This window comes from Rhizobacter sp. P2_H3 (assembly GCF_056403355.1).
In genome coordinates this window covers 1-52442 of record NZ_JBFUFQ010000017.1, presented here as the reverse complement: position 1 = coordinate 52442, position 52442 = coordinate 1, and the positions used below count along the sequence as shown (strand labels likewise).

At 69.5% G+C, this 52442-nt stretch carries 65 protein-coding genes and 1 tRNA gene (1 of these 66 running past the window's edge); 40 read left to right on the top strand and 26 right to left on the bottom strand.

The annotated features are described in order from the left end of the window. From gspE to AC1D1T_RS05825, 3 genes are all read left to right on the top strand, one after another. On the top strand, window positions 1–127 hold the 3' portion of the coding sequence (gene gspE / locus AC1D1T_RS05835; protein WP_047500223.1) for a type II secretion system ATPase GspE. Its footprint begins 1295 nt before the window's first position; 127 of the gene's 1422 nt are visible here — the last part of the coding sequence; its start codon lies off the left edge, out of view; it ends in the stop codon at window positions 125–127. Window positions 128–132: 5 nt separating this feature from the next. Next, window positions 133–1347 (top strand): type II secretion system inner membrane protein GspF, encoded by a 1215-nt coding sequence (gspF, locus tag AC1D1T_RS05830; protein WP_047500221.1) that lies wholly within the window; start codon window positions 133–135, stop codon window positions 1345–1347. Between the two features lie 216 nt (window positions 1348–1563). After that, a complete protein-coding gene (locus tag AC1D1T_RS05825; RefSeq protein WP_477825359.1) occupies window positions 1564–2568 on the top strand; it encodes an AAA family ATPase in 1005 nt (334 codons plus the stop codon). Window positions 2569–2577: 9 nt separating this feature from the next. Here the strand turns inward: AC1D1T_RS05825 and AC1D1T_RS05820 are convergent, their stop codons facing one another. Then, on the bottom strand, window positions 2578–3405 hold the full coding sequence (locus AC1D1T_RS05820) for a MipA/OmpV family protein (RefSeq protein WP_477825358.1): 828 nt from the start codon (window positions 3403–3405) through the stop codon (window positions 2578–2580). An 87-nt stretch (window positions 3406–3492) separates the two neighbouring features. Between AC1D1T_RS05820 and AC1D1T_RS05815 the strand changes: the two genes are divergently transcribed. From AC1D1T_RS05815 to AC1D1T_RS05805, 3 genes are all read left to right on the top strand, one after another. Then, window positions 3493–4164 carry a response regulator gene (locus tag AC1D1T_RS05815; RefSeq protein WP_047500219.1) on the top strand — a complete coding sequence of 224 codons (672 nt, stop codon included), beginning with the start codon at window positions 3493–3495 and terminating at the stop codon, window positions 4162–4164. Then, entirely contained in the window at window positions 4164–5591 is a 1428-nt protein-coding gene (locus AC1D1T_RS05810; RefSeq protein ID WP_477991597.1) for a sensor histidine kinase, read from the top strand. Before AC1D1T_RS05815 ends, AC1D1T_RS05810 begins: the two co-directional genes overlap by 1 nt. A gap of 112 nt (window positions 5592–5703) precedes the next feature. Then, a complete protein-coding gene (locus AC1D1T_RS05805; RefSeq protein WP_477825356.1) occupies window positions 5704–6123 on the top strand; it encodes a globin family protein in 420 nt (139 codons plus the stop codon). A 7-nt stretch (window positions 6124–6130) separates the two neighbouring features. Here the strand turns inward: AC1D1T_RS05805 and AC1D1T_RS05800 are convergent, their stop codons facing one another. Further along, a complete protein-coding gene (locus AC1D1T_RS05800) occupies window positions 6131–7108 on the bottom strand; it encodes a LysR family transcriptional regulator (protein WP_477825355.1) in 978 nt (325 codons plus the stop codon). Between the two features lie 66 nt (window positions 7109–7174). On the opposite strand from AC1D1T_RS05800, the gene AC1D1T_RS05795 reads away from it, so the two are divergent. Continuing rightward, window positions 7175–7663: a nuclear transport factor 2 family protein gene (locus AC1D1T_RS05795; RefSeq protein ID WP_477825354.1), complete on the top strand. Its 489-nt coding sequence runs from the start codon at window positions 7175–7177 to the stop codon at window positions 7661–7663. 16 nt (window positions 7664–7679) lie between these two features. On the opposite strand, the gene AC1D1T_RS05790 is transcribed toward AC1D1T_RS05795, so the two are convergent. Genes AC1D1T_RS05790 through AC1D1T_RS05780 form a run of 3 tightly spaced genes read right to left on the bottom strand, consistent with a single transcriptional unit; the run spans window position 7680 to window position 10754 of the window. Further along, on the bottom strand, window positions 7680–9677 hold the full coding sequence (locus AC1D1T_RS05790; RefSeq protein ID WP_477991595.1) for a hybrid sensor histidine kinase/response regulator: 1998 nt from the start codon (window positions 9675–9677) through the stop codon (window positions 7680–7682). Next, window positions 9674–10570 (bottom strand): response regulator, encoded by an 897-nt coding sequence (locus AC1D1T_RS05785; protein ID WP_465110933.1) that lies wholly within the window; start codon window positions 10568–10570, stop codon window positions 9674–9676. Before AC1D1T_RS05785 ends, AC1D1T_RS05790 begins: the two co-directional genes overlap by 4 nt. A 10-nt stretch (window positions 10571–10580) precedes the next feature. Beyond that, complete coding sequence (locus AC1D1T_RS05780) at window positions 10581–10754, bottom strand: hypothetical protein (protein ID WP_465110932.1); 174 nt, start codon at window positions 10752–10754, stop codon at window positions 10581–10583. Window positions 10755–10880: 126 nt separating this feature from the next. Between AC1D1T_RS05780 and AC1D1T_RS05775 the strand changes: the two genes are divergently transcribed. Further along, window positions 10881–11813, top strand: coding sequence for a 5'-nucleotidase (locus tag AC1D1T_RS05775; RefSeq protein WP_465110931.1), 933 nt, complete (start codon window positions 10881–10883; stop codon window positions 11811–11813). On the opposite strand, the gene otnI is transcribed toward AC1D1T_RS05775, so the two are convergent. Together otnI and AC1D1T_RS05765 are read right to left on the bottom strand one after the other, a co-directional pair. Further along, window positions 11798–12583 (bottom strand): 2-oxo-tetronate isomerase, encoded by a 786-nt coding sequence (gene otnI, locus AC1D1T_RS05770; protein ID WP_477825352.1) that lies wholly within the window; start codon window positions 12581–12583, stop codon window positions 11798–11800. The two genes, AC1D1T_RS05775 and otnI, sit on opposite strands and share 16 nt — an antisense overlap. A gap of 23 nt (window positions 12584–12606) precedes the next feature. Beyond that, window positions 12607–13026, bottom strand: coding sequence for a PH domain-containing protein (locus tag AC1D1T_RS05765; RefSeq protein ID WP_465110929.1), 420 nt, complete (start codon window positions 13024–13026; stop codon window positions 12607–12609). Between the two features lie 79 nt (window positions 13027–13105). Here AC1D1T_RS05765 and AC1D1T_RS05760 point away from each other — a divergent pair, with 79 nt between their 5' ends. The 7 genes from AC1D1T_RS05760 (at window position 13106) to AC1D1T_RS05730 (ending at window position 18981) form a co-directional block, all read left to right on the top strand. Then, complete coding sequence (locus AC1D1T_RS05760) at window positions 13106–14281, top strand: MFS transporter (protein ID WP_477991593.1); 1176 nt, start codon at window positions 13106–13108, stop codon at window positions 14279–14281. Between the two features lie 25 nt (window positions 14282–14306). Beyond that, window positions 14307–14660: a YciI family protein gene (locus AC1D1T_RS05755; protein ID WP_047500195.1), complete on the top strand. Its 354-nt coding sequence runs from the start codon at window positions 14307–14309 to the stop codon at window positions 14658–14660. Window positions 14661–14775: 115 nt separating this feature from the next. Then, window positions 14776–15306 carry an SRPBCC family protein gene (locus AC1D1T_RS05750; RefSeq protein ID WP_477991591.1) on the top strand — a complete coding sequence of 177 codons (531 nt, stop codon included), beginning with the start codon at window positions 14776–14778 and terminating at the stop codon, window positions 15304–15306. A gap of 8 nt (window positions 15307–15314) precedes the next feature. Beyond that, the gene (locus AC1D1T_RS05745) at window positions 15315–16601 is read left to right on the top strand and encodes an RNA polymerase sigma factor (protein WP_477991589.1); all 1287 of its coding nucleotides are present in this window, start codon (window positions 15315–15317) and stop codon (window positions 16599–16601) included. An 85-nt stretch (window positions 16602–16686) separates the two neighbouring features. Next, on the top strand, window positions 16687–17301 hold the full coding sequence (locus AC1D1T_RS05740) for a 2-dehydro-3-deoxy-6-phosphogalactonate aldolase (RefSeq protein ID WP_477826856.1): 615 nt from the start codon (window positions 16687–16689) through the stop codon (window positions 17299–17301). Further along, window positions 17298–18185, top strand: a complete 888-nt coding sequence (locus AC1D1T_RS05735; RefSeq protein WP_465110923.1) for a 2-dehydro-3-deoxygalactonokinase — start codon at window positions 17298–17300, stop codon at window positions 18183–18185. Before AC1D1T_RS05740 ends, AC1D1T_RS05735 begins: the two co-directional genes overlap by 4 nt. Window positions 18186–18201: 16 nt before the next feature. Continuing rightward, the gene (locus tag AC1D1T_RS05730; protein WP_047500180.1) at window positions 18202–18981 is read left to right on the top strand and encodes an SDR family NAD(P)-dependent oxidoreductase; all 780 of its coding nucleotides are present in this window, start codon (window positions 18202–18204) and stop codon (window positions 18979–18981) included. A gap of 10 nt (window positions 18982–18991) precedes the next feature. Here the strand turns inward: AC1D1T_RS05730 and AC1D1T_RS05725 are convergent, their stop codons facing one another. Next, the gene (locus tag AC1D1T_RS05725) at window positions 18992–19186 is read right to left on the bottom strand and encodes a hypothetical protein (protein WP_477826857.1); all 195 of its coding nucleotides are present in this window, start codon (window positions 19184–19186) and stop codon (window positions 18992–18994) included. Window positions 19187–19434: 248 nt separating this feature from the next. Between AC1D1T_RS05725 and AC1D1T_RS05720 the strand changes: the two genes are divergently transcribed. After that, a complete protein-coding gene (locus AC1D1T_RS05720) occupies window positions 19435–19689 on the top strand; it encodes a DUF1488 family protein (protein ID WP_477826858.1) in 255 nt (84 codons plus the stop codon). 18 nt (window positions 19690–19707) lie between these two features. Here AC1D1T_RS05720 and AC1D1T_RS05715 read toward each other — a convergent pair whose 3' ends face one another. From AC1D1T_RS05715 to AC1D1T_RS05700, 4 genes are all read right to left on the bottom strand, one after another. Next, window positions 19708–19953 carry a hypothetical protein gene (locus AC1D1T_RS05715; RefSeq protein ID WP_047500176.1) on the bottom strand — a complete coding sequence of 82 codons (246 nt, stop codon included), beginning with the start codon at window positions 19951–19953 and terminating at the stop codon, window positions 19708–19710. An 83-nt stretch (window positions 19954–20036) separates the two neighbouring features. Beyond that, a complete protein-coding gene (locus AC1D1T_RS05710; protein ID WP_047500174.1) occupies window positions 20037–20252 on the bottom strand; it encodes a cold-shock protein in 216 nt (71 codons plus the stop codon). 231 nt (window positions 20253–20483) lie between these two features. Further along, complete coding sequence (locus tag AC1D1T_RS05705) at window positions 20484–20756, bottom strand: hypothetical protein (RefSeq protein WP_465110922.1); 273 nt, start codon at window positions 20754–20756, stop codon at window positions 20484–20486. Window positions 20757–20880: 124 nt separating this feature from the next. Then, entirely contained in the window at window positions 20881–21618 is a 738-nt protein-coding gene (locus AC1D1T_RS05700) for a trypsin-like peptidase domain-containing protein (protein ID WP_477991587.1), read from the bottom strand. A gap of 74 nt (window positions 21619–21692) precedes the next feature. On the opposite strand from AC1D1T_RS05700, the gene AC1D1T_RS05695 reads away from it, so the two are divergent. Both AC1D1T_RS05695 and miaB read left to right on the top strand, forming a co-directional pair. After that, window positions 21693–22070 (top strand): hypothetical protein, encoded by a 378-nt coding sequence (locus AC1D1T_RS05695; RefSeq protein ID WP_477991585.1) that lies wholly within the window; start codon window positions 21693–21695, stop codon window positions 22068–22070. Between the two features lie 10 nt (window positions 22071–22080). Further along, window positions 22081–23433 (top strand): tRNA (N6-isopentenyl adenosine(37)-C2)-methylthiotransferase MiaB, encoded by a 1353-nt coding sequence (gene miaB / locus AC1D1T_RS05690; protein WP_477828902.1) that lies wholly within the window; start codon window positions 22081–22083, stop codon window positions 23431–23433. Here miaB and AC1D1T_RS05685 read toward each other — a convergent pair. Beyond that, on the bottom strand, window positions 23430–23711 hold the full coding sequence (locus tag AC1D1T_RS05685) for a hypothetical protein (protein ID WP_047500164.1): 282 nt from the start codon (window positions 23709–23711) through the stop codon (window positions 23430–23432). The two genes, miaB and AC1D1T_RS05685, sit on opposite strands and share 4 nt — an antisense overlap. A 130-nt stretch (window positions 23712–23841) precedes the next feature. Between AC1D1T_RS05685 and hemA the strand changes: the two genes are divergently transcribed. The 6 genes from hemA to AC1D1T_RS05655 all read left to right on the top strand — a co-directional run bounded on the left by hemA (window position 23842) and on the right by AC1D1T_RS05655 (window position 28883). Further along, the gene (hemA, locus tag AC1D1T_RS05680; protein WP_477828421.1) at window positions 23842–25131 is read left to right on the top strand and encodes a glutamyl-tRNA reductase; all 1290 of its coding nucleotides are present in this window, start codon (window positions 23842–23844) and stop codon (window positions 25129–25131) included. Between the two features lie 92 nt (window positions 25132–25223). Further along, window positions 25224–26309, top strand: coding sequence for a peptide chain release factor 1 (gene prfA, locus AC1D1T_RS05675; protein ID WP_477991583.1), 1086 nt, complete (start codon window positions 25224–25226; stop codon window positions 26307–26309). Beyond that, the gene (gene prmC / locus AC1D1T_RS05670; RefSeq protein ID WP_477828411.1) at window positions 26306–27151 is read left to right on the top strand and encodes a peptide chain release factor N(5)-glutamine methyltransferase; all 846 of its coding nucleotides are present in this window, start codon (window positions 26306–26308) and stop codon (window positions 27149–27151) included. The genes prfA and prmC overlap by 4 nt, the downstream gene beginning before the upstream one ends. Window positions 27152–27306: 155 nt before the next feature. After that, the gene (locus AC1D1T_RS05665; RefSeq protein ID WP_465110917.1) at window positions 27307–27885 is read left to right on the top strand and encodes a hypothetical protein; all 579 of its coding nucleotides are present in this window, start codon (window positions 27307–27309) and stop codon (window positions 27883–27885) included. 111 nt (window positions 27886–27996) lie between these two features. Next, complete coding sequence (gene grxD / locus AC1D1T_RS05660; protein WP_047500156.1) at window positions 27997–28314, top strand: Grx4 family monothiol glutaredoxin; 318 nt, start codon at window positions 27997–27999, stop codon at window positions 28312–28314. A gap of 5 nt (window positions 28315–28319) precedes the next feature. Next, complete coding sequence (locus AC1D1T_RS05655) at window positions 28320–28883, top strand: UbiX family flavin prenyltransferase (protein ID WP_477842844.1); 564 nt, start codon at window positions 28320–28322, stop codon at window positions 28881–28883. Here the strand turns inward: AC1D1T_RS05655 and AC1D1T_RS05650 are convergent. Beyond that, a complete protein-coding gene (locus AC1D1T_RS05650) occupies window positions 28880–29542 on the bottom strand; it encodes a lytic transglycosylase domain-containing protein (protein WP_477991581.1) in 663 nt (220 codons plus the stop codon). The two genes, AC1D1T_RS05655 and AC1D1T_RS05650, sit on opposite strands and share 4 nt — an antisense overlap. Next, window positions 29539–31284, bottom strand: a complete 1746-nt coding sequence (locus AC1D1T_RS05645) for a proline--tRNA ligase (RefSeq protein WP_477991579.1) — start codon at window positions 31282–31284, stop codon at window positions 29539–29541. Before AC1D1T_RS05645 ends, AC1D1T_RS05650 begins: the two co-directional genes overlap by 4 nt. A gap of 134 nt (window positions 31285–31418) precedes the next feature. On the opposite strand from AC1D1T_RS05645, the gene AC1D1T_RS05640 reads away from it, so the two are divergent. Continuing rightward, a complete protein-coding gene (locus AC1D1T_RS05640) occupies window positions 31419–32018 on the top strand; it encodes an RNA pyrophosphohydrolase (protein WP_047500147.1) in 600 nt (199 codons plus the stop codon). Between the two features lie 12 nt (window positions 32019–32030). On the opposite strand, the gene proB is transcribed toward AC1D1T_RS05640, so the two are convergent. From proB to rplU, 4 genes are all read right to left on the bottom strand, one after another. Beyond that, window positions 32031–33149: a glutamate 5-kinase gene (gene proB, locus AC1D1T_RS05635; RefSeq protein ID WP_477828641.1), complete on the bottom strand. Its 1119-nt coding sequence runs from the start codon at window positions 33147–33149 to the stop codon at window positions 32031–32033. Between the two features lie 5 nt (window positions 33150–33154). Continuing rightward, on the bottom strand, window positions 33155–34246 hold the full coding sequence (gene cgtA, locus AC1D1T_RS05630) for an Obg family GTPase CgtA (RefSeq protein WP_047500996.1): 1092 nt from the start codon (window positions 34244–34246) through the stop codon (window positions 33155–33157). Window positions 34247–34378: 132 nt separating this feature from the next. Beyond that, the gene (rpmA, locus tag AC1D1T_RS05625) at window positions 34379–34639 is read right to left on the bottom strand and encodes a 50S ribosomal protein L27 (protein ID WP_047500144.1); all 261 of its coding nucleotides are present in this window, start codon (window positions 34637–34639) and stop codon (window positions 34379–34381) included. Between the two features lie 31 nt (window positions 34640–34670). Continuing rightward, the gene (rplU, locus tag AC1D1T_RS05620) at window positions 34671–34982 is read right to left on the bottom strand and encodes a 50S ribosomal protein L21 (RefSeq protein WP_047500142.1); all 312 of its coding nucleotides are present in this window, start codon (window positions 34980–34982) and stop codon (window positions 34671–34673) included. 50 nt (window positions 34983–35032) lie between these two features. Between rplU and AC1D1T_RS05615 the strand changes: the two genes are divergently transcribed. From AC1D1T_RS05615 to AC1D1T_RS05570, 10 genes are all read left to right on the top strand, one after another. Next, entirely contained in the window at window positions 35033–35185 is a 153-nt protein-coding gene (locus AC1D1T_RS05615; RefSeq protein WP_465110912.1) for a hypothetical protein, read from the top strand. Window positions 35186–35264: 79 nt separating this feature from the next. Then, window positions 35265–36206, top strand: a complete 942-nt coding sequence (ispB, locus tag AC1D1T_RS05610; RefSeq protein ID WP_052211279.1) for an octaprenyl diphosphate synthase — start codon at window positions 35265–35267, stop codon at window positions 36204–36206. Between the two features lie 74 nt (window positions 36207–36280). Next, window positions 36281–36357 (top strand) — tRNA-Pro (locus AC1D1T_RS05605). Between the two features lie 191 nt (window positions 36358–36548). After that, the gene (gene pilB / locus AC1D1T_RS05600; protein ID WP_047500994.1) at window positions 36549–38276 is read left to right on the top strand and encodes a type IV-A pilus assembly ATPase PilB; all 1728 of its coding nucleotides are present in this window, start codon (window positions 36549–36551) and stop codon (window positions 38274–38276) included. A gap of 76 nt (window positions 38277–38352) precedes the next feature. Continuing rightward, window positions 38353–39576, top strand: coding sequence for a type II secretion system F family protein (locus AC1D1T_RS05595; protein WP_047500138.1), 1224 nt, complete (start codon window positions 38353–38355; stop codon window positions 39574–39576). A 9-nt stretch (window positions 39577–39585) separates the two neighbouring features. Continuing rightward, entirely contained in the window at window positions 39586–40437 is an 852-nt protein-coding gene (locus AC1D1T_RS05590) for a prepilin peptidase (protein ID WP_477825522.1), read from the top strand. Window positions 40438–40453: 16 nt separating this feature from the next. Further along, on the top strand, window positions 40454–41071 hold the full coding sequence (gene coaE, locus AC1D1T_RS05585; protein WP_465110909.1) for a dephospho-CoA kinase: 618 nt from the start codon (window positions 40454–40456) through the stop codon (window positions 41069–41071). A 64-nt stretch (window positions 41072–41135) separates the two neighbouring features. Then, on the top strand, window positions 41136–41894 hold the full coding sequence (gene zapD, locus AC1D1T_RS05580; protein WP_047500131.1) for a cell division protein ZapD: 759 nt from the start codon (window positions 41136–41138) through the stop codon (window positions 41892–41894). Further along, the gene (locus AC1D1T_RS05575; protein WP_047500129.1) at window positions 41891–42097 is read left to right on the top strand and encodes a DNA gyrase inhibitor YacG; all 207 of its coding nucleotides are present in this window, start codon (window positions 41891–41893) and stop codon (window positions 42095–42097) included. The genes zapD and AC1D1T_RS05575 overlap by 4 nt, the downstream gene beginning before the upstream one ends. Before the next feature lie 89 nt (window positions 42098–42186). Beyond that, window positions 42187–42894: a hypothetical protein gene (locus tag AC1D1T_RS05570; RefSeq protein WP_477825519.1), complete on the top strand. Its 708-nt coding sequence runs from the start codon at window positions 42187–42189 to the stop codon at window positions 42892–42894. A 16-nt stretch (window positions 42895–42910) separates the two neighbouring features. Here the strand turns inward: AC1D1T_RS05570 and AC1D1T_RS05565 are convergent, their stop codons facing one another. Then, window positions 42911–43486, bottom strand: coding sequence for a TetR/AcrR family transcriptional regulator (locus AC1D1T_RS05565; protein ID WP_465110908.1), 576 nt, complete (start codon window positions 43484–43486; stop codon window positions 42911–42913). A gap of 92 nt (window positions 43487–43578) precedes the next feature. Between AC1D1T_RS05565 and AC1D1T_RS05560 the strand changes: the two genes are divergently transcribed. Further along, window positions 43579–44793, top strand: coding sequence for an MFS transporter (locus AC1D1T_RS05560; RefSeq protein WP_477991576.1), 1215 nt, complete (start codon window positions 43579–43581; stop codon window positions 44791–44793). Between the two features lie 4 nt (window positions 44794–44797). Here AC1D1T_RS05560 and soxA read toward each other — a convergent pair whose 3' ends face one another. The 6 genes from soxA to AC1D1T_RS05530 are packed head-to-tail and all read right to left on the bottom strand — an operon-like array spanning window position 44798 to window position 49448. Continuing rightward, complete coding sequence (gene soxA / locus AC1D1T_RS05555; RefSeq protein WP_477827038.1) at window positions 44798–45553, bottom strand: sulfur oxidation c-type cytochrome SoxA; 756 nt, start codon at window positions 45551–45553, stop codon at window positions 44798–44800. Between the two features lie 3 nt (window positions 45554–45556). Then, complete coding sequence (soxZ, locus tag AC1D1T_RS05550) at window positions 45557–45877, bottom strand: thiosulfate oxidation carrier complex protein SoxZ (RefSeq protein ID WP_477827039.1); 321 nt, start codon at window positions 45875–45877, stop codon at window positions 45557–45559. Between the two features lie 7 nt (window positions 45878–45884). After that, a complete protein-coding gene (locus AC1D1T_RS05545) occupies window positions 45885–46334 on the bottom strand; it encodes a SoxY-related AACIE arm protein (protein WP_477827040.1) in 450 nt (149 codons plus the stop codon). Next, window positions 46331–46747, bottom strand: coding sequence for a sulfur oxidation c-type cytochrome SoxX (gene soxX, locus AC1D1T_RS05540; protein WP_047500119.1), 417 nt, complete (start codon window positions 46745–46747; stop codon window positions 46331–46333). Before soxX ends, AC1D1T_RS05545 begins: the two co-directional genes overlap by 4 nt. Beyond that, window positions 46747–48948 (bottom strand): xanthine dehydrogenase family protein molybdopterin-binding subunit, encoded by a 2202-nt coding sequence (locus tag AC1D1T_RS05535; protein WP_477991574.1) that lies wholly within the window; start codon window positions 48946–48948, stop codon window positions 46747–46749. The genes soxX and AC1D1T_RS05535 overlap by 1 nt, the downstream gene beginning before the upstream one ends. Further along, window positions 48945–49448: a (2Fe-2S)-binding protein gene (locus AC1D1T_RS05530; protein ID WP_477843272.1), complete on the bottom strand. Its 504-nt coding sequence runs from the start codon at window positions 49446–49448 to the stop codon at window positions 48945–48947. The genes AC1D1T_RS05535 and AC1D1T_RS05530 overlap by 4 nt, the downstream gene beginning before the upstream one ends. Window positions 49449–49558: 110 nt before the next feature. Here AC1D1T_RS05530 and AC1D1T_RS05525 point away from each other — a divergent pair, with 110 nt between their 5' ends. From AC1D1T_RS05525 to AC1D1T_RS05510, 4 genes are all read left to right on the top strand, one after another. Then, a complete protein-coding gene (locus AC1D1T_RS05525) occupies window positions 49559–49897 on the top strand; it encodes a c-type cytochrome (protein ID WP_477827196.1) in 339 nt (112 codons plus the stop codon). Next, a complete protein-coding gene (locus AC1D1T_RS05520) occupies window positions 49894–51165 on the top strand; it encodes an NAD(P)/FAD-dependent oxidoreductase (protein WP_477827197.1) in 1272 nt (423 codons plus the stop codon). Before AC1D1T_RS05525 ends, AC1D1T_RS05520 begins: the two co-directional genes overlap by 4 nt. Beyond that, window positions 51162–51812: a hypothetical protein gene (locus AC1D1T_RS05515; RefSeq protein ID WP_477843275.1), complete on the top strand. Its 651-nt coding sequence runs from the start codon at window positions 51162–51164 to the stop codon at window positions 51810–51812. The genes AC1D1T_RS05520 and AC1D1T_RS05515 overlap by 4 nt, the downstream gene beginning before the upstream one ends. Window positions 51813–51822: 10 nt before the next feature. Further along, window positions 51823–52442 (top strand): TFIIB-type zinc ribbon-containing protein (locus AC1D1T_RS05510; protein ID WP_477991572.1); only part of this gene is annotated, 620 nt, incomplete at its 3' end.

The window sequence follows — 52442 nt, the reverse complement described above, 5'->3', positions numbered from 1 at the left end:
GGCCGAATCGCAGCTGTTCGTCGCCGCCGAGGCCGGCGGCATGCGCTCGATGCGCGAGGACGGCGAACGCCTGGTGCGTGAAGGCGTGACCTCGCTCGAAGAGGTCATGCGCGTCACGAAAGACTAGCAACCATGCCCGCCTACAAGTTCGAGGCGATCGACGCCGCCGGCAAGACCAACAGCGGCCTGCTGGAAGCCGACAACGCGAAGGCCGCGCGCGCGCAGCTGCGCGCGCAGGCGCTGGTGCCGCTGGAGGTGACGCAGGTCGCGTCGGCCGGCACGCAGCCGACCGGGCTGAAGATGGTGCGCCGCGTGTTCAGCTCGACCGGGCTGGCGGTGTGGACGCGCCAGTTGGCCGGGCTGGTCGGCTCCGGGCTGCCGCTGGAGCGGGCGCTGACGGCGCTCAGCGACGAGGCCGAAGACCCGAAGCAGCGCGAGCTGATCGCCCACCTGCGCAGCGAGGTCAACGGCGGCTCGCCGTTCGCGCGTGCGCTGGCCGGCGCGCCGCGCGAGTTCGACGACGTGTACCGCGCGGTGGTCGGTGCGGGCGAGCAGAGCGGTGCGCTCGGCCGCGTGCTGGAGCGGCTGGCCGACGACCTGGAGGAGCGGCAGCAGCTGAAGTCGAAGATCATCGGCGCGACGCTGTACCCGGCGATCGTCTCGCTGATCGCGGTGGTGATCGTGATCTTCCTGGTGACCTACGTGGTGCCGCAGGTGGCCTCGGTGTTCACCAGCTCGAAGCGGGCGCTGCCGCTGATCACCACGATGATGCTGAACATCAGTGCCTTCCTGCGCAGCTACGGCTGGCTGCTGCTGCTGGCGATCATCGGCGGCGTGGTGACCTTGCGGCTGATGCTGCGCAACGCGCTGTTCCGCGAGCAGTTCGATGCGAGCTGGCTGACGCTGCCGCTGGTGGGCAAGCTCTCGCGCGGCTACAACGCGGCGCGCTTCGCCGGAACGCTCGCGATGCTGGCGAACGCCGGCGTGCCGATCCTGAAGGCGCTGCAGGCGGCGGCGGAGACGCTGTCGAACCACGCGATGCGCGCCGATGCGCTGGATGCGCTGGTGCAGGTGCGCGAAGGCGCGCCGTTCGCGTCGGCGATGGCCGCGAAGAAGCGCTTCCCGGGGCTCTTGTCGATGTTCGCGCGGCTGGGCGAGCAGACCGGGCAACTGCCGCAGATGCTGGACCGGGCCGCCAAGCAGCTCGGCCAGGAAGTGCAGCGCCGCGCGATGGCGATGGCGACCATCCTGGAGCCGCTGCTGATCGTCGCGATGGGCGGGGCGGTGATGCTGATCGTGCTCGCCGTGCTGCTGCCGATCATCCAATTGAACACCTGGGTGAAATAGAGCCCCCACGTCGCTGCGCTCCTGCCCCCCGAGGGGGCGCCACCCAAGGGGCCCGGCAAAGCCGGTTCCCCGGGTGTTGCTTGATCGCTCGCTGGCATGGGTCATGCATGCCCGCACCACCAGAACTGGGCGGTGTTCCGGGTATTCATCAAGTGCTGTCTTCCGGACACCTTTGCTTCAATGAGCACCAAGGTCTGCGTCTTCTGGAGGTCTTCGATGAGCGCATCCAAGCAGTTGGTCCCGGTGTCGTCATCCTCGCGAGGCGGCATCCCGATTGCCCGCATGCGCAGCCTCTACCGGGTCGACGAGGTCGGCCGCAAGCTCGACAAGCTGCCGCACAAGGAGCACGAGAGCCTGCGCTCCACCTACGAGCGCATGCTCGAGAAGGGCCCGGAGCGCTTCCAGGTGAAACCGTCCGGCCTGCCGGCGATGGACCACCTCTACGACGAGCTGCCCAACTTCAGCGAGGTGCTCGACGACGTGAAACGCCAGCTCGCGCTGTGCGAGGACAGCCGCGACGCGCTCGAGATCACCCCGCTGCTGCTGCTCGGCCCGCCCGGCGTCGGCAAGACCCACTTCGCGCGCGAACTCTCGCAGCTGCTCGGCACCGGCATGGGCTTCATGTCGATGAGTTCGATGACCGCCGGCTGGGTGCTGAGCGGCGCCTCCAGCCAGTGGAAGGGCGCACGCCCCGGCAAGGTGTTCGAGACGCTGGTCGACGGCCAGTACGCGAACCCGGTGATGGTGGTCGACGAGATCGACAAGGCCGGCGGCGAACACGCCTACGACCCGCTCGGCGCGCTGTACAGCCTGCTCGAGCACGACACCGCCGGCAGCTTCGTCGACGAGTTCGCCGAGGTGCCGATCGACGCCAGCCAGGTGATCTGGGTCGCCACCGCGAACGACGGCCGCGCGATCCCCGACCCGATCCTGAACCGCATGAACGTCTACGAGGTGCAGGCGCCCGACCGCGACGCGGCCCGCCGCATCGCCGCCCGGCTGTACGACGGCATCCGCCGCGACCACGCCTGGGGCGAGCGCTTTGAGGCGGAGCCGCGCAACGAGGTGCTCGACCGCATGGGCGAGATGGCGCCGCGCGAGATGCGCCGCGCCTGGATGACGGCCTTCGGCAACGCGAAGCTCGCGCGCCGCGATCACGTGCTCTGCGACGACCTGCCCGAATCCGGCACGAAGAAATCGACGATCGGCTTCATGCAGTAGCGCCAGCGTTCAGAACAGCCAGGCCAGCCCCACGTAGCCGGTGGCACCGGTCTTCCTGCTGACGATCGGGCTGTTCTTCGCGTCGCCGCCGAGCGCCGACACGCCAGCCAAGGCCTTCAGCTTCAGGTCGGGTTGCAGCTGGTACTCCGCCCCGATGCCCAGATCGACCTTGTGCAGGCCGGCCTTCGGCGTGTAGACGCCGTAGCCGCTGGCGGCCGACTGCTCGGGCGTCACGCCGAAGTAGGCCTGCAGGTAGCGCTGGTCGGCCCAGCTGGCGCCGGCGTTCAGGCTCAGCGCGAGCGCATCGCTCAGCGGCACCGGCCACGACACGCCGAGATCGACCTGGGCGCCCCGGTGGCCGCGCTGCCCGAGCGACTTGCGGTACGTCAGCCCGAGCGGCCCGTAGCCCGCCGTCACGCCGGCTTCCGCACTGGCGCGCACGTCGCCCATGCCGCGCAGGCGGTCGTCACCGGCGGCCGGGCCGAGGCCCGACACGTTCCTGTCCTTGCGGCCGGGGTCGGCGCTCAGCAGCAGGCCGGCGCGCAGTGCGTCCTGCTCGAAGAAGGTCCAGCCGAGGCCGGTGTGGTCGAGGTCGACGTGGCCCCAGTCCGCCGTGCGGTAGCTGAGCGACAGGTCGGGCGCGGCGATCGTGCGGCGGTTCGGGCTGCCCTCGTAGCGGGGCATCGTCGCCACCCCCAGGCTCACGCTGCCGCTCAGCCCGAGTGGAGGGGCCGGCGGCGTTTGCGACTGGGCGCACGAAGGCAATGTCGTCGCGACGAGGGCGGCGGCCAGCAGCGACGGTTGGAACAGGGTGCGGGCGATCAGGGAATTCGGCATGGATGACAGGGGTGGCATGGGATGGCGGCACTGTGCCCGCCGCCACCTTAGGGAATGCCCAGGGTCGTCCCACTAGACTGCGCTGCCATGCACCTCCTCCTCGTCGAAGACGACCTCGAACTGGGCGCCGAACTGCAGCGCGCGCTGGCCGGCCACGGGCTGACCAGCGAGTGGGTGCGCAGCGTCACCCATGCGCAAGCCCTGACGGCCGCTGCGGCCGACGACGCACTGCCTTTCGCCTGCGTGCTGCTCGACCTGGGCCTGCCCGACGGCGAAGGCCTGCACCTGCTGCAGCGCTGGCGCCGGGCCGGGCTGAAGCTGCCGGTCATCGTGCTGACGGCCCGCGACGCGCTCGACGCCCGCGTGTCCAGCCTCGACGCGGGGGCCGACGACTACGTGATCAAGCCGGCCGCCCCGCAGGAGCTGGCCTCGCGCATCCGCGCCGTCACGCGGCGCAGCGGCGGGCATGCCTCGGCGGTGTGGACGGTGGGCGCGCTGCAGATCGACAGCCTGCGCCGCGAGGTGCGGGTGGACGGCGCGCTGACCGCGCTGTCGCCGAAGGAATTCCAGATCGTCGCCGAGTTGGCCCGGCATGCCGGCGAGGTGGTGTCCAAGCACCGCCTCGCCCGCGCGGTGATGCCGCTGAACGAGCCGATGGAGTTCGGCGCGCTCGAATGGCACATCCACAACCTGCGCCGCAAGCTCGGCGAGGGCTGCATCCGCACCGTGCGCGGCGTCGGCTACAGCGTCGTCGAATGATGGGCCGCCTGACCACGCCGTCGATCACGCGGCGGCTGTTGCTGGCGCTGCTGGTGGCCTACGTGCTGGCCTGGGGCACGATGCTGGTGCTGGCGCACATCAGCATGGTGGCCACCGGCTCCGGCGAGTTCGACAAGGAGATGCGCAGCGTCGGCGAGGTGGTCGAGCAGGTGCTGGCCGACGCAACGCTGCCGACCGACGCGGCGCTGCACGGTGCGGCGCTGAAGATCGCCGCCGACGGGCAGCGCGTCGGTGCCGAGGGCGGCTACCTCGGGTTCCAGGTGCATGACGCCGCCGGCCGGCTGGTCGCGCGCGGCGGCAGCGAGGCTGCGCCGCTGGCCGACGATGGCCGGCTGGGCTTCTTCGTGGTGGGCGAGGGACCGGACGCGCAGCATGTGTACCGGCGCTGGACAGCCGACCATGCCCGCCGCATCGACGTGCAGCAGTCGGTCGCGGCGCGCGACCAGGTGCTGGGCGCCGGCCTGTCGAGCGCGGTGACGGTGGCACAGCTGCTGATCGGCTTTCCGGTGCTGCTGCTGCCGGTGTGGTTCGCAGTGCGCACCGGCCTGCGCCCGCTGCTGGGCCTGTCGCAGGACCTGGCCGCACGCTCGCCGGCCGACCTGCAGCCGGTGCGGGTCGCACAGCCCTACCGCGAACTGAGGCCGGTGGTCGACGAGCTGAACGGCACGCTGGCGCGGCTGCAGGCGCTGCTGCAGCGCGAGCGTGCCTTCCTGGCCGACGCGGCGCACGAACTGCGCACGCCGCTGGCGGTGATCGCCGCGCAATGCGACACGCTGAAGCGCAGCCGCGACGCCGCCGAGCGCGACGCCGCGACGCAGCGCCTGGAGCGCGGCGTGGCACGCTCGATGCGCCTGGTGAACCAGCTGCTGGCGCTGGCACGGCTGGAGGCCGGCGTCGAGCAGCGGCTGGAGCACATCGACCTGGCCGACGTGGCACGCGATTGCCTGGCGCTGCATGCCGACGAGGCGCAGGCGCGCGGCATCGAGCTGGGCTATGCCGGGCCCGACAGCCTGCCGGTGCACAGCCCCGGCCACGCAGTCGAGACGGTGCTGCACAACCTGGTCGGCAACGCGATCCGCTACGGCCGGCCGGCCGGGCGCGTCGAGGTGAGCCTGGCCATGCCTGCCGACGGCAGCGGCGAGTGCGTGCTCGACGTCAGCGACGACGGCCCCGGCATCGCGCCGGCCGAGCGGGCCCATGTGTTCGAGCGCTTCCGGCGCGGTGCAGCCGCCACCTCGGCATCGAACGGCTCCGGCTCGGGGCTGGGCCTCGCGATCGTGCAGGCGGCGGCGCGGCAGTTGGGCGCGCGCATCGAGCTGCGCGACGGCCTGCGCGACGACACGCAAGCCGGACCGGCGCGGCACGGCCTCTCGGTGACGCTGCGCTGGCGCACCGCCGGCGCCTGACACCGGGCGCGGCAACCAACGAAACACGCCGGGGCCGGCGTCGAAACGGCGACGAATCAATCGGTCGGCATCCTTGCGGCTCAGTCGACAGACACCGCAAGGACACCACCGCATGACCCCGCATGAGATTCACCTGATCCGCCACAGCTTCAACCTGGTGCAGCCGCACGCGGCCGACACCGCGCAGCAGTTCTACGAGAACCTGTTCGCCGCCGACCCCGGCTTGCGCGCACTGTTCCGCACCGACATCCGCCACCAGGGCGAGCGCCTGATGACGATGCTGGCCGCGGCGATCCGCGTGCTCGACGATCCGTACACGCTGCATGCGGCGCTGCGCCTGCTCGGCCGCCGCCATGCCGGCTACGGCGTGCAAGGCGAGCACTACGCGACCGTCGGTGCCGCGCTGATCAAGACGCTGCGCGAAGGCCTGGGCGACGCGTTCACGCCCGAGGTGCACGACGCGTGGGCGGCGATGTACGGCATCGTGTCGCGCACGATGATCGAGGCGGCGCGCGAGGGCGCGGTGGCCTGACCCCTCTTCAGTCGCCCGCGAGCGGCGGTCGCGCGCGGAGGAAAGCGATGAGCTTGTCGACCCGCTCCGGCACGAGGTGCCGCTCCCGCCGCAAGAAGCTGATGGATGCAGCAGCCGCTCTCCAATCGCTCAACAGTTCCACCAGTTGCCCTGCTTCGAGGGCGCTGGCGACAAGCCACAGTGGTGCAGCAATCAGGCCGGCCCCTTGGATCCCGGCCAGCGCGGCGGCGGCTCCGTCGTCGAAGATCATCGCGGCCTCGGGCACCATGCGGATTTCCTCGGCGTCGGCCCCCGGCCGGCAGAACGTCCACGCTCGAACCTGTCCGGTGTGCTGGTTCCGGAACCCGATCACCCGATGTTGACCGATGTCTTCGGGGCGCGATGGAAGCGGCTTTCCGCTGAGGTACCGTGGTGCAGCGCAAACCACCCAGGGGAACTTGAACCAGAGGGATTGGAGGTGACCTGGGAGGTCGGACAGCGACCCGCTGCGAATGGCCAGGTCGACGCCGTCCCTGGCGAGGTCGACGAGTTCGTTCGTTGCCCGGAGATCGATCCGGACGGTCGGGTGCTCCCGACTGAAATCCGCCAACAAGGGCGTCAGGACCTCGCGTGCAAAGGCCACCGGCGCCGTGATCCGGACCCAGCCCGACGTACCGTCCTGATGGCGCGCCCCCGCAGATTTGCTGAAGACGCTGGCCGCACGCACCGCGTCGCGCGCAGCGCTCACCAGCCGCTCGCCATCCTGGCTCAATGACAGTGCATGCGTGGACCGATGAAAGAGCTTGACGCCGCTGGTCTGTTCCAGCCTCGTGATGGCCTTGGACATGCTCGCCGGGGACATGCCCAGCTGACGAGCGGCTTCCGTCAGCGAGCGGAAATCGACGACCGCGACGAAGCACCGAAGCTGAGAGAGGGAGAGTTCGCTGTCCAGCATGCGGTTCAGGCGGGCTTCGCATGTCCCGAAAGGCAACTTTGCCTTGCCCATCGTGCGGGTTCTCGCACTCCCGGGCGTCGGGCAGACTTTGCGCATGCCTTGTCAATGGAGACCCGCATGTCAGTTCTGACGCAACGACGAAAAGTAATGGCCATCTCTTTGCTTCTCCTGTCCGGTGGTGGTTCGCCGGCGATTTCGCTCGCCGCGCAACCCATTCCCGGAAGTCCACCAGCGAAGTCGGATCCACGCGCGCGGACCTACGAAACCTATCTTTCCGCGTGGGCGCCGATCGATGACAGCAAGCGACTGGCACGCCTGCGGGACAGTCTTTCGGAAGACGTCGTCTTCACCAACCCGCTTCAAACACGCCGCGGAATTGCAGAGGTGGTCGCCCATCTCGAAGTGTTCCAGAAGCGCAGCCCGGGCGGGCTGTTCCGGATGAACGAAATGCTGGGCTGGGAGAACCACGGCCTGGCGACCTGGCAATTCGTCGATGCCAAGGGCGAGGCCGGTTTCTGGGGCTACGACGTCGTCGAATTCGACGCCGCAGGCCGCATGCGCACGATCCTCCTCTTCGGACACTCGGAGAAGACGATCCTGAAGTAGTCGGGCGACGGGGCGGCTATGCCACCAGCGCCGCGACCCGCGCCAGCAGGTCCGCCTTCGAGAACGGCTTGTCCAGCCCGGTGCAGCGCGCCTCCTTCAGGAACTCGCGCGCATCGGGCGACAAGGTGTCGCCGGTCACGAACAGCATGTGCCGCGCGAGCCTCGGCCGGCGCCGGCTCACCTCGCGCCACAGCGACGCGCCGTCGATGTCGGGCATGCGCAGGTCGGAGACGATCGCATCGAAGCGCGCCGTCTCCAGCATCGCCAGCGCGACCGCCCCCGATTCGGCGGTCGCCACGTCGTAGCCCGCGCCTTCCAGCATCTCGCGCATCAGGCCCAGCAGCTCGGCCTCGTCGTCGACCACCAGCAGCCGCGCGCGTGCCGGCGCCTCGGCCGGTTCGGCGCGCGGCACCGCCGCCGCCTCGTCGGCCACGCCGCTGACCGGCACGCTGAGCCGGAAGCTCGCGCCGCCGTCCGGGCCGGCCGCCTCGAGGATCAGGTCGCCGCCGTGCTCGCGCGCCAGCGAGCGCGACACCGCGAGGCCCAGCCCGGTGCCCATGCCCTCGGCCTTGGTCGTGAAGAACGGCTCGAAGACGCGCGCCGCATGGTCGGGCGGCACGCCCGGCCCGCTGTCGGCGACGCGCAGCCACACCCGCTGCGCCCGGTTGTCGCGCCGCGCCTCGACGCCCGTCTGCACCCGCACGCAGCGCCGCGCCGCCTGCCCGGCCAGCGCTTGCTGCGCATTGATCAGCAGGTTCAGCACCACCTGGCCGACCTGGTCGCCGTCGGCGTGGATCGACGGCAGCGTCGCCTCGAGCTCGGTCTCCAGCTCGATGCCGTGCGAGCGGTAGCCGTAGTGCAGCATCTCCACCGCGGCGCGCACCAGGTCGTTGATGTCGACCGTGCCGCGCTGCGGCGGCTTGCTGCGCGCCATGTCGAGGAAGGTGCGCACGATGCGCCCGCAGCGCTCGGCCGCCTCGCGGATGCGCTGCACGTCGGCCTTCAGCGCGGCGTCCTCGCATTTCTCCTCCAGCAGGCTGGCCCGCCCCATCACGATCGCGAGCGGGTTGTTCAGCTCGTGCGCGACGCCGGCCAGCAGGCTGCCCATCGCGGTCAGCTTCTCGCTCTGGCGCAAGGCCTCGCGCTGGCGCTCGATCTGCTGCGCCGCCCCATGCCGCTCGGTCACGTCGACCATCGATGCGGTATAGAACACCGTGCCGCCGACGTCGCTGCGCCACAGCACCATCTCGATCGGAAACTCGCGGCCGTCGGCGCGCAGCCCGAACAGCTCCATGCGCCGGCCCAGCACACGCGGCGCGCCGCCGCCGGCCAGCCGCGCCATGCCGGCATCGTGCGCGGCGCGGTAGCGCTCGGGCATCGCGACCTCGCTGACGCGCCGGCCCAGCACCTCGGCGCGCGTGCGGCCAAACATCGCCTCGGCCGACGGGTTGAACTCGACGATGCAGCCCTGCCCGTCGGTGGAGATCAGCGCCGCCAGCGCATGGTCGACGATCGCCGACTTCAACGCCTCGCTGGCGCGCAGCTGCTCGACCTGAAGCGCCAGCGCCTCCTCGTGCAGCTTCAGTTCGGTGTGGTCGCGCCCGAACACCACGATCGCCTGCACCGGCTCGCCGGGCGGCCCGTACGGCACCATCGTCTCCTGGATGAAACGCCGGCCGCGCACCGGGTACTCGACCCAGCCCTGCCAGCGCAGCGATTCGCCGCCGAACAGGCGCTCGGCCCACGGCAGGTAGCCCTCGTACGACGCGCGGCCGATCACGTCGGCCAGGTGCCGGCCGGTGATCTGCTTCGGCGTCAGCCCGAAGAAGCCGGCCGCCTCGCCGTTCGCGTAGCGGTAGCAGTGCCCGCGGTCGATCACCGCGACGCGCGCAGTGATGTGGTCGAGCAGCGAGCTCATCAGCGCCGGGTCCAGCGCCGCACCGTCCGCTGCTTCGGGGCGCTCGCCCCATCGCAGGCGGCCGGTCCAGCTGAACTCGCGCTGGAGTCCGGTCATGCGTCCGCGACGTGGGGCACGAAGACGTAGCCCACGTTGCGAACGGTCTTCAGCACTTCCGGCTTGTCGGGGTTGGATTCGATCTTGCGGCGCAGCCGCATCACGCGCAGGTCGATCGAGCGGTCGAACACGTCCCAGCCGCGGTTGTGCGCCTGCTCCATGATCTGGTCGCGGCTCAAGGGCCGGTTCGGGTGGCGCGCGAACAGCGCCAGCAGGTCGAACTCGGCGGCGCTGATCTCGACCTCGTGGCGGTCGTCGAGCGCGAACAGCCGGCGCTGGTCGAGGTCGAGCTCGCAGATGCCGAAGCGCACGCGCTTGCTCGGCGTCGGCTGCGAGGCGGCCGCCGCCACCTGCGGTGCCAGCGTGGCGAGCGCCACGCGGCGCAGCACCGCGCGGATGCGCGCCAGCAGCTCGCGCATCTCGAACGGCTTGGGCACGTAGTCGTCGGCACCGAGTTCCAGGCCGACGATGCGGTCGACCGACTCGCCGGCGGTCGTCAGCATCACCAGCCCCATGTGCGGGTGGCGCTCGCGCAGCCAGCGCGCGAGCGACAGGCCGTTCTCGCCGGGCATGTTGACGTCGAGGATGGCCAGGTCGGGCAGCGATTCGGCGAGCATCTCGCGCGCCTGCGCCGCATCCTGCGCGGTGCGCACGACGAGGCCGTGGCGGCCGAAGTACTCGCTCAGCAGCGAGCGGATCTCCGGCTCGTCGTCGACGACCAGCACGACAGGGGTGGCGGCTTGCACGCCGGACGCCATGGGGAAGATGCCTCGTTGCGGTGTGTCACGGGGGGTTCGCGGCGGATCATATCGGTCCGGCGGCGCAATGCCGGCGCGGTTCGCGCCGCTCAGCACCGCGGTGATCCATTCGGTGGCGGTCGGCGTCGTGTTCATCGCGCGCCGCTCACAGGCTCAGATGCATGCGGAACACCACCGGCCGGGTGTCGGCGAATTCCAGCCGGTGCGCCTGCGCAAAGCGGGCGCGCTGCACCGCGACACGCGACGGGCGGCGCACCGGGGCGGCGGCGCGGCGCGAGAACAGGCGTTGCAGCGTGGTGGTGACGAGGGTCGCGGTCATGGGGGGCTCCAGGCGTTGTTGGTGTTCGGATGCCGCCAGTGTCGAAGCGGTGGGTATCAACACCGTTTCTGCAACGGCCGGCCTTGTTTCGTTTGTTTCACCGCGCCCCGCCCGTATCATCCGGCGATGCCCGCCACCCTCGCCGGCCAGCTCGTCGTGGCCATTTCCTCGCGCGCCCTGTTCGACTTCGAAGAAGAGAACCAGCTTTTCGAAGCCAAGGACGACCGCGCCTACATGCAGCTGCAGCTGCAGCGCGTCGGCGAACCGGCCAAGCCCGGCGTCGCGTTCTCGCTGGTCAACAAGCTGCTCGCGTTCAACGCGGCGTCGCCGCAGGCCTCGGTCGAGGTGGTGATCCTGTCGCGCAACGACCCGGTGTCGGGCATGCGGGTGTTCCGCTCGGCCCAGCACTACGGGCTGCCGATCCAGCGCGGCGTGTTCACGCGCGGCGAATCGCCGTGGCGCTACCTGCGGCCGCTGAATGCGCACCTGTTCCTGTCGACCAACGAGGCCGACGTGCGCTCGGCCCTCGAGGCCGGCGTGCCGGCCGCCCGCGTCTACCCGCACTCGGCGCGCGCGTCCGACGCCCATCCGCACGAGGTGCGCATCGCGTTCGACGGCGACGCGGTGCTGTTCTCCGACGAGGCCGAGCAGGTGTTCCAGAGCGGCGGGCTCGATGCCTTCCAGGCCCATGAGCGCGACAAGGCGCTGAAGCCGCTGCCGGCCGGGCCGTTCAAGCCGCTGCTCGAAGCGCTGCAGCTGCTGCAGCGCCAGGCCTCGCCGGCGATGCGGGTGCGCACCGCGCTCGTCACCGCGCGCAGCGCCCCGGCGCACGAGCGCGCGATCCGCACGCTGATGGACTGGCACATCGAGATCGACGAGGCGATGTTCCTCGGCGGGCTGCCGAAGGGCGAGTTCCTGCGCGAGTTCGAGCCCGATTTCTTCTTCGACGACCAGACCGGGCACATCGAGAATGCCTCGGCCCATGTGCCTTCAGGCCATGTCGCGGCCGGCGTGTCGAACCTGATCGCGCAGGTGGCCGCCGTTCAGGCCGAACGCTGACGCCACCAGCCGAGCCCGGCCGAGGTGCCGGCGCGCGGGCGGTACTCGCAGCCGATGTGGCCGCTCCAGCCGAGCTCGTCGATCACGTCGAACAGGTGGGCGCAGTTCAGCTCGCCGACATCCGGCTCGTGCCGCTGCGGCACGCCCGCCACCTGCAGGTGGCCGACACGGCCGCTCGGCAGGTACTGCCGCAGCTTCATCTCGACATCGCCCTCGACGATCTGGCAGTGGTAGAGATCCATCTGCACCTTCAGGTTGGGCCGCCCGAGCTCGACGACCACCGCATGCGCCTCCGATTGCCGGTTCAGGAAATAGCCCGGGATGTCGCGCGTGTTGATCGGCTCGATCGTCAGCTCGATGCCGAGCGGCGCCGCATGGCCGGCCGCCCAGTCGAGGTTGGCGACATAGCACTCGCGCAGCCAGGCGCGGTCGACCTCGGGCGGCGCGATGCCCGCCATCACGTGCAGCCGCGGGCAGCCGATGTCCGCAGCCAGGGCAAGCGCATGTTCGATGCCTTCGCGGAAGGCCGCCTCGCGGCCGGGCAGGCAGGCCAGCCCACGCTCGCCCTGTGTCGCATCGCCAGGCGGCGCGTTGAACAGCACCTGCGCCAGGCCATGGTCGCGCAGCCGCGCCTTCAGTTCGACCGCCGGCACGTCGTACGGGAACAGGCACTCGACCGCCTCGAAGCCGTCGCGCGCCGCGGCGCCGAAGCGGTTGAGGAAATCGTGCTCGGTGTACATCAGGCTCAGGTTGGCAGCGAAGGTCGGCATGGCGGATCTCCTCAGCGATGCCATCAGCGGTGGGAGGCGCCGTCCTGCGCTTCCATGAACGCGCGCCGGAAGGCCAGCGGCTTCGAGATGCCGCTCAGCGGCGCCTGCGGCGAACCGGCTCCGGAGATCAGCAGCGACCCGTAGTCGAGCATGCGCCCCATCACCGTCTGGTCGACCTGGATCGATTCCACCTTGTTGATGTTGATCTCGATCGTCTGCCGCGAGATGAAGCCCTGCTTGACGATCACCCGCTTGTTCGTCACCGCGAGTTCGGTGGTCTTGTACATCACCCAGGCGTAGCCCCAGGCGATCAGCCCGAAACCGAAGGCCGGCAGCAGCACCAGGCCCAGCAGCAGCGGCACCCACAGCGACCAGAGGCTCACATGCGCGTAGTGCAGCACGCGTTCGTCCTGGGTCAGTGCGCCTTCGATGTAGCTCGACATGGTGTTCCTTGGAGAGAGTGCTGCGTGACGATAGCAGCTGCGGGTTGCTACAGTCGGCGCCCCGCCCTTGCTCGCCGCGATGCCGCCCACCGTCCGCACCGTCCTGCCGCTGTCCATCGTCACCGCCACCAGCATGCTGGCGATGGACCTGTTCCTGCCCGCCGTGCCGACGCTGCAGGCCTCGCTCGGCATCGACGTGACGCTGGCGCAGGCGACGGTCGCGGTGTTCCTCGCCGGGCTCGCCGCGTCGCAGCTGATCTGGGGCGAGGCGATGACGCGGCTCGGCCCGCGCCGCTGCGTGCTGGTCGGCGTCTCGCTGCTGGTGCTCAGCGCCTTCGGCTGCGCGCTCGCGCCGGACATCGGCTGGCTGCTCGCGATGCGCGCGCTGCAGGGCGCGGCCGCCGGTGCGGCGACGGTGGTGGCCCCGAGCGTCGTGCGCGCGACGCTGCCGGACGAACATGCGGTGAAGGGCATCGCCTCGATCGCGATGATCGAGTCGGCGGTGCCGGCCGCCGGGCCGGTGCTCGGCAGCGCGCTGCTGCTGGTGATGGACTGGCGCGCCACCTTCTGGATCCTCGGCGGCGTCACGCTGCTCGCGCTGCCCTTCGTCGTGCGCGTCACGCCACGCGAGCTGCCGGGGCTGGACCGAAGCGCCGCCTCGGGCTATGCCGCGATCATCGGCAACCGCAGATTCCTGCGTCTCGCGCTGTGCCATGCACTGTGCTTCGGCGCGCTGCTGAGCTTCGTCGCCAGCGCGCCGCAGCTGATGGTGCATGCCTACGGCCGCGGCGCCGCCAGCTTCGCCGCGCTGCAGCTGATGAGCGTGCTGTGCTTCATGGCGGTGGCGAGCCAGTCGGGGCGGATCAGCCGGCGCTTCGGTGCGGCGCGCGCGGTGCAGGCCGGCTGCTGGGCGCATGGGGCGCTGTGCGGCGGCTTCGCGCTCGCGGCCTGGCTGGGGCAGCCGAGCTTCGCCGCCGTCGCGGTGTTCTGGTGCGCCTTCACCGCGGTGCTCGCGGTGCGCGGGCCGGCCGCGTTCAGCGAGGCGCTGGCCCTGCCGCCGGTGCAGATGGGCCGCGCGTCGGCACTGCTGATGCTGGCGATCCTCGCGGCCGGCGCGCTCGGCACGCRGGGCGTGGCGCCGTTCATGTCGGGCCGCTCGCCGCTGCCGCTGGYCCTGGCGATGCTGCTGTTGTGCGTGGCCAGCCTCGCGATGGTGCTGCCGTATCCCCACGGCCGCGCATCCGCGACACAATGAACGCCCATTCGAGATCGGAGACCCCATGTCCTACATGATGCTCATCGTCGAACCCGTCGAACAGCGCGGCCAGCGCACGCTCGCCGAAGGCCAGGCGGCCTACGACAGCATGCTGGGCTACGCCGAGAAGCTGAAGGCCCGCGGCGTGCTGAAGAGCGCCGAGTCGCTGCTGGCGCAGGACCGCGCGGTGCGCGTGCAGAAGCGCGCCGGCGAGAAGCGGCTGGTCGACGGCCCGTTCGCCGAGGCCAAGGAAATGATCGGCGGCTTCTTCCTGCTCGACGTGAAGACGCGCGACGAGGCGGTGGCCATCGCGGCCGATTGCCCGGCCGCCGAGTGGTGCACGATCGAGGTCCGCGAGCTCGGCCCCTGCTTCGCCTAGGCGCCCCGGGGGTTATCCCTGAGCCGGCCATGGGGATGTCGATCCGGCCGCTGATCGCCCGTCGTGTGAACAGGGGCGGACCCATCGATCCGCCCGCCACACCCAGGAGCCGATCATGCTGAAGTCCACCCTGCTCGTCATCGCCGCCGCGCTCGCGGTGCTGCTGGTCTACGCCGCCACGAAGCCCGACACCTTCCGCGTCGAGCGCAGCGTGCGCATCCAGGCGTCGCCGGAGAAGCTGCACGCGATGATCAACGACCTGCGCAGCTTCAACACCTGGAATCCGTACGAGCGCAAGGACCCGGCCCTCAAGGGCAGCTACGGCCCGACCACCGTCGGTACCGGCGCGCGCTACGGCTGGGAGAGCCGGGAGGTCGGCACCGGCAGCCTCGCGATCCTCGAGACCGTGCCGGCCTCGAAGGTCACGATGGCGCTCGATTTCGTGAAGCCGTTCGAGGCGCACAACCAGGCCGAGTTCACGCTGCAGCCCGAGCAGGGCGGCACCCGCGTGACCTGGGCGATGCACGGCCCGGTGCCGTACCTCGGCAAGGTGATGCACGTCTTCATCAACGTCGACCGCATGGTCGGCACCGACTTCGAGGCGGGGCTCGCGAACCTGAAGAGCCTCGCCGAGAAGAGCACCTGAGGACCCCGGTGGAATCGACCGAACCACGCACCGAGACACACCGTGCGATCGAAGCCGTCTGGCGCGCAGAGGCCGCGAAGATCATCGCGCACGTCGCGCGCATCGTGCGCGACGTCGGCCTGGCCGAGGAACTCGCGCAGGACGCGCTGCTCGCCGCGCTGGAGCACTGGGAGGGCGGCGTGCTGCCCGACAACCCGGCGGCCTGGCTGATGACCACCGCCAAGCACCGCGCGCTCGACCGGCTGCGGCAAGAAGCGCTGCATGCCCGCAAGCAGGAGGAGCTCGGCCACGAGATGGACGCGCTGCAGGCGCACGTGGTGCCCGACTTCGTCGACGGGCTCGATGCGGCGCGCGAGGACGACATCGGCGACGACCTGCTGCGCCTGATCTTCACCGCCTGCCACCCGGTGCTGTCGACCGATGCGCGCGTCGCGCTGACGCTGCGGCTGCTGGGCGGGCTGACGACCGACGAGATCGCGCGGGCCTTCCTGGTGCCGGAGCCGACGATCGCGCAGCGCATCGTGCGCGCCAAGCGCACGCTGAGCGCGGCGCGCGTGCCGTTCGAGGTGCCGCAGGCGGCCGAGCGCGCGGCGCGGCTCGGGTCGGTGCTGGAGGTGATCTACCTGGTGTTCAACGAAGGCTATTCGGCGACCGCCGGCGACGACTGGATGCGCCCGGCCATGTGCGACGAGGCACTGCGGCTCGGCCGCGTGCTGGCCGGCCTGGTGCCCGGCGAGAGCGAGGTGCACGGCCTGGTCGCGTTGATGGAGATCCAGGCTTCCCGCACGCCCGCGCGCACCGATGCGCAAGGCCGACCGGTGCTGCTGATGGAGCAGGACCGCAGCCGCTGGGATGCGCCGATGATCGCCCGCGGCCTCGCGGCGCTCGCGCAGTCCGAGGCGCTGGGCGGCGCGCGCGGCCCGTATGCGCTGCAGGCGRCACTCGCGGCCTGCCATGCCCGCGCGCGCCGCGCCGACGACACCGACTGGGTGCAGATCGTCGCGCTGTACGACGCGCTCGAGCAGGTGGCGCCGTCGCCGGTGGTGGCGCTGAACCGCGCGGTGGCGGTCGGCATGGCGTTCGGGCCGGCCGCCGGGCTGGAACTGGTCGACGAACTCGAATCCGAACCGGCGCTCGCGAACTACCACTGGCTGCCGAGCGTGCGCGCCGACCTGCTCGCGCGGCTGGGCCGGCACGCCGAGGCGCGCGAGGCCTTCGAGCGCGCCGCCGGGATGACGCGCAACGAGCGCGAACGCGAACTGCTGCTGCAGCGGGCGCGGGAGCAGCCGGACTGAGGGGCTGACGGGCCGCTGTTTTGGCATGCCGGCGGCCCAAAATTTCATTTGTGCGACACCGGAGCGCTCGCTACGCTGTCGCCCCATGACCTGGCCCACCTCCCTGCCGCTGATCGCGATCCTGCGCGGCATCCGCCCCGAAGAAGCCCTGCCCCATGCGCAGGCCCTGGTCGATGCCGGCTTCGATGCGATCGAAGTCCCGCTGAACTCGCCGCAATGGCAGAAGAGCATCGCCGACATCGTGCAGCGCTTCGGCAGCCGGGCGCTGATCGGCGGCGGCACGGTGCTGAAGCCGGCCGATGTCGATGCGCTGGTCGAGGTCGGCGCGAAGCTCGTCGTGACGCCGAACACCCGGCCCTCGCTGATCGCGTACGCGGTGCAGCGCGGCCTGCAGGTCGCGGCCGGCTTTGCGACCGCAAGCGAAGCCTTCGACGCGCTCGATGCCGGTGCGCAGGCGCTGAAGCTGTTCCCGGCCACCACCTACGGCACCGGCCATGTGAAGGCGCTGAAGGCGGTGCTGCCGGCCGGCGTGCCCATGTTCGCGGTGGGCGGCGTGACGCCGGCCAACCTGGGCGAGTACCTGCGCGCCGGCTGCATCGGCGCCGGCCTCGGCAGCGACCTCTACAAGCCGGGGCAGGACGTGTCGCGAACCAGCGAGATGGCACGCGCGTTCGTCACCGCGCTGCAGGCCGCCCGATGATCGCCGTCGACTGGGGCACGAGCAGCCTGCGCGCCTACCGCCTCGATGCCGCCGGCCACGTGCTGGCGCAGCGCAGCACCCCGGCCGCGCTGCTCGCCTGCCAGGGCCGCTTCGAGGCGGTGCTGGCCGAGCAGATCGACGGTTGGAACGATCCGCACATCGTGATGGCCGGCATGATCGGCAGCCGCAACGGCTGGCGCGAGGTGCCCTACGTCGCCTGCCCGGCCGGGGCCGACGCGATCGCCGCCGGCATGCTCGCGTTCGAGGCGCCGGCGCTGCCGGGCCGGCAGCTCTTCATCGCGCCTGGCATGAGCGACCGCGCAGCGCACGGTGCACCGGAGGTGATGCGCGGCGAGGAGACCCAGGTGCTGGGCCTGCTCGACGAACTGCAGGGCAGCGGCCCGCACACGCTGTGCCTGCCCGGCACGCACAGCAAGTGGATCACCGTCGAGCACGGCCGCATCACGCGCCTGCACACCGCGATGACCGGCGAGCTCTATGCGCTGCTGACGCAGCACAGCCTGCTCGGTGCGCTGATGGACAAGGAGGCCGGCGACGACGAGGCCGCCTTCGCGCGCGGGCTCGAGACCAGCCGCGGCAGCGGCGGCCTGCCGAACCAGCTCTTCAGCGTGCGCACGCTCGGCCTGTTCGGCGAGCTGAGCGGCGCGGCGGCACCGTCGTACCTGTCGGGCCTGCTGGTCGGCCACGAGCTGAACGGGCTCGCGCCGGCCACCGGCACCGTCCACCTGATCGGCAGCGCCGCGCTGACCCGCCGCTACGAGCGTGCGCTGGCGGCGCGCGGCCTGCAGGCGATCGCCCATGCCGAGGCGCTGACCGCGCGCGGCCTGCACCGGCTGGCGCTGGCGCGCGGGCTGGTCGATTGAACACCAGGAACCTCCCATGACCCAGTTCGCCCACTACCCGAGCCTCGAAGGCCGCACCGTCTTCATCAGCGGCGGCACCACCGGCATCGGCACCGCCTTCGTCGAGCACTTCCATGCGCAGGGCGCGAAGGTCGGCTTCGTCGGCCGCAACCGCGAAGCCGCCGATGCGCTGCTGGCGGAGATCGCCGCGCGGCCCAACCCGCACGGCGCGCCGAAGCCGCTGTTCATGCCCTGCGACGTGACCGACGTCGCGGCGCTGCAGGCGGCCATCGCGCAGACCCGCAGCGCGTTCGGTCCGATCGGCGCGCTGGTCAACAACGCCGCCAACGACCAGCGCCACCGGGTCGAGGAAGTGACGCCGGAGTTCTGGGACCAGTGCATGAACGTCAACCTGCGCCACCAGTTCTTCGCGGCGCAGGCGGTGGTCGACGACATGGTCGGCCTGGGCGGCGGCTCGATCATCAACCTCGGCTCGATCAGCTGGATGATCAAGGGGGCCGGCTACCCGGCCTACGCGACGACCAAGGCAGCCATCCATGGGCTGACGCGCTCGCTCGCGAAGGACCTGGGCAAGCGCAACATCCGCGTCAATGCGCTGGTGCCGGGCTGGGTGATGACGGACAAGCAGCTGCGGATGTGGGTCACGCCGGAGTCCGAGAAGGATCTCGACGCGAACCAGTGCCTGCCGGGGCGGCTTCAGTCGGAAGACATCGCGACGATGGCGCTGTTCCTCGCCGCCGACGATTCGAAGATGTGCACCGCGCAGAGCTTCGTCGTCGACGCGGGCTGGTCCTGAACGCGCCGGGTCAGTTCAGGCCGTAGCTCGGACCGAAGCGGAAGCGGTCCTCGACCTCGGTGTCGGCGAAGGCCAGGCCGCGGTCGGGGTCGACCACCGTGTCCTGCATGTCGTCGCCGAACTCGCTGTCGCCGCGGCTCACGCGCATCCACAGGCGGTGCAGCAGCTTGGCCACTTCTGCGGTCGACGACTCGGGTGCTGACATCGGATGCCTTTCGGAAGGCCGCACGGGGCGGCGACAGGCATCCAATGGCAAGTTGCGGACCAGCGGGGCCGCCCGCGCTGCGCCGGGCAGGGCCGCCGACGCGGCACGTCACCTGGCACGAAATCCGTCACATCGCCGACCGTCCTGGTTCAAGACTGCCACGGCGTGTCAACCAAGCCGAGGGGTATACGCGAGGGGTATACGATCAGGCTCCTTTGCCATGCCCCGCCCGCCCGGGGTGCGCTGCCATGACTCCCCCGCCTTTTCTCCACGACGCCTCGGGCGACGTGCGCTTCTGGGTGCTGCTCGACGACGGCGCGTCGATCGGGGCGAGCATCAGCATGCGGGCGCTGCACTACCGCTACCGGGCATCCCTCGACGGTGCCGACGCGGTGGCCACCTACACCGCCCACCGTGCCGACATCGATGCCGCGGTGCGCCGCCGCTTCGCCGCCGGCTCGCTGGAGCCGGTGATGCTGCGCGAGCACGACCTGAAGGCCTGAGCGGGCACGGGCAAGCGCCTAGGGCCCGATCAGCGCGGTGGTGCGCTCCACGTCGCGCTCGAAGGCGGCGATCGAGAGTTCCGAGATCGACGCATGCAGCATCACGGTTCGCGCAACCTCGGCGTTGTCCTCGAAGCTCGTGCGCAGTTCTGCACGCTGCTCGGCGGGCAGCACGCGGATCAGCGCCGCCATCAGCGCGTCCATCGCGACCAGCGAGCCCTTCAGGTCGCAGATGCGCTCGGTAGCTTCCTGCAGGTTCTTCATGTCGCGCCCTCCAATGAAAAAACCGCGACCAAGGCCGCGGTTTTCTTGAGAGACCCAGCGCGTGCCGGGCCCCTGCGTTCCGGTCAGGCCGGGACGATGTTCGAGGCTTGCGGGCCCTTCTGGCCCTGCGTCACCTCGAATTGAACGCGCTGGCTTTCAGCCAGGCTCTTGAAGCCGCCGCCCTGGATCTGGCTGAAGTGGGCGAACAGGTCCTTGCCGCCGCCGTCCGGCGTGATGAAGCCGAAGCCCTTGCCTTCGTCGAACCACTTCACGGTGCCGGTTTGCGTTTGAGTCGTCATGTCGATTCCTTTCGAGTCATGCGCAGCACATGCTGCGCAGTGCAGAGACGCCAAGAAAATCAACGATGGGACTGTCAACCGGCATCCCCGGAACAGGCCCGGGAACGAGGGATGAGGACTTGCTGAAAGACGGTCTTATGCATGCCTACCGGGCGCATGGTACGCCCTGGCCGGAAACGGCCCGCCGGCAAAGCCCTGCTGGGCTATGCGAACGCACCGGGCATCACGCCTTCAGACGAGGCCGCTGCGGATCTGCTTGCAGATGTTCTCGCCCGTCAGCGTGATCTGCAGCGAGCCGCCACGCCACTCGAACCAGTCGAGTGCCACGTACTCGTCGATCAGCTTCGCATTGATCTGTTCCGCCTGCCGGTGCTGCAGCAGCTCCACCGTGCCGAGCAAGGCATTGCGCAGCGCCTGTCGTTTGAGAGCCGCGGGGGTCGCGGGGGGCGCCTTGAAGACGGCGGGCGCATCGGTCGAGGGTCGGCGAGGCGCGGAACGGGTCATGCTCATGAGGCCTTTCGGGAACGACTTTGAACGGCGAACACTCCGACAGTACCACCGCGATCCGACATACCTGTGACGATTTCAAGGAGATTTGCCCGCCGCGGGCTCGCCACGGCCGCGAGCGTCACGGGGCGATGGCCGCCTCGTCGTCGGTCAGCGTCATCAGGATGTCGGCGTACCAGGCGCAGTTCAGGCCCAGCGATTCATCGTGTTCGAGGTCGCGCCCGCCCATGTCCATGCGCGACGAGTGGATCCCGAGCAGCTTCCACGGCAGCGCGCCGCCGTGCGGATGGCGCATCACGACCGGTGCGCCGCTGGTGCCGCGGTGCGTGCGCGCATCGGTCAGGAAATAGCCCTGGCCCTGGAAGCGCACGCCGAACGAGGACGCGATCGCCGCCTGCCGCACCACCGGCAGGTGGTGCACCACGTCGTGGAAACCGAGCGGGAAGCCGACCACCAGCAGCGAGCTGCCGACCTCCACCTCGTCGAGCGAATGCTGCAGGTGGTCGGGCGTGAACGGCACCATCGCCACGCCCACCGGCAGCGCCGCGCGCTCGATCTCGAGCACCGCGACGTCGATCTCGCCGCCGGCATCGCGCCCCTGGCGCCACACGCTCTTGCCGTCGCGGTACAGCAGCATCGACAGCCCGATCGAGCGGGTCAGGTTGACGGCGTCGGTGTGCAGCTCGATCTCGATGCGGCTCGGGTAGTGCTTGCTTGGCCCATCGATCAGCACGTGGCGGCTGGTGACGAGGAAGAGCCGCCCGTCGCGCTCGAAGAAGAAGCCGCTCGCACCGGTCAGCGGGAGGGTGCCGTCGAAAGTGGAGACGCGGGCGGAGGTCAGCAGCAGCGGTTCGATCATGACCCCGAGTGTGGGGCCTAGAATCCCCGTTCCGTCTGACCGACAGCCACTGGATCAACACCATGTACCGCTGTGTGATCGCTGCAACCRCAGCCCTCGCCTTCGCCTGCGCCACCCTGCCCGCCGCCGCCCAGGCGCAACGCCCGTTCCCGCAGAACGCGTTGCGCGGCGTGATCGCCTTCGACAACCCGCCGCAGGTCACGCTGAACGGCAAGCCGGCACAGCTCGCCCCGGGGGTGCGCATCCGCGGCCAGAACAACCTGCTGGTGCTGACCGGCCCGCTGGTCGGCAGCAAGCTGGTCGTGCACTACACCACCGAGTTCACCGGGCTGATCAAGGACGTGTGGATCCTGCGCGACGACGAGATCAAGGTCGTGCCGTGGCCGACCACGGTCGAGCAGACGCAGACCTGGAGCTTCGACCAGGCCGCGCAGGTCTGGACCAAGCCGTGACGAGGTCGTGATGGAAGAACGCACCAAGAAGGTCTACATCAAGACCTTCGGCTGCCAGATGAACGAGTACGACTCGGACAAGATGTCCGACGTCATGCACGCGGCCGAAGGCTATGAACCCACGCAGGACCCGGAGCAGGCCGACCTGATCCTGTTCAACACCTGCTCGGTGCGCGAGAAGGCGCAGGAGAAGGTGTTCAGCGACCTCGGCCGGGTCAAGCACCTGAAGGCCAAGGGCGTGATGATCGGCGTCGGCGGCTGCGTCGCGAGCCAGGAAGGCGCGGCCATCATCGAACGCGCGCCGTACGTCGACGTGGTGTTCGGCCCGCAGACGCTGCACCGCCTGCCTGAGCTGCTGAAGCAGCGCCAGCGGCAGCAGCGCCCGCAGGTCGACATCAGCTTCCCCGAGATCGAGAAGTTCGACCACCTGCCGCCGGCGCGCGTCGAGGGCGCGACGGCCTTCGTCTCGATCATGGAAGGCTGCTCGAAATACTGCAGCTACTGCGTGGTGCCGTACACCCGCGGCGAAGAGGTCTCGCGGCCGTTCGACGACGTGCTGGTCGAGGTGGCGGGCCTGGCCGACCAGGGCGTGAAGGAAGTGACGCTGCTGGGCCAGAACGTCAACGCCTACCGCGGCGCGATGGGCGATACCAGCGAGATCGCCGATTTCGCACTGCTGATCGAGTACGTCGCCGCGATCCCCGGCATCCAGCGCATCCGCTACACCACCAGCCACCCGAACGAGTTCACGAACCGGCTGGTCGAGGTGTACGGCCGCGTGCCGCAGCTCGTGAACCACCTGCACCTGCCGGTGCAGCACGGCAGCGACCGCATCCTGATGGCGATGAAGCGCGGCTACACGGTGCTCGAGTACAAGAGCACGATCCGCAAGCTGCGCGCGGTGCGGCCGGACATCAGCCTGTCGAGCGACTTCATCGTCGGCTTCCCCGGCGAGACCGAGGACGACTTCACGAGGATGATGAAGCTGATCGACGACGTCGGCTTCGATTCGAGCTTCAGCTTCATCTACAGCCCGCGCCCCGGCACGCCGGCCGCGGCGCTCGCCGACGACACGCCGCATGAGACCAAGCTCGCCAGGCTGCAGCACCTGCAGGCGGTGATCGAGGACAACCAGCGGCGCATCGGGCAGTCGCGCGTCGGCACGGTGCAGCGCATCCTGGTCGAAGGCCCGTCGCGCAAGGATGCGGACGAGCTGATGGGCCGCACCGAGTGCAACCGCATCGTCAACTTCGCCGGCCCGGCACGGCTGGTCGGGCAGATGATCGACGTGAACATCACGCTGGCCTACCCGCATTCGCTGCGGGGCGAGGTGGTGACGCGGGACGAAGTGGCGGTCGTCTAGCGCCGGCCGGGTCCGAAACCGGCCCACCAGAGGGTGAGCGCGCAGCCGACGACCATCGCGCCATAGGTGGCCATCTTGCCGTCCCGGCCCAGCCAGGCCAGGCCGACGATGGTCACCACGCTGGCCACGCCCGCCGACCACAGCCACAGCCGCGCCCAGCGGACGTTCGCCAGTTCACGCCGCCACAGCAGCTTGGTCAGTGCCGACGCCAGCGCGGTGACGCCGAAAGCGGGTCCGAGGAAGTTCAGCAGGTGCCACAGTGCGTCCAAAGGTCCCATCGACTGGTTCTCGCAAAAGCTGGCCCGGAAGTTGCCGACAAACCGCGTTATTGTGACGAATCGTCAGCGCCTATGACGGTCTTGAGAATCGGCAAACGCCCGACGGCGTTGCAAATTTTATAATCTGCCCATGAGTGTCTTCGCCCTCGGTCTGAACCACACGACGGCTCCGCTGGATTTGCGGGGCCGTTTTGCGTTCACGCTCGAGCAGCTGGCGCCGACGCTGCAGGGTTTCCGCGAGCGGGTTGCGCGCCCGAGCGGCAGCCCCGAGGCGGCGATCCTGTCCACCTGCAACCGCACCGAGCTGTACTGCGCGGCCGAGCCGGCGCTGGTGCGCCCGGCGATCGACTGGCTGGCGGGCGTGGGTGGCGTGGCGAGCAACCACTTCATGGACCATGCCTACGTGCTGGAGGGCGGCGCCGCGGCGCGCCATGCCTTCCGCGTCGCGAGCGGCCTCGATTCGATGGTGCTGGGCGAGCCGCAGATCCTCGGCCAGATGAAGCAGGCGGTGCGCGAGGCCAGCACCGCCGGCACGCTGGGCACCACGCTGCACCAGATGTTCCAGCGCTCGTTCGCGGTCGCGAAAGACGTGCGCACCTCCACCGAAATCGGCTCGCACTCGATCAGCATGGCCGCTGCCGCGGTGCGCCTGGCCTCGCAGCTGTTCGAGGACCTGCGCGACACCAAGGTGCTGTTCGTCGGCGCCGGCGAGATGATCGAGCTGGTCGCCACGCACTTCGCGGCCCGCGCGCCGCGCGCGATGGCGGTGGCCAACCGCACGCTCGATCGCGGCGAGAAGCTGGCCAGCCGCTTCGGCGCCGAGGCGATCCGCCTGTCCGACCTGCCGGCCCGGCTCGGCGAGTTCGACGCCGTCATCTCGTGCACCGCCAGTTCGCTGCCGATCATCGGGCTGGGCGCCGTCGAGCGTGCACTGAAGGCGCGCAAGCACCGCCCGATGTTCATGGTCGACCTGGCCGTGCCGCGCGACATCGAACCCGAGGTCTCGCGGCTGAACGACGTCTACCTCTACACCGTCGACGACCTGTCGGCGCTGGTGCAGACCGCCGGCGAGAAGCGCCAGGCCGCGGTCCAGCAGGCCGAGGTCATCATCGAGAGCGGCGTGCAGAGCTTCGTGCACTGGCTCGACCAGCGCGGCACCGTGCCGCTGATCCAGGCGCTGAATGCGCAGGCCGACGACTGGCGCGCCGCCGAGATCGCCCGCGCCCGCAAGATGCTCGCGAAGGGGGAGGACCTCGATGCGGTGCTGGAGGCGCTGACCCGCGGCCTGACCCAGAAGATGCTGCACGGCACGCTCGCCGAGTTGCATGCCGCCGACAGCGAGCAGCGTGCCGCGCTCGCGCAGACGGTGTCGCGCCTCTTCCTGCGCGGCGCGCCGCGCAAGCCGGGCGACAACCACTAGCGACGCCCCGTCCGCCGCATGACGGCGGGGCGGGCGCACCCTGTTGCGGCTTCGGCCGCGCGCCGGCTCCGCGAACCCTTTCCGGAGCCCCGATGAAAGACACCCTCCGCCAGCAGTTCGAACGCCTCGCGTTGCGGCTGAGCGAACTCGATGCATCGCTCGCCGACCCGTCGGTGGTCAGCGACATGAACCGCTTCCGCAGCCTGACCCGCGAGCACGCCGAGGTCGACGGCGTGGTGCAGCGCTTTCGCCGCTACCAGCAGCGCGAGCGCGACCTGCTGGCCGCGCGCGACATGCTGGCTGACGCAGACCTCGCCGAGATGGCGCGCGAGGAGATCGCCGCCGCCGAGGCCGACCTCGAACGCCTGCAGGGCGAGCTGCAGACCGCGCTGCTGCCGCGCGATCCGGACGACGGCCGCAATGCCTTCCTCGAGATCCGCGCCGGCACCGGCGGTGACGAATCGGCGCTGTTCGCCGCCGACCTGCTGCGCATGTACACCCGCTATGCGGAGCGCCGCGGCTGGCGCACCGAGCTGATGTCCGAGAGCATGTCCGATCTCGGCGGCTACAAGGAAGTGGTGCTGCGCGTCGACGGCGACGACGTGTACGCGCGGCTGAAGTTCGAATCGGGCGGGCACCGCGTGCAGCGCGTGCCGCAGACCGAGACGCAGGGGCGCATCCACACCAGCGCCTGCACCGTCGCAGCGATGCCGGAGCCCGACGAGGCCGAGGAGATCCAGCTGAACCCGGCCGACCTGCGCATCGACACCTTCCGCGCGAGCGGCGCCGGCGGCCAGCACGTCAACAAGACCGACAGCGCGATCCGCATCACCCACCTGCCGACCGGGCTGGTCGCCGAATGCCAGGACGACCGCTCGCAGCACCGCAACAAGGCGAAGGCGCTGGCCGTGCTGGCCGCGCGGCTGCGCGAGAAGGACCGCAGCGAGCGCGCCGCCAAGGAGGCGGCCACGCGCAAGGGCCTGATCGGCAGCGGCGACCGCAGCGACCGCATCCGCACCTACAACTTCCCGCAGGGCCGGCTGACCGACCACCGCATCAACCTGACGCTCTACAAGCTGCAGTCTGTGATGGAAGGCGAACTCGACGACGTGGTGGCTGCGCTGCAGGCGGCCAGCGCCGCCGAGCAGCTGGCCGAGCTGGAAGGACGCGGCGCGTGAGCCAGGCCACCGTCGACGCTGCGCTGGCAGGCGCACGTGCCGCGGGGCTGGACCGGCTGGACGCGCAGCTGCTGCTCGCCGCGGTGCTCGGCCGCGACCGCAGCTGGCTGATGGCCCATGGCGACGACGCGCTGGCGCCGGACCAGGCCGCGCAATTCGACACGCTGGTCGCGCGCCGCAGCGCCGGCGAGCCGGTGGCCTACCTGCTGGGCCGCCAGGAGTTCCACGGCCTGACGCTGCAGGTCTCGCCGGCGGTGCTGGTGCCGCGGCCGGACACCGAGACGCTGGTCGACTGGGCCCTGGAACTGCTCGGCACCGAGCTCGCGGCCGCCGGCCGGCCGCAGGTGCTCGACCTGGGCACCGGCTCCGGCGCCATCGCGCTCGCGATCAAGCACCGCTGCCCGCGCGCCGAGCTCACCGCCGTCGACATGAGCGCCGACGCGCTGGCGGTCGCGGAATCCAATGCGCAAGCCCTGGGCCTGTCGATCGCGTTGCTGCCCGGCCACTGGTGGGGGCCGGTTGCGGGCCGCCGTTTCGAGCTGATTGTCGGCAACCCGCCCTACATCGCGGGCGACGACCATCACCTCGACGCCCTGCGCCACGAACCCCGGCTCGCGTTGACGCCGGGCGGCGACGGCCTGGATTCGCTGCGCGAGATCGTCGTTGGTGCCAGTGCCCACTTGCGCGATGGATGCTGGCTGTTGCTGGAGCACGGGCACGACCAAGCAGGCGCCGTGCGGGCCCTGCTGGCCGCGGCCGGGCTGCAGGACGTGAGCACCCGGCGCGACCTGGGCGGCAACGACCGCTGCACCGGCGGCCGTTGGCGGCAGGCCACGCACTGAGCCCGCCACCGGCAGAACCGCACACACTCACGACTGTTTCCACTCAGTCGCGGGGACGCCACCCACAAGCGGGTGCGGCCGGCGTAGCATGGTCCCGAGGCCTTCAGCGGCCCGCAGGTTCGTCTCCCGTCACACCCGTCGCAAGGAGAGTCGCCATGTGGAACCCGAGGTGGAAGTGGATCGGCATGGGCGCCCTGGCGCTCGTCAGCGCGCAAGCTGCGATGGCCCTCGACGCCGGCGGTGGTGGTGCCGGCAATGGCCTCGGGTGGAGCAACCTGCAGGGCCGCATCAGCCTCGGCACCGCCAGTCCCGGCCTGCGCATCGACGCGCCGGGCTTCGACACCACCCCCCTGAAGCTCAGCAGCCTGAGCCTGATGGCTGATTACTACCTGACCCCTTCGTTCAACCAGGGCGCCGCCGGCGGGTTGCGCGCCACCAGCGGCGTGCTGTTCGGCCCGCGCTCCTCGCCGTGGAGCGGCCCTGGCAGCGGCAGCCAGTTCAGCATCGACCGCCGCATCAATCCCACGCCGGACGGCAGCACCGACAGCGCCACCTCGCCCTATGTCGGCATCGGCTACACCGGGCTGTCGGTCAAGGGGGGATGGGGCTTCTCCGCCGACGTCGGTGTGCTGGCCGGCCGCTTCGGGCGCAACCTCGGCCAGAGCCTGGACGACCAGGTTCGCGAGCTGCGGCTGCAGCCGGTCTTGCAGCTCGGCGTGTCGTACTCGTTCTGAAGGCGCATTTCGCCCGGGGGCATGCCGGGTGCCGGCACGAACGGCCCGCGGTTTGCCGTATAACGTCGTCCCTTCCACCCTGAACTCTGCCGGACCCGCCGGCGCCAGACCATGAGCGACGTACAGCAACGCATCGATGACCTCGTCAAGCAGAACCGCGTGGTCCTGTTCATGAAGGGGACGGCGCAATTCCCGATGTGCGGTTTTTCCGGCCGCGCGGTGCAGGTGCTGAAGGCCTGCGGCGTGACCGACCTGAAGACCGTCAACGTCCTCGAGGACGAAGGCGTGCGCCAGGGCATCAAGGACTACGCGAACTGGCCGACCATCCCGCAGCTGTACGTGAACGGCGAGTTCGTCGGCGGCTCGGACATCATGATGGAGATGTACCAGGCGGGCGAGCTGCAGCAGGTGCTGGGCGCCAAGGTCTGATCCCGGTGCCGCAGCGCATCGTCGTCGGCGTCACCGGCGCCAGCGGCGCAGTCTATGCCGTGCGGCTGCTGGAGCGGCTGAAGGTGCTCGGCTGCGAGACCCACCTGGTGGCCAGCCCGGCCGGTGTGCTGAACGTTCATCACGAACTCGGCCTCGACCGGCGTGAACTCGAAGCGCTGGCCCACACCGCATACAACCCGGCCGATGTCGGCGCCGCGATCGCGAGCGGTTCGTTCGCGAGTTCGGCGATGGTGATCGCGCCGTGCTCGATGAAGACGCTGGCCGCGGTGGCGCACGGGTTCTCCGACAGCCTGCTGGCGCGCGCCGCCGACGTGACGCTGAAGGAGCGCCGCCGCCTCGTGCTGATGGTGCGCGAGACGCCGTTCAACCTGGCGCACCTGCGCAACATGACCGCAGTGACCGAAATGGGCGGCGTGATCTTCCCGCCGCTGCCGGCGTTCTATCACCGCCCGACCACGATCGACGAACTGGTGAACGAAACGGTGGAGCGGGTGCTGTCGATGCTGGGCGTGGCGGCCGCGACACCCACGCCGTGGACCGGCCTCTAGCCAGGTTTGTAGTCCCAGTATTTCTTGGCGCCGAACACCAGGTTCGGATACTCCGGCTTGCCGCGGCTGCCGTTGTAGCGGCCGAGCGCCATGTACAGGTCGCCACGTTCCACATCAAGGTAGTGCCGCATGATCACGCAGCCGAAGCGCAGGTTGGTCTGCATGTGGAACAGCCGGCTCACGTCGCCATCGCCGATCAGCCGCGCCCAGAACGGCATCACCTGCATGTAGYCGCGCGCACCGACGCTGCTGATCGCGTACTTGCGAAAGCCGCTCTCCACCTGCACCAGGCCCAGCATCAGCGCGGGCTCGAGCCCGGCGCGCGTGCTCTCGTACCACAGCGTGTCGAGGAACTCGATGCGCGTGACGTGCTCGGCCTTGCGCTTCTTCAGGCGGCTGCTCATCTCGCCGAGCCAGCGCAGGTAGGTCAGGCGGGCCTCGGTGGTGACGAAGACGGGCTTGGGCGGCGCGCTGTTCGCGATCGCCGCGGCCAACGCACCGCGCACCGCATCGGCGAGCGGCTCCTCGACCTGCGCGCCGGCCAACGCCTCGTGCACCGGCAGCGCGGCCAGCCACGGAGCGGCCGCGGCGGCCAGCAACCACYGCCGCCGCACGGCTCCCGCAGCGGAGGACGCCGCCGCGGGCCACTCGCGCGTCATGACGCCAGCTTCGCCTTCACGAACTCGAGCACCTCGGTGGCCGCGACCGCCGTCGCCTGCGCATCGGCGCGCCCCTGGTACTCGACCTTGCCTTCCTTCAGGCCGCGGTCGGACAGCACCACGCGGTGCGGCACGCCGATCAGCTCCCAATCGGCGAACATCGCGCCCGGGCGCTCGCCGCGGTTGTCGAGCATCACGTCGATGCCGAGGGCCTCGAGTTCGTCGTGCAGCTTGTCGGCGGCGGCCTGCACCTCGGCCGAGCGGTCGTAGCCGATCGGGCAGATCACGACGCTGAACGGTGCGATCGCGGTCGGCCACAGCATGCCGCGTTCATCGTGGCGCTGCTCGATCGCCGCGCCCAGGATGCGGGTGACGCCGATGCCGTAGCAGCCCATCATCATCAGCTGCGGCTTGCCCGATTCGTCGAGGTAGGTGGCGTTCATCGCCTTCGTGTAGTTCGTGCCGAGCAGGAACACATGGCCGACCTCGATGCCGCGCTGGATCGCCAGCACGCCCTTGCCGTCGGGCGACGCGTCGCCCTCGACCACGTTGCGGATGTCGGCCACCAGGTCGGGCTCGGGCAGGTCGCGCCCCCAGTTGACGCCGGTGATGTGCATGTCGGGCTCGTTGGCACCGCAGATGAAGTCGCTCATGTTGGCGACGGTGCGGTCGGCGACGATCTTCACCGGCTTGCGCAGGCCGATCGGACCGAGGTAGCCGGGCTTGCAGCCGAAATGGTCCTCGATCTCCGACACGGTGGCGAAGCGGTAGCCTTCCTTGAAGCCGGGCAGCTTGCCGGCCTTGACTTCATTCAGCGAATGATCGCCGCGCACCAGCAGCAACCAGAGCGTCGTCTGCTTCAGGTCGCCGGCGTCGTCCTTCTCGTCGGTCGCGAGGACCAGCGATTTCACCGTGGTCTGCAGCGGCACGCCCAGCAGCGCCGCGACATCGGCGCAGGTGCTGGCCTTGGGCGYCGGCGTGCGCTTCAGCGCGGCGGTGGCGGCGCCGCGCTGCGCCACCGCGGGCAGGGCCTCGGCAAGCTCGATGTTGGCGGCGAAATCGGAGGTCGGGCAGTAGACCAGCGCGTCTTCGCCGGTGTCGGCGATGACCTGGAACTCCTGCGAGACCTCGCCGCCGATCGCGCCGGTGTCGGCAGCCACGGCGCGGAACTGCAGGCCCAGCCGCTCGAAGATGCGCACGTAGGCGTCGAACATCGCCTGGTAGCTCTTGCGCGCCGAATCGAGATCGCGGTCGAAGGAGTAGGCGTCCTTCATCGTGAACTCGCGGCCGCGCATCACGCCGAAGCGCGGGCGGCGCTCGTCGCGGAACTTGGTCTGGATGTGATAGAAATTCTTCGGCAGCGCGCGGTAGCTGCGCAGCTCCTGGCGCGCGATGTCGGTGATGACCTCCTCGGAGGTCGGCTGGATGATGAAGTCGCGGTCGTGCCGGTCCTTCACGCGCAGCAGCTCCGGCCCCATCTTCTGGAAGCGCCCTGTTTCCTGCCACAGCTCGGCCGGTTGCACGACCGGCATCAGCAGCTCGACGGCGCCGGCGCGGTTCATCTCCTCGCGGATGATGCCCTCCACCTTGCGGATCACCCGCAGCCCCATCGGCATGTAGGTGTAGATGCCTGCACCGAGTCGCTTGATGAACCCCGCGCGCAGCATCAGCTTGTGGCTCATGACTTCCGCGTCGGCAGGAGCTTCCTTGAGGGTCGAGACGAAGAACTGGGAGGCTTTCATGGGGATGCGGGGGAGAACGCCGAAAAAGAACGCTGAAGAAAACAGCATCCAGCAAGGCTTGAGGGAAAGCCACGGGGTTGATTCCCGTCATGCCGGTGCAATAATGAATTCAACTAAGGAATTTGAGGTTGATTATGCTCGACCGAGAAGGGTTCAGACCCAACGTCGGCATCATCCTGCTCAATACGAAGAACCAGGTTTTCTGGGGCAAACGGATCCGGACCCACTCCTGGCAGTTCCCGCAAGGGGGCATCAAATACGGTGAAACGCCTGAGCAGGCGATGTTCCGCGAGCTTCACGAGGAGGTGGGGCTGACGCAGGATCATGTTCGGATCATCGCGCGCACGCGCGACTGGCTGCGCTATGAAGTGCCCGACCATTTCATCCGCCGCGACGCGCGCGGCCACTACCGCGGCCAGAAGCAGATCTGGTTCCTGCTGCAGCTGACCGGGCGCGACACCGACATGAACCTGCGCGCGACCGATCACCCCGAGTTCGATGCCTGGCGCTGGAACGAGTACTGGGTGCCGCTCGAAGTGGTGATCGAGTTCAAGCGCGATGTCTACCAGATGGCGCTGACCGAACTCGCCCGCTTCCTGCCGCGCGGGAACCACCACAACCGCTACCTTCGCTCGGGCATGCGCCCGCACCACCGGGACGATGGCTTCGAGGAGTCGAGGCCGGCCACCGAGCCGCAGGCGTTCGACGACGAACCGGGCGACCCGAAGGGCTGAGGGCCCCTTCCCTCAGCCGAGCACCAGGTTGTCGCGGTGGATCATCTCCGATTCGCCGGTGAAGCCGAGCAAGCGCTCAAACTCGCTCGACGGCTTGCGCGCGATCAGGCGCGCCTCGGAGCTCGAATAGTTCGCCAGGCCGCGCGCGACCTCGAGGCCCGAGCCCGAGCGCACCGCGATCACGTCGCCACGCGCGAACTCGCCGTGCACCTCGATCATCCCGATCGGCAACAGGCTCTTGCCCTCGTCACGCAACTTCGCGACCGCACCATCGTCGATCACGACGGCGCCGCGCAGCTGCAGGTGGTCGGCCATCCACTGCTTGCGGGCCGCCATCTTCTGCGTCGGCGCATTGAGCGCGGTGCCGATCGCCTCGCCCTGGGTCAGGCGCACCAGAACGTCGGGCTCGCGGCCCCAGGCGATGACGGTGGAGGCGCCGCTGCGCGCGGCCCGCTTGGCGGCCAGGATCTTGGTGATCATGCCGCCGCGGCCGAGGCTCGAACCGGCACCGCCCGCCATGCGCTCCAGCTCCGGGGTGCCGGCCTGCGCCTCGTGGATGAAGGTGGCTGATTCGTCCTTGCGCGGATCGGCCGAGTACAGGCCCTTCTGGTCGGTGAGGATCACCAGCGCGTCCGCCTCGATGAGGTTGGCCACCAGCGCGCCCAGCGTGTCGTTGTCGCCGAACTTGATCTCGTCGTTGACGACGGTGTCGTTCTCGTTGATGACCGGCACGACGCGCATGCGCAGCAAGGTCAGCAGGGTCGAGCGCGCATTCAGGTAGCGCTCCCGGTCGGCCAGGTCGGCGTGCGTGAGCAGCACCTGCGCGCTGCCCATGCCGTAGGCACGCAGCTGGGTCTCGTAGATCTGCGCCAGCCCCATCTGCCCGACCGCGGCCGCGGCCTGCAGTTCGTGCACCGCCTTCGGCCGGGTCGCCCAGCCGAGGCGCTTCATGCCCTCGGCGATCGCGCCGCTCGAGACCATCACGATCTCGCGCCCCTGGCCCGCGATGTGCGCCATCTGCCGGCACCAGTTACCGACCGCTTCGGCATCGACGCCCCGGCCTTCGTTGGTCACGAGGCTGGAGCCGACCTTGACGACGATGCGGCGGGCGTTCTTCAGCGCGTCACTCATGGTCGTCACTCGTGGGCGGCAGCAGGGGACCCCTGGTCTTGCACGGGCGCGTCGAAGCGGGGATCGGGATCGTCCGGCACGACGTTCTTCAGGGCCGCCACATGCTTGTAGATCGCATGCACCAGGTGCTCGCAACCTTCACGCGTCAACGCGGAAATCTGGAACACCGGGCCCTTCCACTTGAAGCGCTTGACGAAATCCTTCACGCGCTTCTCGCGCTCTTCGAGCGGCACCATGTCGAGCTTGTTGAGGACGAGCCAGCGCGCCTTGTCATGCAGCGACTGGTCGTATTTCTTCAGCTCGGTGACGATGGCCTTCGCCTGCGCGACCGGGTCGACCGCCTCGTCGAACGGCGCCATGTCGACCAGGTGCAGCAGCAGGTGGGTGCGCTGCAGGTGGCGCAGGAAGTAGTGGCCGAGGCCGGCACCTTCGGCCGCGCCCTCGATCAGGCCGGGGATGTCGGCCACGACGAAGCTCTGCTCCGGCGCCACGCGAACCACACCCAGGTTCGGGTGCAGCGTCGTGAACGGGTAGTCGGCGATCTTCGGTTTGGCATTCGAGATCGCGGCGATCAGCGTCGACTTGCCGGCGTTCGGCATGCCGAGCAGGCCGACGTCGGCCAGCACGCGCAGTTCGAGCTTCAGCTTCTTCTGCTCGCCGGGCCAGCCGGGCGTCTTCTGGCGCGGTGCGCGGTTGGTGCTGGTCTTGAAGTGCAGGTTGCCGAAGCCGCCGTCGCCGCCCTTGACCAGCAACACCTTCTCGTCCGGCACCAGCAACTCGGCCAGCACCTGGCCGCTTTCGGTGTCGCTGATGATCGTGCCCATCGGCATGCGCAGCACGATGTCTTCGGCAGCGGCGCCGTACTGGTCGGACCCGCGACCGTTCTCGCCGCTGCGGGCCTCGTGCCGGCGTGCGTAGCGGAAATCGATCAGCGTGTTCAGGTTGCGATCGCCGACGGCGAAGACGCTGCCGCCGCGCCCGCCATCACCCCCGTTCGGTCCACCGAACGGAATGAACTTCTCGCGGCGAAAGCTCATGCAGCCATTGCCGCCATTGCCTGCCGCCACATCGATGGTCGCTTCGTCTACGAATTTCATGATCTCGCCCACAGGCCACCGCGCCGCCAGAGGCTGCATGGTAGGCCACCGGTCGTCCGGCGACCGGAAAAAACAAAAGCCCCGGGTGACCGGGGCTCGGGATCAACGCCGGCTGCGCGAGGCAGCCGCAGCTCACGCTGCCGTCTTGACGCTGACCGTCTGGCGGTTGCGCGGGCCCTTGATGGCGAAGCTGACTTCACCATCGACCAGTGCGAACAGCGTGTGGTCCTTGCCGATGCCGACGTTCTGACCGGCATGGAACTTCGTGCCGCGCTGGCGGACGATGATCGAACCGGCCGGAATCTGTTGGCCGCCAAAGGCCTTGACGCCGAGCATCTTCGGTTGGGAATCGCGGCCGTTCCGTGTGGAACCGCCGCCCTTTTTCTGTGCCATGGTTTAACTCCTGGAAGCTTGGGACAGCCGATCAGGCGGCGACCGCGCTGATCTCGATCTCGGTGAAGTTCTGGCGGTGACCTTGCCGCTTCTGGTAGTGCTTGCGACGACGCATCTTGAAGATGCGCACCTTGTCGTGCCTGCCCTGCGCCACCACGGTGGCCTTCACGCTTGCGCCCGCAACCAAGGGAGTCCCGACTTTCAGATCCGCGCCGTTTCCGACAGCGAGCACCTGGTCGATCGTGATCTCTTGGCCAACATCCGCAGCAATCTGTTCTATCTTGATCTTTTCGCCTGCAGCAACCTTGTATTGTTTGCCACCGGTTTTTATGACCGCGTACATATCAGCCCTTTCGATGAATTCCGCCAGGGCCTCGGCTCTCGATCTACTCGATGGACGGCACCCATGGGCGAACCCTGCAGGAAATGCAGAGCCCGCGAGTCTATCACGCGCAGCCAAGCCTGGGAAAGCCCGACGCCAGCGACGAGGCATTCACCGAGCGGGCAATCCTGCACGAATCGATCGCGCGCGCCTGCTTCCTATAATTTCGCGCAACCACCCGAGCCTTCCGTGCAGACCTCCACCACGCATCCCACCAGTCCCGCGCCCGACATGGCGCAACTCATGGCACCGGAAATGAGCGAGGTCGATCAGGTGATCCGGCAACGCCTGTCCTCCGACGTCGCGCTGATCAACCAGATTTCCAACTACATCATCAGCGCCGGTGGGAAGCGCATTCGCCCGATGCTGGTGTTGCTGTTTGCCAACGCGCTGGGCTTTCGGGGGCCGGAGCGGTTTGAGCTGGCCGCGATCGTCGAGTTCATCCACACGGCAACGCTGCTGCACGACGATGTCGTCGATGAATCGGAGCTTCGCCGCGGCCGGACAACCGCCAATGCGTTGTTCGGCAACGCTGCCAGCGTGCTCGTCGGCGACTTCCTCTATTCGCGCGCCTTCCAGATGATGGTGTCGGTCAACCGCATGCGGGTGCTCGAAGTCCTGGCCGACGCGACGAACGTGATCGCCGAGGGCGAGGTGCTGCAATTGATGAACATGCACGACCCGGACATCGCAGTCGACGACTACCTGAGGGTCATCCGGTTCAAGACGGCCAAGCTGTTCGAGGCCAGCGCGAGGCTCGGTGCAGTGCTGTCAGATGCGCCGCCGCACCTCGAAGAGGCCTGCGCGAGCTACGGTCGAGCGCTCGGGACGGCCTTCCAGCTGGTTGACGATCTGCTCGACTATGAGGGCGCGACCGAGCAGCTGGGCAAGAACGTCGGCGACGATCTGCGCGAAGGAAAGCCGACGCTGCCGCTGCTGCTGGCGATGGAACGCGGCAGCACGGAGCAACGCGCCGTGGTGCGCCATGCGATCGAGCACGGCGAGGTGGATCGCCTGGCGGAAATCGTCGAAATCGTCCGCCTCACCGGTGCGCTGGACGCCACGCGGCAAGCCGCGCGCGACGAGGCTGACAAGGCACGCACGAGTCTCTTGTCGCTGCCCGACTCGAAACACCGCGAAGCTCTGCTAGAATTGTGTTTTCGATCGATAGACAGGTCGTTCTGAGACCCCCGAATCAGAACACTGCGGCTTGTTTGTCATCAGGTGCCTCGCGATGCTCGCGGGTTCGCACCGAAGATCGGGGTGTAGCTTAGCCTGGTAGAGCGCTACGTTCGGGACGTAGAGGCCGGAGGTTCGAATCCTCTCACCCCGACCAGTTTTCCGGCAGTCCTCGCTGTCGTTGTTCATCAGCCCGGCCCTCAGTCGCAGTCACCCTGACGCAATCTGTTGCACGCGATCAGGCTGCTTGGCGTGACTTCTTGACCGCTCCCGGGCCGGCTTCGGTTTACAGTGCCACTTGAATCGGCGATCATCGTTCGATCGTCGACTTGTTTTTTTGCACGAAACCTGCCTGTGGACACTCTTGCCGAAGCCCCCCAATCTGCACTCTCCGGCGTTGCCCGGGTCCTGGTGCATGCAGGCAAGCTGAATGCGAAGACCGCTGAAGATCTGGTCAAGTCCTCGAAGGACAAGAAAGCCAGCTTCGTTGCATCTGTCATCGCCGCCGGTGCAGTCTCTCCTTCCGATCTGGCACACACCCTGGCCACGGCACTCGCGCTGCCGTTGCTCGACCTGAATGCGGTCGACCCCCAGAAGCTGCCGAAGAACGTCATCGACGCCAAGTTGACCGTTCAGTACCAGGTGCTGGTGCTGGGCAAGCGCGGCAATCGCCTGTTCATCGGCGGCGCCGACCCGACCGACCAGGAAGCCGCTGAACGCATCAAGTTCGCGACGCAGCTGTCGCCGGAATGGATCATCGTCGAGCACGACAAGCTGGCGAAGATCCTCGAGAGCAGCGGCGCCAGCGCGACCGAGTCGCTCGAGAACATCGTCGGCGGCGAGTTCGAGTTCGACGTCACCGACGAAGACACCACGGCTGCCCCGGAAAGCCAGGAGGTCACGACCGACGTCGAGGACGCCCCGGTCGTGCGCTTCCTGCAGAAGATGCTGATCGACGCGATCAACGCCCGCGCCTCCGACCTGCACTTCGAGCCCTACGAATACCACTACCGCGTGCGTTTCCGCGTCGACGGCGAGTTGCGTGAAATCACGCAGCCGCCGATCGCGATCAAGGAAAAGCTCGCGTCGCGCATCAAGGTGATCTCGCGGCTCGACATCTCCGAGAAGCGCGTCCCGCAAGACGGCCGGATGAAGCTGAAGTTCGGCAACAAGGCGATCGACTTCCGGGTCAGCACCTTGCCCACGCTGTTCGGCGAGAAGATCGTGATCCGGATTCTCGATCCGTCCAGCGCCAAGCTCGGCATCGAGGCCCTCGGCTACGAGAAGATCGAGAAGGACCGCCTGCTGAAGTGCATCAGCCGCCCCTATGGGATGGTCCTCGTGACCGGCCCGACCGGCAGCGGCAAGACCGTGTCGCTCTACACCTGCCTGAACATCCTGAACCAGCCGGGCGTCAACATCTCGACCGTCGAGGACCCCGCGGAAATCAACCTCCCCGGCATCAACCAGGTCAACGTCAACGACAAGGCCGGGCTCACCTTCTCGGCGGCTTTGAAGTCGTTCCTGCGCCAGGATCCGGACGTGATCATGGTCGGCGAGATCCGCGACCTGGAGACTGCCGACATCGCGATCAAGGCGGCGCAGACGGGCCACATGGTGATGTCGACGCTGCACACGAACGACGCACCGACCACCCTGACCCGCCTGCTGAACATGGGCGTGGCGCCGTTCAACATCGCATCCAGCGTGTTGCTGATCACCGCGCAGCGACTTGCACGACGCCTGTGCGAGGTGTGCAAGGCGCCCGCCGACTACCCGCGTGAAGCGATGCTGAAGGCCGGTTTCACCGAAAAGGACATCGACGGCACCTGGAAGCCGTACCGGGCCGTCGGATGTTCCGCCTGCAGCAACGGCTACAAAGGTCGTGTCGGCATTTACCAAGTGATGCCCATCAGCGAAGACATTCAGCGCATCATCCTGGCCGAAGGAACGGCGATGGACATCGCGGACCAGGCCACCAAGGAAGGCGTCCGCAGCCTGCGGCAATCTGGCCTGGTCAAGGTCCGGGCCGGGTTCACGACGCTGGAAGAGGTCATCTCCGCTACCAACGACTGATGCAATCCGTGCCGTTCGCGGCACGTGTCGAACAACTATTCAACGGGACGAGGACCTGAGTGTTCTCGCAGGCACCATGGCAACTGCAACTGCGGCGAAAAGCAACATCCGGGAATTCGTCTTCGAGTGGGAAGGCAAGGACAAGAACGGCAAGATCGTTCGAGGCGAGATGCGCGCGGGCGGCGAAGCCGTGGTCAGCGCCAGCCTGCGCCGCCAGGGGATCCTGGTCAACAAGGTCAAGAAGCGCCGCATGGGCGGCGGCCGCTCGATCAAGCAGAAGGACATCGCGATCTTCACGCGCCAGCTGGCGACGATGATGCGCGCCGGCGTGCCGCTGCTGCAGGCCTTCGACATCGTCGCGCGCGGCAGCGCCAATCCCCGCCTGACCAAGCTGCTGACCGACATCCGCACCGACGTCGAGACGGGTACCAGCCTGTCGTCGGCTTTCCGCAAGCACCCTTTGTATTTCGACGCGCTGTACTGCAACCTGGTGGAGGCCGGTGAAGCCGGCGGTATCCTGGAAGCACTGCTTGATCGACTGGCCATCTATCAAGAAAAGACGATGGCCATCAAGAACAAGATCAAGTCGGCGCTGATGTACCCGGTGGCCGTGCTGGTCGTCGCCTTCGTCGTCATCGCGGTCATCATGATCTTCGTGATCCCGGCCTTCGAGGAAGTGTTCAAGTCGTTCGGCGCCGACCTCCCCGCACCCACGCTGGTGGTGATCGCGCTGTCGAAGTTCTTCGTCAGCTACTGGTGGGCGATCTTCGGTTTCCTGGGCGGCGGCACCTACTTCTTCCTGGAGTCCTGGAAGCGCTCCGAGAAGATGCAGAAAGCGATGGACCGGCTGCTGCTGAAGGTTCCGGTGTTCGGTGACCTGGTCTACAAGTCGGCGGTCGCCCGCTGGACCCGCACGCTGTCGACCATGTTCGCCGCCGGCGTGCCGCTCGTCGAAGCGCTCGACTCGGTCGGTGGCGCCTCCGGCAATGCCGTCTTCAAGGAAGCCACCGAACAGATCCAGAAGGACGTGTCGACCGGCGCCAGCCTGACGACCTCGATGTCGACCACCGGCATCTTCCCGACGATGGTGCTGCAGATGTGCGCCATCGGTGAAGAATCCGGCTCGCTCGACGGCATGCTCGGCAAGTCGGCCGAGTTCTACGAGGACGAGGTCGACGAGGCCGTGAAGGGCCTGTCGAGCCTGATGGAACCGTTCATCATCGTGATCCTGGGCGTCCTGATCGGCGGCATCGTCGTGTCGATGTACCTGCCCATCTTCAAGATCGGCCAGGTGGTGTGACCGGCCCAGATGGACAAGGACCTGCTTGAAATCTTCCTGACCCCCGCTGCACTGGCCGTCTTCGGCCTGTGCATCGGCAGCTTCCTGAACGTCGTGATCCATCGCCTGCCGATGGCACTGGAGCGTGGCTGGAAGATCGAAAGCGCCGAGATGCTCGGCGTCAAGATCGACGTCCCCGAGCCGATCACGCTGTCGAAGCCGCGCTCGCGCTGCCCGTCGTGCGGCCACATGATCACCTGGTACGAGAACATTCCCGTGCTGAGCTGGTTGTGGCTGCGCGGGCGCTGTTCGGCCTGCAAGACGCGCATCTCGGCGCGCTACCCGTTCGTCGAGATCCTGACCGGCGTGCTGTTCGCCGCCATCGGATGGCGCTTCGGCGCGCAGCCGGTCGCCGTGCTGTGGTGCGGCATGGTGGCGGTGCTGATCGCGCTGGCCGGCATCGATTGGGACACCACGCTGCTGCCCGACAACCTGACGCTGCCGCTGCTGTGGGCCGGCCTGGTGGCCAGCGCGCTCGGCTGGACGATCCCGCTGCCGCAGGCGCTGTGGGGTGCGGTCGCCGGCTACCTGTCGCTGTGGTCCGTCTACTGGCTCTTCAAGCTGACCACCGGCAAGGAGGGCATGGGCTTCGGTGACTTCAAGCTGCTCGCGGCGCTGGGCGCCTGGCTGGGCTGGCAGATGGTGTTGCCGATCGTGCTGGGTGCCTCGGTGATCGGCGCGGTGGTCGGCATCGGCATGAAGGCGATGAGTTCGCTGCGCGAGGGGCGCTACGTGCCCTTCGGCCCGTTCCTCGCCGGCGGCGGCATCGTCGTGCTGCTCGCGGGCCACGCGCGCGTGCTCGGCTGGCTCGGCTGGGCCTGATCGCCGGAGCCACCGCATGGCCGCGCTGCGCATCGGCCTGACCGGCGGCATCGGCAGCGGCAAGAGCACCGTCGCGGGCATGCTCGCCGACCAGGGCGCGGCGGTGATCGACACCGATGCCATCGCCCGTTCGCTGGCAGCACCGGGCGGCGCGGCGATCGATGCCTTGCGCGACCAGTTCGGTGCCGCGGCGATCGGCGCCGACGGCGGCCTCGACCGCGCCCGCATGCGCCAGGTCGTGTTCGCCGACCCCGCCGCGAAGTCGCAGCTCGAAGCCATCCTGCATCCGCTGATCGGGATCGAGTGCGATCGCCAGGCCGCCGCCGCAGGCGATCGCCCCCGGGTCTTCGACGTGCCGCTGCTGGTGGAATCCGGACGCTGGCGGGCGCGGGTCGACCGCGTGCTGGTGGTCGACTGCCCTGCCGCGACGCAAATCGCGCGCGTCACGCGCCGATCCGGCTGGGCCGTGGCCACGGTGCAGGCCGTGATCGACCAGCAGGCCAGCCGCGAGGCGCGCCGTGCCGCTGCCGATGCGGTGATCTTCAACGAGAACCTGAGCCTGGCGGAACTTGCAGCCGAAGTCCGCAGTCTCTGGTCCAGCTGGATCGAATCACGATGGATCACATCGCGATGAAGTGCCACCCTGTGGAACAATCCGGCGTCACGTTGTCACATTGATCGCCCGGAAAGCCGCCGTTTTGGTCCTGTACGAATACCCGTTCAACGAGAGCATCCGCACGATGCTCCGGCTCGAACACCTGTTCGACCGCCTCGGGCGCCTGCTGCCGCGCGATGAAGCCGTGGACCACCACTACGCGCTGGCGACGATGTTCGAGATCATGGACGTCGCATCGCGCGCCGACCTGAAGTCCGACCTGCTGAAGGAGCTCGAGCGCCAGCGGGCGCTGCTGCAGAGCTACCGCGGCAACCCGGCGATCTCCGAAGGGGCGCTGCTCGAGGTGATGGCACGCGTCGACCATGCGTTCAACGGACTGAACCAGCTGCCCGGCAAGGCCGGCCATGTGCTGACGGCCAACGAGTGGCTGATGAGCATCCGCAGCCGCATCAGCATTCCCGGTGGCACCTGCGAGTTCGACCTGCCGGCCTACTACGCGTGGCAGCAGCATGACGCCGCGAGCCGGCGCGCCGACCTGTCGGGCTGGATCGCGACGCTGACGCCGCTGGCTGAAGCCCTGAGCGTGCTGCTCGGGCTGCTGCGCGATGCAGGCGTGCCGCACAAGGTCGTCACGCAGGGCGGCCAGTACCARCAGAGCCTGCCGGCCGGCCGCGTCTACCAGCTGCTGCGGGTGCGCATCGACAACGGCAGCCGCCAGCTGGTGCCCGAGATCAGCGGCCACCGCCTGATGGTGATGGTGCGGCTGATGAAGCAGGATGCCGAGGGCCGGCTGAAGCCCGCGGCGATCGACACCACCTTCGAACTGACCTTGTGCGCATGAATGCCCCCGCCAAGCCCCGCATCGTGCGCTGCCCGACCTGCGCCGGCGACAGCCTCTACGCGAGCGACAACCCCTATCGGCCGTTCTGCAGCGAGCGCTGCAAGAACGTCGACTTCGGCGCCTGGGCCAGCGAGAGCTACCGTGTCGCCGCGCCGCCCCCGCCGGGCGCCGGCGTGACGCCCTCCCCGGACACCGACGACTGAGCAAATTCCGCCGCGGCGTGCAAACTGGCGCGCTTTCCCGGCCTTGATCGACCCCACGATGGCGGCTGTTCCCGGTTCAATGGGAAGCCATGTGGAAGCGTGTTGTCGATGTCGTTCTGGCGCTGGGCTTCGTCTTGGTGACCAACATCCCGTTGCAGGCCGGTGCCGCGGCGCTGACGCCGCTGGAGACCCGCTGGATGCAGGCCGCCTGGCCGGTGATCACCTACGCTCGGGCGCAGGGCCTGCCGCTGGACATCGTCGCCCAGCCGGTGGCGCAGGGCGGCGAGCCGCCGATCGCGATGGGCTATGTCGACGGCCGCTGCAAGCTGGTGCTGACGATGCGCGGCAACCCCGAGGCCGAATCCACGCTGGAGAAGATCCCTGCCGAGCTGCGCGACACCGTCGTCGAGGCGATGACCGCCCACGAGCTCGGCCACTGCTGGCGCTACGTGCAAGGCGCATGGCACACACCGCCGGTGGCCGGCTTCACCGACGCGCTCGACGCCGGCACGACCCCGCTGGCCGACCTGGAGCGCGACATGCGCGCGACGCGCTGGGAAGAAGGTTTCGCCGACCTGGTCGGGCTCGCGTGGACGCGCGCGCAGCACCCCGAGCGCTACCGCGCGGTGCACGCCTGGTTCGAGGCATTCCGCGCCGACCAGCCGCTGCCCGGCGCCCACCACGACACGCGCGCCTGGTTGAAGCGCGCCCAGGACCCGGCCGTGTTCGGTACGGCCGCCACCCCGTTCGAGCAGGCCTTGCCGGTCTGGCGCAGCGAGCCCGACGCCGGCCGCTGAGTCGCACGGGCAGGGCTCAGCGCGCGCCGGCCCCGTCCAGGCACTCGGCGACCCAGCGTTCCACCAGCGCCGACGAGGCCGGCACCGGCCCCCACAGCGCACGGTAGATGATCGGCGCGACCACCACGTCCATCGCCCGCTGCACCTCGGGCACCGGTTCGCCGCGCGCCACGCCGCGCTCGAAGATGAGGGCGATCTGCGCCGCAGTGAACTGCGCGCACTGGCACGGCGCGGTGCCTTCGCCATGGGCCTCGGTCGACAGCACGTCCTTCATCATCGCCAGCCCGATCGGCGACGACATCTCCTCATGGAACTGCTGCGCCCACGCGACCAGGTCGCCGGCGACCGAGCCGGTGTCGGCCGGTTCCGAATCGGGCTTCATCCGCTCGACCGACACATCGGCCAGCAACTCGCCGAGATCGCCCCAGCGGCGGTAGATCGTCGACGGGGTGACCTCGGCACGCGCCGCGATCATCGGCACGGTCAGTTCGGCGCGCCCGTGCAGCTCGATCAGCTCGCGCGTGGCGCGGTGGACGGCCGCCTGGACGCGGGCGCTGCGGCCGCCCGGCCGCGGGGTGGTGGTTGCAGTCATGAAACCATGCTAACGCAAAGTATTTGCTTTAGCTCAGGAATGGGTTCAGAATCCGCTAACGCAAATATTTTGCGTTAGCTGAAGGAGCCGACATGACCACGCCCGCACTCGCCACCGCGCCCGCCGCCCTTCGCGCGCCCGGACTGCGCCTCGGCACCACCGCCTCGCTGTGGCTGACGGTCTCGCTGGTCGTCAGCTTTCTCGCCGCCTCCAGCGCGCCGTCTCCGCTGTACGCGCTGTACCGCGAGGCCTGGGGCTTCAGCCCGCTGGCGCTGACGGTGATCTTCTCCAGCTACGCCTTCGCACTGCTCGCAGCGCTGCTGGTGTTCGGCGCGCTGTCCGACCACCTCGGCCGGCGCACCGTGATCCTCGCGTCGCTGCTGATCGAGTTGCTGTCGATCGTGCTGTTCTGGTCTGCCGATTCGGCCGGCTGGCTGCTCGCGGCGCGCATCGTGCAAGGCTTCGCGACCGGCATCGCCACCAGCGCGCTGAGCGCGACGCTGCTCGACCTGAGCCCGGCGCGCGGTGCGCTGTTCAACAGCGTCGCGCCGATGTTCGGCATGGCCGTCGGCGCACTCGGTGCGAGCGCGCTGGTGCAGTTCGCGCCGGCGCCGATGCACCTGGTGTTCGACGTGCTGCTGGCGATCCTCGCGCTGCAGACGCTGGCCGCGCTGTTCCTGCCCGACACGGTGACACGCCGGCCGGGTGTCTGGCAATCGCTGCGTCCGCGCATCGCGATCCCGCCGGCTGCGCGTGCCACGCTGTGGCGCATCCTGCCGCTCAACACCGCGAGCTGGGCGCTCGGCGGCTTCTATCTGTCGCTCGGGCCGACGCTCGCGAAGCTGGTCACCGGGACCACCGCACCCACGACCGGCGGCGCGCTGATCGCGACGCTGGTGCTGGCGGGCGCCGCAGCGATCGGCTGGGTGCGCCTGCGCCCAGCGCCCGCGGTGCTGGCCGGCAGCGCGCTGGCGCTGGTGATCGGCCTGTCGTCGACGCTGATCGGCGTGCATGCCGGCTCGGGCCTCGCGTTCTTCGGCGGCACGCTGGTGGCCGGACTCGGCTTCGGCGCCGGCTTCAACGGCGCGGTGCGCAGCCTGGTGCCGCTGGCGGCGCCGCACGAGCGCGCCGGGCTGATGGCAGGCTTCTTCGCACTGAGCTACCTGGCGTTCAGCGTGCCGGCCATCATCGCCGGCCTCGGCACCGGCCTGTTCGGCCTGCACGCCACGACGCTCGGCTACGGCGGGCTGCTGGTCGTGATGGCGCTGATCGCGTTGGTCGCGTCACTGCGCAACACGGCGCGCTGAGCGATCAGGGGCGCACCGCGGGCGACTCCATCGCCATCCCGCGGTCGCGCCACGCCAGGTAGAGCGCGAGCGCGGTGAACTCCGGCGATTCCGCCGGCAGCGGCTGCGCACGCACGCCGGTCATGCAGTTGCGGATGCGCCGCAGCAGCGACCCGACGCCCTGCCATTCGAGTCGGTACAGCGGGTAGCCGTTCGCATGGCCCTGCGGGATCAGGCCGCCGCCCAGTCGCTGGCCTGCCCGCTCGTCATGGCATTGCGCGCACGACAGGTTCAGCTGGCCGATGCGTTCGCGGTACAGCGCCTCGCCGCGCTCGCGCCACGGCAGCAGCCGCGCATCGGCAGGCGGCTCGATCGGCACCCCACGCGACTGCAGCGCGATGTAGCTTTCGAGCCCGAGCAGTTCCTGGTTGTCGGGTGCGAGCCGCGACGCGCCCTGTCGCGTCTCGCGGCACCGGTTGATGCGCATCGCCAGGTCGATCGGCCGCGCGAGGGCCTCGTCATACGCCGGGTAGCGCGCCGCCACGCCACGCATCGATGCGCGCGCGTCGCCGTGGCAGCCCGCGCAGGCCGAGGCCGATGGCGACGGCGCACGCGCCCACAGCGCCGCGCCGTCCTGGACCCACAGCATCGCCGGGTTCTGCGCATCGTCGCGCTGCATCGCCTGCGTCGACGGGCTCATGTCGTCGAAGCCCGAGCGGCGCATCTCCTGCGCGGACGCCATCGTCACCACCAGCAGGACCAGCCCCAGCGCGCGCCGCATCGCTCAGCTCACGCTGATCGCCACCGTCTCGGTCTGGGAGAAGCCGTGGTCGCCCTCCCAGCGGAAGCTCAGCGTGCCGCTCACGGTCGCGGTGGTGAAGAACGCGATGTACGGGTTGGCCGCCATCGCCGCATGCAGGTCGGCGCTGAACACCAGCTCGTCGTTGTAGCGGCAGCTGAAGCGCGTGATCAGGTTGCGCGGCAGCAGCAGGCCGTCGGCGCCCGGCCGGAAACCGGTCTCCATCGGGTGCGCGATCAGGGTGCGCAGCTCGATCACCTCGCCGCGCTTCGCGGTGGCCGGTGCGGTGATCAGCGTGCGGGCCATCGCGCGTTCACTCCAGGCAGGCGGCCAGCGTGACCAGCACGTCGACGCCCTGCGACCAGAACGTGCCGTCGCTCAGCCGCGCCACCGCCACCAGCTGCTGCGAGGTCGCGAGCCGGATCCGCGTCGACACCACTGCGCGGCCGGCGCGCGGCCCCAGCGTGAAGCGCACCACGTCGCGCTGCGGATTGCGCTCGTTGAACACCGCGATGCCGGTGACGTGCTCGGCCGCCGTCATCGGGCTGTCGACGCTGAGGGTGATCGGCACGCCGTTGCCGTTCTCGACCAGCGGCGGGATGTCGAACTTCACCTTGCCCGGCTTCACCGGTGCGCCGGACGCATAGTCCGCAATCGCCGACTGCATCTCGAAGCTGGTCGCGCGCGCCGGCCGCACCAGCAGCAGGCCGCCGGCGGCGAGGCCGAACTGCAACAGTTCGCGGCGCTGCAGTGCGGTGTTCACTGCAGCGTCACCAGCCAGGCCACGACGTCCTCGACCTGCTGCGCATCGAGCACCGGCCGCCCCTGCCATGCCGCGCCGACACGCTGCAGGCCGCCGATGTCGTGGTACGGCGGCATGATCGTCTGCGGGTTCAGCCGGCGCGCATCGACGACGCGCAACCGCAGCTGCGCGGCCGACCAGCGCGCGCCGGCACCGGCCAGGTCGGGGGCGAGGTTGCCCTGGAAGCGCTCCTCGGGGATCGGCGCCGGGTGGCACAGCAGGCACAGGCCCGCCTGCCGGCTCGCGACGATCGCACGCCCGCGCGCCGCGTCGCCGGGCACCGGCGTCAGCGGCTGCGGCAGCGCATCGCGCGGCACCGGCGATGCACATGCCACCATCACTGCCGCCACTGAGCCCATCGCCATCGCCCGCATCAGGCCTTCTTCAGCGAGTGGTTCTTCAACGGCAGCTCGCGGATGCGCTGCCCGGTGGCCGCGAAGATCGCGTTCAGCAGCGCCGGCGCCGCGACCGCGATCGTCGGCTCGCCGACCCCGCCCCAGAAGCCCCCCGACGGCATCACCACCGTCTCCACCTTGGGCATCTCGTCGAGATGCAGCACCGGGTAGGTGTCGAAGTTGGTCTGCTCGATTCGCCCGTCCTTCACGGTGCAGCCGCCGTACAGCGCGGCCGACAGCCCGTAGACGAACGATCCCTCGACCTGCGCCTCGATCTGCTGCGGGTTGACGGCGTGCCCGGGGTCGGTGGCCGCGACGATGCGGTGCACCTTCAGCTTGCCGTCCTTGTCGACCGACACCTCGGCCACCGCGGCAACGTAGCTGCCGAAGCCCATCGTCTGCGCGATCCCGCGGAACACGCCCTTCGGCGCCGGCTTGCCCCAGCCGGCGCGTTCGGCCGCCGCGTTCAGCACCGCCAGGTGCTTCGGATGCTGGCTCATCAGCTTGCGGCGGAACGCGAGCGGGTCCTGCCTGGCCGCCAGCGCGAGCTCGTCAATGAAGCACTCGAGGTAGATCGTGTTCTGGTTCAGGTTCACGCCGCGCCAGAAACCCGGCGGCACGTGCGGGTTGCGCATCGCATGGTCGATCAGCAGGTTCGGCACGCTGTAGCCGATCGACGCCTCGGGGCCGGGCGCGTTCAGGCCCTGGAACACCACCGGGTCCTTGCCGTCGCGGATGTTCTGCGGGAACACGCCGGCCAGGATCGACTGCCCGGAGATCCGCATGTGCAGCGCCGTCAGGTTGCCGGCCGCATCGAAGCCGGCGCGCAGCTTGCACTGCGTGATCGGGTGGTAGCGGCCGTGCGTCATGTCCTCCTCGCGCGACCAGATCAGCTTGACCGGCGTGCCGGGCATTTCCTTCGCGATCGCGACCGCCTGGTGCACCCAGTCGTGCACCGCGCCGCGCCGGCCGAAGCCGCCGCCGAGCAGCAGCTTGTAGACCTCGCACTGCGCGGCCGGCAGGCCGGACGCCTCGACCGCCGCCGCGTGCGCCGCCTCGCCGTTCTGCGTCGGCGTCCAGACCTCGCAGCGCGCCGGCATGCCGTCGGACGCGGGCGTGAACTTCGCGGTCGCGTTCATCGTCTCCATCGTCGCGTGGTTCTGGAACGGGTAGCTGTAGACCGCCTCGACGACGCGCGCGGCCGAGGCCAGCGCGGCCCGCGCATCGCCGTTCGAATTGCCGACCGCCGCCTCCGGCGCATCGAGGCCGGCCTTCAGCGTCGCGGCGATCTCGGCGCTGCCGATCTTCGCGTTCGGGCCTTCGTCCCACACCACCGGCAGCGCCTCGAGTGCGGACTTCGCGCGCCACCAGGTGTCGGCGACGACGGCCACCGCGCTGTCACCGACGCGCAGCACCTTCTTCACGCCGGGCCGGTTCGCGATGGCCGCCGCATCGAAGCTCGCGAGCTTGCCGCCGAACACCGGGCAGTCGCGGATCGCCGCGTTCAGCATGCCGGGCAGCTTCAGGTCGGAGCCGTAGACCTGCGAGCCGTCGAGCTTGCCGCGCGTGTCCAGCCGCGCGAGGCGCTTGCCGGCGAGCTTCCAGTCCTTCGGGTCCTTCAGCGCCACGTCGGTGGGCGGCGTGAGCTGCGCGGCTGCCAGCGCGACCTTGCCGTAGGTGGTCTTGCGGCCGCTCGCCGCATGCGTGATCACGCCCTTGTCGACCTGGCACTGCGCCGCCGGCACCTGCCAGCCGTCGGCGGCGGCCTGCACGAGCATCGTGCGGGCGATCGCACCGCCCTTGCGCACGTAGTCGTGCGATTCGCGGATGCCGCGGCTGCCGCCGGTCGAGAAGTTGCCCCAGACGCGCTTGCGCGCCAGGCTCTGGCCGGGCGTCGGGTACTCGGTCTTCACGCGCGACCAGTCGCAGTCGAGCTCCTCGGCCACCAGCTGCGCGAGGCCGGTCAGCGAGCCCTGGCCCATCTCCGAGCGGGCGATGCGGATCACGACCGTCTCGTCGGGTTGCACGACGACCCAGGCGTTGATCTCCGGCGTGGCGGCAGCGGGCGTCGCGGCCTGCGCAGCAGCCTCGTCGGCGAACGGGATGTGGAATGCGACGACCAGGCCGGTCGCCGCCGAACCAGCCAGGAAACCGCGCCGCGACAGCACCGGCGCGTTCATGCCTTGCCCCCGTCGATGTGCACGATGTTCAGGCCCGCCTGCTTCGGATCGCCGCCATGCGCTGCTGCCTTGATCGCCGCGCGCACCCGGTTGTAGGTGCCGCAGCGGCAGATGTTGGTCATCGCGTCGTCGATGTCGGCATCGGTCGGCCTCGGCTTGGCCTTCAGCAGCGCGGCGGCCGCCATGATCATCCCGGACTGGCAGTAGCCGCACTGCGGCACGTCGAGCGCGGCCCAGGCCTTCTGGATCGGGTGCGAGGCGTTCGCCGACAGGCCCTCGATCGTCACGATCTTCTCCTCCGGCCCCACCGTCGAGGCCGGCCGCACGCAGCTGCGCGTGGGCACGCCGTCGAGGTGCACCGTGCAGGCCCCGCACTGCGCGATGCCGCAGCCGTACTTGGTGCCGGTCAGCTCCAGCTGCTCGCGCAGCACCCACAGCAGCGGCGTGTCGGGCTCGGCTTCGAACTCGCGGACGCTTCCATTGACGTGAAGTCGGGGCATCGGTCTCTCCTGGGTTGGCGACGGAGCATCTCTCAAGAGCGACCACTGCCGAAGCCCCTGCTGCGCATAGGGGACGAAAACCGTAGGATTCTGTGCAAGGAGACACCCGCATGACCTTGCAGCCCTCTCTCTGGTTGGCGTTCGCGCTGGCCCTGTTGACCGTCGCCGGCAGCGCCGCGGCCGCCCCTTCGGCCGCGCTGTCGGCCGACGAGCTCGCGCTGCGTTCGCTGGCCGCCACCTGTGCCGCCTGCCATGGCACCGACGGCCGCCGGGCACCGGGCAGCGCGATCGTCGGCCTGGGCGGGCGCGAGCGCGACGACCTGCTGGCACGCCTCATCGGATTTCGCGATGGCAGCCGCCCCGGCACCGTGATGCCGCAGATCGCCAAGGGCTACACGCCGGCGCAACTCTCGCAACTGGCCGGCTGGTTCGCCGCGCAGGCCCGATGAAGCGCCGTGACCTGCTGGCGACGGCCGGCGCGTTCGGRCTCGTCGCCGGTTGCGCGGCACCGGCCGCCGTGCCGGCGCGTGCGCAGGTGGTGGTGATCGGCGGCGGCTTCGGCGGCGCCACCGCGGCGCGCTACGTGCGGCTGCTGTCGCAACAGCGCATCGAGGTCGTGATGATCGAGCCGCAGCCGCGCTTCGTGTCCTGCCCCGGCTCCAACCTGGTGCTGGGCGGCACGCGCACGCTCGACGAACTGACGCTGTCGTACGACGCGCTCACGTCACGCCACGGCGTGCGCTGGGTGCGCGACGAGGCCACCGCGATCGACGCCGGGCGCCGCCAGGTGACGCTCGCCTCCGGCGCGGCGATCGGCTACGACAAGCTGGTGCTGTCGCCCGGCATCGAGCTGATGTTCGACGAGGTCGAGGGCCTGCGCCGTGCGCACGACGACGGCCGCGTGCTGCAGGCCTGGAAGGCCGGGCCCGAGACGCTCGCGCTGCGCCGGCAGCTCGAGGCGATGCCCGACGGCGGCGTGTTCGCGATCACGATCCCCGAGTCGCCGTACCGCTGCCCGCCCGGGCCGTACGAGCGCGCCTGCGTGGTGGCAGCGTATTTCCGGCGCGCCAAGCCGCGCTCGAAGCTGCTGATCCTCGACGCCAACCCCGACGTCGTCTCGAAGCCCGCGCTCTTCAAGGCCGCGTGGCGCGACCTGTACCCGGGCATCGTCGAGTACCGGCCGCAGCACAAGGTGATCGGCGTCGACGCGGCGGCGGGCACGCTGCGCATCGAGCTGCAGGATGCCGTGCGCGCCGACGTGCTGAACGTGCTGCCGCCGATGCGCGCCGGCGCGCTCGCGGTGAAGAGCGGGCTGGCCAATGCGGTGAACCGCTGGTGCCGCGTGAACTTCATCGATTTCGGCTCGACGGCCGCGCAGGACGTGCACGTGCTCGGCGACGCGATCCAGATCGCCCCCGGCATGCCGAAGAGCGCGCACATGGCGAATGCGCATGCCAAGGTGGCGGCCGCGGCGATCGTCGCGCAGCTGTCGGGCGTCGCGGTCAACGAGCACCCGATGCTGACCAACACCTGCTACAGCTTCGTCGACGAGACGAACGCGATCCACGTCGCGAGCGTGCACGAGTACGTCGCGGCGGAGTCGACCTTCAAGCCGGTGGCGGGCGCCGGCGGCGTGTCGGCGCAGCGCAACGAGGCCGAGGGCGCCTATGCCGGCGCGTGGGCGCGCAACATCTGGGCCGATACTTTGGGGACATGAGCCTTCCTGCAGAACTCGATCCCTGGTTCGCCCGCATCGCCGTCGGCGACTACGCCGGCCGGCTCGATGTCGAGCTCAACCTGCTCGACCGCGCGCAGGCCACCGAGTGGACCGGCTTGCTCACGTACCACCCGATCGTCGCCGCGCTCGGCGGCATCGTGCTCGACGACCCCGAGACCAGCAACCACCACGTCTACGCCAGCCGCTCGCCGCTGCGGGGCAGCGTGTTCTACCTGGCCCATGACGACGACTCGCGCATCGTCTACGCGTCGCTGGCCGATTTCCTCGCGGCCGCCGACGACGCGAAGCGGCAGCAGACCTGGCTCAGCGAACTGCACCCGGCCTGCTCGCCGGTCGCGGCCGACCAGGCCGGCCTGTCGCGCTGGATCGGCGAGCTGATCGGCGGCCACGCGGGCCACGATGTCGTGATGGCCCTGGTGCCGTCGCTGGACCTGACCGACACGGCCCTGCTGCGCCGGCTCGTCACCGACCCCGACTTCTTCCTCGGCGAGGCCGTCGCGGCGGAGATCGAGAAGCGGCCGACGCGCGCGCTCGGCCCGATCGCCGAGCTGTGCACGCTGCATCCGCACCCGCAGGTGGTCAGCGCCGGGCGGCTGGCGGCGCGCGCGATCGCGACACTGCGCTGAAGCCACCGCCGTGAACACTCCCGCCAAGACCCCCGATCCGCGCGTGGCCCGACGCATCGCCTGCCCACGCTGCAGCGCGCCGATGCGCGTGCTGTCGCTGTCGTCGCACAAGGGACTGCCGGTCACGGTGGAGCATTGCCCCGACTGCCGCCTCGTGTGGTTCGACGAGTTCGAGTCGGTGCAGCTCGACAGCTTCGGCTGGGTGCGCCTGCTGCGCGAGATGGAGGCCGGCACGGGCCGCCCGCTGGCCGAGGCGCAGGCCGCGCACCCGGCCTGCCCGCGCTGTGCCGCAACGCTGAAGCAGGTGCAGAACCGGTCGCGCTTCGGCCTGTTCGCCGCGCTGGAGTGCCCGCGCCGCCACGGCCACCTGCACAGCCACAGCGGCCTGCTGGCAGAACGCGGGCTGGTGCGCCCGCTGGGCGTCGCCGAGCGGCAGGCGCTGGCGCAGGAGAAGCACGCGCTGCACTGCCTGAACTGCGGCGGCGCCGCGTCGGCCGGCGACGACCACTGCAGTTGGTGCGGCACCGCGCTGGTGGTGATCGACATGCCGCGGCTGGCGCATTCGCTCCGGCTGCAGCTGGACGGCATGGGCGCATCGCCGCGCGCCATCGGCCGTGCCACTGCCTGGCC

Bases quoted from the DNA above. Each gene is read 5' to 3' on its own strand.
- AC1D1T_RS05700 (WP_477991587.1), bottom strand. From the start codon at position 21,618: ATGATCGAACCGCTGCTGCTGACCTCCGCCCGCGTCTCCACTTTCGAC.
- grxD (WP_047500156.1), top strand. From the start codon at position 27,997: ATGAGCGACGTACAGCAACGCATCGATGACCTCGTCAAGCAGAACCGC.
- AC1D1T_RS05560 (WP_477991576.1), top strand. From the start codon at position 43,579: ATGACCACGCCCGCACTCGCCACCGCGCCCGCCGCCCTTCGCGCGCCC.
- AC1D1T_RS05800 (WP_477825355.1), bottom strand. From the start codon at position 7,108: ATGGGCAAGGCAAAGTTGCCTTTCGGGACATGCGAAGCCCGCCTGAAC.
- AC1D1T_RS05640 (WP_047500147.1), top strand. From the start codon at position 31,419: ATGCTCGACCGAGAAGGGTTCAGACCCAACGTCGGCATCATCCTGCTC.
- miaB (WP_477828902.1), top strand. From the start codon at position 22,081: ATGGAAGAACGCACCAAGAAGGTCTACATCAAGACCTTCGGCTGCCAG.
- AC1D1T_RS05720 (WP_477826858.1), top strand. From the start codon at position 19,435: ATGACTCCCCCGCCTTTTCTCCACGACGCCTCGGGCGACGTGCGCTTC.
- AC1D1T_RS05785 (WP_465110933.1), bottom strand. From the start codon at position 10,570: ATGAACACGACGCCGACCGCCACCGAATGGATCACCGCGGTGCTGAGC.
- soxX (WP_047500119.1), bottom strand. From the start codon at position 46,747: ATGCGGGCGATGGCGATGGGCTCAGTGGCGGCAGTGATGGTGGCATGT.
- AC1D1T_RS05765 (WP_465110929.1), bottom strand. From the start codon at position 13,026: ATGTCGAGCTACATCGAAGGCGCACTGACCCAGGACGAACGCGTGCTG.
- gspF (WP_047500221.1), top strand. From the start codon at position 133: ATGCCCGCCTACAAGTTCGAGGCGATCGACGCCGCCGGCAAGACCAAC.
- AC1D1T_RS05515 (WP_477843275.1), top strand. From the start codon at position 51,162: ATGAGCCTTCCTGCAGAACTCGATCCCTGGTTCGCCCGCATCGCCGTC.
- otnI (WP_477825352.1), bottom strand. From the start codon at position 12,583: ATGCCGACCTTCGCTGCCAACCTGAGCCTGATGTACACCGAGCACGAT.
- AC1D1T_RS05525 (WP_477827196.1), top strand. From the start codon at position 49,559: ATGACCTTGCAGCCCTCTCTCTGGTTGGCGTTCGCGCTGGCCCTGTTG.
- AC1D1T_RS05685 (WP_047500164.1), bottom strand. From the start codon at position 23,711: ATGGGACCTTTGGACGCACTGTGGCACCTGCTGAACTTCCTCGGACCC.
- AC1D1T_RS05575 (WP_047500129.1), top strand. From the start codon at position 41,891: ATGAATGCCCCCGCCAAGCCCCGCATCGTGCGCTGCCCGACCTGCGCC.
- AC1D1T_RS05710 (WP_047500174.1), bottom strand. From the start codon at position 20,252: ATGACGACTCAAACGCAAACCGGCACCGTGAAGTGGTTCGACGAAGGC.
- AC1D1T_RS05615 (WP_465110912.1), top strand. From the start codon at position 35,033: ATGGACGGCACCCATGGGCGAACCCTGCAGGAAATGCAGAGCCCGCGA.
- rpmA (WP_047500144.1), bottom strand. From the start codon at position 34,639: ATGGCACAGAAAAAGGGCGGCGGTTCCACACGGAACGGCCGCGATTCC.
- AC1D1T_RS05530 (WP_477843272.1), bottom strand. From the start codon at position 49,448: ATGCCCCGACTTCACGTCAATGGAAGCGTCCGCGAGTTCGAAGCCGAG.
- AC1D1T_RS05570 (WP_477825519.1), top strand. From the start codon at position 42,187: ATGTGGAAGCGTGTTGTCGATGTCGTTCTGGCGCTGGGCTTCGTCTTG.
- AC1D1T_RS05590 (WP_477825522.1), top strand. From the start codon at position 39,586: ATGGACAAGGACCTGCTTGAAATCTTCCTGACCCCCGCTGCACTGGCC.
- hemA (WP_477828421.1), top strand. From the start codon at position 23,842: ATGAGTGTCTTCGCCCTCGGTCTGAACCACACGACGGCTCCGCTGGAT.
- AC1D1T_RS05750 (WP_477991591.1), top strand. From the start codon at position 14,776: ATGCTGAAGTCCACCCTGCTCGTCATCGCCGCCGCGCTCGCGGTGCTG.
- AC1D1T_RS05725 (WP_477826857.1), bottom strand. From the start codon at position 19,186: ATGTCAGCACCCGAGTCGTCGACCGCAGAAGTGGCCAAGCTGCTGCAC.
- AC1D1T_RS05805 (WP_477825356.1), top strand. From the start codon at position 5,704: ATGACCCCGCATGAGATTCACCTGATCCGCCACAGCTTCAACCTGGTG.
- AC1D1T_RS05730 (WP_047500180.1), top strand. From the start codon at position 18,202: ATGACCCAGTTCGCCCACTACCCGAGCCTCGAAGGCCGCACCGTCTTC.
- AC1D1T_RS05565 (WP_465110908.1), bottom strand. From the start codon at position 43,486: ATGACTGCAACCACCACCCCGCGGCCGGGCGGCCGCAGCGCCCGCGTC.
- AC1D1T_RS05735 (WP_465110923.1), top strand. From the start codon at position 17,298: ATGATCGCCGTCGACTGGGGCACGAGCAGCCTGCGCGCCTACCGCCTC.
- AC1D1T_RS05810 (WP_477991597.1), top strand. From the start codon at position 4,164: ATGGGCCGCCTGACCACGCCGTCGATCACGCGGCGGCTGTTGCTGGCG.
- prfA (WP_477991583.1), top strand. From the start codon at position 25,224: ATGAAAGACACCCTCCGCCAGCAGTTCGAACGCCTCGCGTTGCGGCTG.
- ispB (WP_052211279.1), top strand. From the start codon at position 35,265: ATGGCACCGGAAATGAGCGAGGTCGATCAGGTGATCCGGCAACGCCTG.
- AC1D1T_RS05715 (WP_047500176.1), bottom strand. From the start codon at position 19,953: ATGAAGAACCTGCAGGAAGCTACCGAGCGCATCTGCGACCTGAAGGGC.
- coaE (WP_465110909.1), top strand. From the start codon at position 40,454: ATGGCCGCGCTGCGCATCGGCCTGACCGGCGGCATCGGCAGCGGCAAG.
- AC1D1T_RS05790 (WP_477991595.1), bottom strand. From the start codon at position 9,677: ATGACCGGACTCCAGCGCGAGTTCAGCTGGACCGGCCGCCTGCGATGG.
- AC1D1T_RS05535 (WP_477991574.1), bottom strand. From the start codon at position 48,948: ATGAACGCGCCGGTGCTGTCGCGGCGCGGTTTCCTGGCTGGTTCGGCG.
- AC1D1T_RS05815 (WP_047500219.1), top strand. From the start codon at position 3,493: ATGCACCTCCTCCTCGTCGAAGACGACCTCGAACTGGGCGCCGAACTG.
- AC1D1T_RS05705 (WP_465110922.1), bottom strand. From the start codon at position 20,756: ATGACCCGTTCCGCGCCTCGCCGACCCTCGACCGATGCGCCCGCCGTC.
- AC1D1T_RS05775 (WP_465110931.1), top strand. From the start codon at position 10,881: ATGCCCGCCACCCTCGCCGGCCAGCTCGTCGTGGCCATTTCCTCGCGC.
- AC1D1T_RS05820 (WP_477825358.1), bottom strand. From the start codon at position 3,405: ATGCCGAATTCCCTGATCGCCCGCACCCTGTTCCAACCGTCGCTGCTG.
- soxZ (WP_477827039.1), bottom strand. From the start codon at position 45,877: ATGGCCCGCACGCTGATCACCGCACCGGCCACCGCGAAGCGCGGCGAG.
- AC1D1T_RS05825 (WP_477825359.1), top strand. From the start codon at position 1,564: ATGAGCGCATCCAAGCAGTTGGTCCCGGTGTCGTCATCCTCGCGAGGC.
- cgtA (WP_047500996.1), bottom strand. From the start codon at position 34,246: ATGAAATTCGTAGACGAAGCGACCATCGATGTGGCGGCAGGCAATGGC.
- AC1D1T_RS05795 (WP_477825354.1), top strand. From the start codon at position 7,175: ATGTCAGTTCTGACGCAACGACGAAAAGTAATGGCCATCTCTTTGCTT.
- AC1D1T_RS05755 (WP_047500195.1), top strand. From the start codon at position 14,307: ATGTCCTACATGATGCTCATCGTCGAACCCGTCGAACAGCGCGGCCAG.
- AC1D1T_RS05595 (WP_047500138.1), top strand. From the start codon at position 38,353: ATGGCAACTGCAACTGCGGCGAAAAGCAACATCCGGGAATTCGTCTTC.
- proB (WP_477828641.1), bottom strand. From the start codon at position 33,149: ATGAGTGACGCGCTGAAGAACGCCCGCCGCATCGTCGTCAAGGTCGGC.
- AC1D1T_RS05665 (WP_465110917.1), top strand. From the start codon at position 27,307: ATGTGGAACCCGAGGTGGAAGTGGATCGGCATGGGCGCCCTGGCGCTC.
- AC1D1T_RS05740 (WP_477826856.1), top strand. From the start codon at position 16,687: ATGACCTGGCCCACCTCCCTGCCGCTGATCGCGATCCTGCGCGGCATC.
- soxA (WP_477827038.1), bottom strand. From the start codon at position 45,553: ATGCGGCGCGCGCTGGGGCTGGTCCTGCTGGTGGTGACGATGGCGTCC.
- rplU (WP_047500142.1), bottom strand. From the start codon at position 34,982: ATGTACGCGGTCATAAAAACCGGTGGCAAACAATACAAGGTTGCTGCA.
- AC1D1T_RS05780 (WP_465110932.1), bottom strand. From the start codon at position 10,754: ATGACCGCGACCCTCGTCACCACCACGCTGCAACGCCTGTTCTCGCGC.